We start from the raw sequence: 54300 nt of genomic DNA, 5'->3' as shown, positions 1-54300 counted from the left end.
GGGGTCGACGGTGGGAACGCCCTCGGGGATCGGGACCGTCTCCGGCGTGCCCGCATTCTCGTTGTCGGCGGTGCCGCCGCGCCAGGCGCCGTTGTGGGCCTCCAGGTCGAAGCGGCCGTCCCGGCCCTGGCTGAGGGTGAGGACGGCGTCGGCCGGGCGCTCGCCGGTGTAGTGCGGAAGCAGGGCCTCCTCGACCATGCCGTCGGCGAAGTCGCGCCAGCGGACCGGGAAGAGCATCGCCTCGACGGCCGCGGGGCCCTGCTCCGTCTCGATCACCGCGCCGTCGAGGGCGAGCGCGGCCGCACCGGAGGGGTTGGCCTGGCGGATGTCGTTGTCCAGTTGGAACGGGTCGAACCCGGTGACGACGACGCGCAGGTCGGCGTCCCCGCCGGCGGCGGAGAAGTCGGCGTCGCCGTGGCCGCGCGAGCGCCGGTCCAGGTCGGCGACGAGCGCCGCGCGCGCGTCAGCGTCCAGCGCGAACCCGGGCTCCCACCGGTTGAGGGCCGAGGCCATGCCGAGCCGCGCCCAGTAGAGCGGCCGGTCGTCGCCGGCGCTCAGTTCGCCGGCCGCGCCGGATCCGCGGACGCGGTCCACGGCCGCCCGCCACAGCTGGTCCCCGTGCCGGCTGACCACCGCCTCGGCGGCGCCGGCGTCCGGTGCTGAGCAGAGCGCGCGGACGAAGCGCTCCACCCGGGCGTCGAACCCGGATCTGCGCAGGATCTCCTGCGGCACCTCCCCGGTCGCGCGGGCCTCCTCCACGGTGGCGCCGTCCTCCGCGAGGCAGCCGCCCGCTGCGTCGGCCCGGGCCGGCCCCGCCAGAGCCAGTCCGGGCGCCAGAACGAGCGCGGCCGCCGCGACGCGCGCGGCGGCCCGGGGGAGGGTGCGGCCTTCCCGCTGTTCAGCCTTCATCGATCGGCCCCTTCTCTGTGTGGTCGCGCCAGCACTGCGCGCACCACGCTAGAGGGCGGGCCCGCACCGGCCGCGCACGGGGGCGGCGCCGGGCCTACCTCCGGTCCATCCGGTAGTGCAGGTGCAGCGCGCGGAGGCGGCCGAGGCGCAGGTCGTGGTCGGCGCGGACGGTGCCGCCCCCGTCGGGGTAGACGTCGAAGCGCTCCACGACGGGGATCCGCCGCGCCCACGCCGTGCTGCCGCCGCTGCGGACCACCAGGTAGGCGCCGTCGCCGCCGAAGGGGCCGAGAGGGGAGACCAGCGCCAGATGCCCCTCGGCGTTCACACTGGGCCGCAGGAACACGGTGACGCTGCCGTTGGGCAGCGGGAACACCACGCGGATGCTGGGGCGGCTGCGCCCGGGAAGCGCGACGGCGCTGTACCAGCCGCTGTAGACGGTCTGCCCGGTGGCCCGGAGCCGCCGCACCCACGCCGCGCCGAGCAGACTCCCGCCGGCGCCGCGGACGGCCGTGACCTCGCTGTCCATTCCGCGGGCGGTGTCCATCGGATCCAGCGGCAGGGCGAGCTGCTGCAGGCGCCGGCTGAACACGCCGGAAATGAGCGCCCCGGCGGGGCGGGCGAGCGGGCGCCACGCCGACCACGCCTCCATCCGCCACTGCGCGGTCGACTCGTAGAAGCCGCGGACGTCGGGGTGTACCGCCGACGGGTCGAAGCCCTCCCCGGCCAGCTGGCCGAGGCTGTCGAGGAGGCCGCCGTCCGGAGCGGTCGCGGCCGTGCCGCCGAGCCGGGCGGCTTCGGCACCGATCCACCGGTCGGCGATCAGGCCGGCGCGCCCCACCGGGCCGTCCAGCCACGGCGCGGCGCGCAGATCCACCCGCCGGCCGGACCGCCGCACCCAGCGCTGGGTCAGCCGGTCCAGTCCGCTTCCCTCGCGCATGCGCGCCACGCCCCTCCCGCAGTGGCCGGGCGACCGGGCCGCGTCCAGGCTAGCCGCGGCGGATGCGCGCCGCACGGGCCGTTCCCGCCCGGCCGCCGCCGCGCGGCGTATGCTGCCGTCGTCCGAGCCCCGGGGCCGGAGCGCGTGCGGCGCGCCCGGACCCCCGCACCGCGCGTCCGCAGGAGGAGTTCCATGGCCAGCGTGCACAGCAGCACCGTCGACATCACCACCGAGGACGGGACCTGCGACGCCGACCTCCTGTACCCCGATGACGGCGCGCCCCATCCCGGAGTACTGCTCTACATGGACGCCTTCGGCCCGCGCCCCGCGCTCCGGACGATGGCGGCCCGCCTGGCCGGCGCGGGCTACACCGTCCTGGTGCCCAACGTGTTCTACCGCAGCGGCCCCGCGCCGGTCGCCGACCTGCCCGACTTCATCGACCCCGCGGCGCGGCCGGAGATCTTCGCGGTCCTCGGTCCCAAGATGCAGGCGCTCACCCCCGACCTGGCGGTCCGCGACGCAGGGGCCTACCTCGGCTTCCTTGCCGCGCTGCCGCAGACCGCCGAGGGGCCGGCCGGCACGGTCGGCTACTGCATGGGTGCGGCCCTGGCGCTGCGCACGGCCGCCGCCTTCCCCGACGGAGTGGCCGCAGCGGCCGGCTTCCACGGCGGCAACCTCGCCACCGAGGACCCGGACAGCCCGCACCGTGCCGCCGTCGGCATCGGAGCTGGGGCCGAGCTCTACTTCGGCCACGCCGACGCCGACCCGGCGCTGCCCCCTGAGCAGATCGAGCGCCTCGACGCGGCGCTCACCGCCGCCGGGGTCCGCTTCGCCGCCGAGGTCTACGCCGGCGCCGGACACGGCTACACCCAGGCCGACACCGCCAGCTACCACCCCGACGCCGCCGAACGCCACTGGAAGGCGCTGCTCGACCTGTTCGGCCGCACCCTCTGACGACCGGCGCACGCGCCGGCCCGGCCCGCTGCCATCGCCCGGCGGCGGGCAGCGGCAGCGCCCCGCCGCCGGCTCAGCGCGGTGCGTCTCCGCAGCATCGGAACGAAAAGACCGGTCCATCTGAGTGCGCAGCGCACCCGGCTCGCCCGGGCACGTGAGTGCTGAACTGCGCGGCGCGGGCTGCGGTTGAGGAACCGGACCGGTAACTGCCGCAGGCCGCGGATCCGCGTCTGGGCACCCAGCGGCGCCCCGCCAATGCCGTACAGCGAGCAGACCGGGTCCGCAGTGCACCCGGCTCGACCTGGCGGGTGAGCGCGGCGGACTGCGGGCGCATGGTGCCGCTGGAGTAGCGGACCTGGAGCGGGCGCAGGCCGCGGCGCCGCTCCGGCGGGAGTGCCGCGTACTCCAGGTCGGAGGCGACCGCGGCCATTCGCCTGCTCAGGCGAGCGGCCGACTGGGGGAGGACGACCGGCCCTAGGCCGTCACGTCGATGACGAACTTGCCGCGCACGCCGCCGGCTTCGAGCGCCCGGTGCGCGCCCGCGGCGTCGGAGAGGGGGAAGACCCGGTCCACCAGGGGGCGCAGGGCGCCGGTCTCGGTGAGGCGGGTGAGCTCTTCGAACGCGGCGCGGCGCGGGTTGCCGCTGAAGAAGCGGATGCGGGAGCGGCCGCGGAGTGCCGAGGCGGCGATCGTGCCCAGCGACCGCCCCATGCGGTCCAGGTCGAAGGAGACCGCCACCATCCGCCCGCCCGGCGCGAGCAGCCGGCGGTAGGCGGCCAGGTCGGTGCCCGCGGTGTCCACCACCACGTCGAACCGCCCGAGCTGCTCGGGGGAAGTAGTGCGGTAGTCGTACGCCTCGTCGGCGCCGAGCTCCTTGGCCAGGGCGAGGTTGTCGGCCCGGGCCAGCGCGGTGACGTGCGCGCCCCAGGCGCGGCCCAGCTGCACCGCACCGAAGCCGACCCCGCCGGTGGCGCCGCGCACCAGCAGGCGCTCGCCGGGCTGCAGCCGCGCCTTGTCGCGCAGGGCTGTGACCGCCGTCGTCGCCACCGGCAGCGTGACCGCCTCCACCGGGTCGAGCCCGGACGGGGCGGGGGCGAAGCGGTCCCGCGGGACCGCGATGTATTCGGCCATGGTGCCGAACCCGCGCAGCAGCCCCCACACGCGCTCGCCGGCCTGCACACCCGTGACCCGGGCGCCCACCGCGGCCACGTCGCCGACGAAGTCGATCCCGGTCTGCTTGGGCCACTTCGACCCCAGGATCGCCTTCCCGAGCAGGCCGAGCCGCCCCGAGCGGCCAGCGAGCTCGCCCCCGTTCACGCTCGCCGCCAGCACCCGCACCAGGACCTCGTCCGGTCCGTGGGCGGGCACCGGGATCCTCCCTTCACGCAGGACCTCCGGCGGCCCGTACCGGTCGTACAGCGCGGCGCGCATCTCCTGTGCCATCGCCGCCTCCTCTCGTTGCCGTCGGCACCCGGCGGGGCGCCCCGTCCTCGAAAGCTAGGCAGCAGCGCGGAGCCCGGCCGCGCGCAGCGGCTAATCTGAGAGATATGCGCGCGGATTCGTCTCAGCTGGCCTCCGAGGGCGCCCCGCAGCGCGCCGACGCCGTGCGCAACCGGGAGCGCATCCTCGCTGCCGCCCGCGCGGTCTTCACCGAGCGCGGCATCGACGCGCCCATGGCCGCAGTGGCGCGCAGCGCCGGCCTCGGCACCGCGACGCTCTACCGGCACTTCGCCACCCGCGACGCCCTCATCGTCGCCGCGTTCGAGCAGCAGATCCGCGCCTGCACCGGCGTCGTCGACGACGCGCTCGCCGACCCGCGCCCGTGGCACTCCTTCGCCGCCGCCGTGGAGAAGGTCGCCGTGATGGGCGCCGTCGACCGCGGATTCAGCGCCGCCGTGCTGCACGCCTTCCCGCGCGCCTTCGACCTGGAGGACCTGCGCACGCGTACCGAGCTGGGCATCGAGCGGCTGATCGCGCGCGCCAAGGCCGCCGGTGTGCTGCGCGCCGACTTCGACCGCACCGACCTCACCCTGCTGTTCATGGCCGTCGACGGCGTGCGCGGCGCGGCCCCCGGCGAGTCGGCCGCCGGCGCCCGCCGCCTCGCCTCCCACCTGCTCCGCTCCTCGGCCACGGTCGCCGCCCCCGTGCCGCCGCTGCCGCCGCCCGCGCCGGTGGGGACCTCGCCGCACTGACCGTGCGGATGGCAGAGGCCCCGTCCGCCCGGATAGGCCAGCGCCGATGTGGGGAGCACGGCGGCCAGCGCACCCGGTCGCCCATGCCGGTGCCCCAGTCCGCGCCGATTTCGACCGCACCGGTCTCGCTCTGCTTTTCGCGGCTGCTGAGGCCGCCGGGTCAGGCTGCCGTGCTGCCCGCGCGGCGGCACCGGGCTGCACAGTGTGACGCCGCGTCATGGTTGGTCCGTGGAGATGTCACTGCGCTCCAGTGACGCGGCCGCACTGCCGGCCCGGCGCCGTCCGCGATGGGCTTGGGGCAGTGACGACCCGAGGAGACACCGCCATGCAGCCCGACAGCGCTACCCGCCCGGACCACGGCAGCAACGGAACCGCCCACCCGCGCGCGGACACCGGGGGGACCGGCGCCCGAACCGGATCCGCGCGGCCGGGGTGGCCGGAGATCGGCGCCGGCCTCTTGGCGCTGGTGGCCGCCACCGCGGTCCTGCTGCTGTTCGGCCCGCTGGGCCTGGACCTCGGCCCGGTGCCCTTCGGGCTGGTGGTCGCCGCCTGGTCCGGCGTTGCCGGACTGGCCGGCTTCGCGGCGGCCGCGCTTCTGCGCATCCGCTCCTTCGCCGCCTTCAGCGTGCGCCGCACCACCTGGCGGTGGATGCTGGCCGGCGTGGCCGGGGGAGTGGCCGCCCTGGCGGTGAAGGGCCTGCTCATCGCGGGGCTGACCGCCCTGACAGGCTTCGACTCCGACCCGCAGTCGATGTACTACGACGCCGCGGGCGGCGGCCTGGTGCCGCTGCTGCTCACCCTGCTGTTCCTGGCGGTGCTCACCCCGATCGGCGAGGAGTTCCTCTTCCGCGGCGTGGTCGCCAACGCGCTGCTGCGCTACGGCCCGGTCACCGGCGTGCTGTCCAGCTCGGTGGTGTTCGCGCTCTTCCACGGCATCAACGTCATCCTGCCCGCAGCCGTCGTGGTGGGCATCGTCGCCGCCGAGCTGATGCGCCGCAGCGGCTCCATCTGGCCCGCGGTCGCGGTGCACGCCGTCAACAACGCGGCGCTGCCGCTCCTGGTCCTCGCCACCGGCTACGCGGGCCCGGCCTGATCCGGCTCCCCGGAACCGGGGGCGAGCGCCTCCGCGAAGAGTCCGGCGTTGCCGGTCATCCAGTGCACCGTGAGCCGCACCGCGGCGATCCGCCAGCCCTGCGGCGTGCGCTCGAAGCGGTTGGTGTAGGTGCCGTGCACGACCGCCTCGCTGCCGCCCGGCCCGCCCGGCCGGTGGTGGGCGGCCTGGACGTAGGAGGTGCAGATGGCGCGGTCGTCGCCGTCGAACACGACCACCGGGTTGGTGATCATGTGCTGCGTGGCGGTGAAGGACTCCATCCGCGGCGCGGTTGCGGCGACCCACGCGTCGGCGGGCATCCGCGCGGGAGGCTGGCCGAAGCTGTCGCTGAAGTCGATCTCCACCTCGTCGGTGAAGCAGGAGCGGAACAGCGCCCAGTCCCGCGTGTCGGTGCCGGTCGCGTAGCGCAGCTGGACGCCGACGATGTCGGCGCGGTCGAGCAGACGGGCCAGCCGGGCGCTGTCGGCGCTGCTTTCGTTCGCGCCGCCGCTCCGCGGGTGCACCTGGGCATTTTCATGTGACGTAGTCATGTGAATAAGGGTGCGTCATCCATGTGACAGTGTCAAATGAAGCCCCTTCGCGCCTGACCGATACGGTGATCCCGTGGCGACGAGGGCTGAATCTGCTGCGGAGACCCGCCGCGCGCTCATCCGCGCGGCAACCGGACTGCTGGACGAAGGGGGTCCCGGCGCGGTGACGCTGCGCGCCGTCGGCGCCCGCGCCGGCGTGTCCCGTGGTGCGCCCTACGGGCATTTCGCGGGAAAGGACGACCTGCTGCGGCAGCTGGCCGTGGACTTCTGGGACGCGCTGGCCGGCGAGGTGGAGCGGTTGCGCGAGGCGGACGCCAGCCCCGGCGTCCACCTGGAGCGGGCGCTCGGCGCGCTCATCGCGCTCGGCCGCCGCTACCCGCACCGCTACGCGCTGATGTTCGCGACCCCCGCCGACGCGCCCGAGGCCGCCGAAGCCGCGCACCGCCTCGAAGGGCGGTTCCTCGACATCGTCGCCGACCTCGCCGGCCCCGACAGCGCCCGCCGCTGGGGTGCGCTGCTCATGGCGAGCGCCCACGGCATCGTCGGACTGGACCTGAGCGGCCACCTCGCCGAGGAGAAGTGGGGCGTGGGCACCGATGAGCTGGTGCGCACCTTGATCGCGGCCATCCCCGAGCGGCCGCTCTGAAGGCCGCCCGCACCGGCGGCGGAGAATGCGCCCGGCGCGGACGCGCAGAGCCCCGGCACGCGGTTGCCGCATGCCGGTGCTCTGCGCGGTGGCGGGGCCGGTCCGTCCCCCCGGCCTCCGCGCCGCCGCATTACACGGTGTTGCCGGCCGGAGCGCCCGCGCCGTGCAGCGCGTGTTCGTAGTCGGCCAGTGCCGCAGGCGCGACCTCGGTCATCTGCGCGAAGACCTCCTCCGGGATGTTCGCGGACAGCAGCGCGTACTGCTCCTCGGTCGCGACCCGGAACATCATGCCGAAGACGAGCGGCACCTGCGCCGGGGTCAGCTGGGGGAGGCCGTGCTCGCCGACCGAGGCCCACTCGGCGTTGGTGCAGTAGCGGTCGATCAGCGGGAGCACGTCCCGCTCCTCGGCCGCGAGGTGCTCGTGCAGCGAGCCGAGCACGTCCTCGACCGCCCGGGCGAGGTCCTCGCGCTCGGCGGCGCCCGACTCAGTGCCGTAGGCGTCCGACCGATCCGCCACGGTGTCGAGCAGGGAGTGCAGCACCTGGTGCTGCTCCTCCATGGCGGCCACCAGCGGTGCGAGCTCGTCGGGGCACCGCTCCGACAGGATCGGCCACAGGACGGTGTCTTCGGCCTCGTGGTGCGTGCTCAGGATCGCCACGAGCAGGCGCGCGTGGTCGGCGACGGCCCCGGCGCGCTCCGGATCCCCCTCCGTTCCGCGGATGAGATCCGGCAGCTCCCCGAAGGCCCGCCGGAGCATGTTGTGCACGACGTACATGTCCCGGCTGTCGGCCGGCGCCTGGTCCGCCATAGGTGTCCCTCCTCGCTGCGTCGGCGACCGCTCATTCCCGGTAGTGGATCGCCAGATCGGTGCGCCCGGGGTGGACATCCTCGCGCAGTGCGCGGGACTGGCGCCCATAGTCGCCGTCCAGCAGCCGGCGGAAGGGGCGGGGGCGTTCGGAGGACAGGCCGGCGATCCGCTTGGCCAGGCGCTCCGCCTGCTCCTCCCGCCCCTGCGGGCCGATGCCGTCCGCGTCGTAGACCACGTGCAGGTCCAGCGTCTCGATCCCCACGTACCACAGCGCCCCGTGCGTCAGCGGGAACAGCAGCGATTCGATGTCGCCGCTGACGCCCCGCGGCCCCAGGGTGCGGGGATCGTCGCCGGCGGTGACGATGACCAGTGCCTTCCGGCCCAGCAGCCGTCCGTCGCCGTACCGGCGCGGAAGCCCCGTGGCCTCGTCGAGGTCGCCCTGGGCGAACCCGGTCTGCAGCACCCGGTCGATCCAGCCCTTCAGCATCGCCGGCGGCCCGTACCACCAGAGCGGGAACTGCAGCACAAGCAGCTCGGCGGCAGCCAGCCGCTCCTGCTCGCGGCGCACCTCGGGCAGCACTTCCCCGCGGGCGTAGGCGTCGCCGGTCAGCTCGGCGAGGTTGCCGGGAGTGCCGCCGAGGCTGCCCAGATCCCGGTCGCTGAGCGCCGGGTCGAAGCCGTCGGCGTAGAGGTCGGAGACGGTCACCGCGTACTGCTCGGACAGCGCGGAGCTGCCGGCCTGGAGCAGGTGCTGGTTGAGCGAGTCGCGCCGCGGGTGCGTGTAGACCCAGTGGGCGGTGCCCGGTGTCGGTTCATGGCGGAAGTTCATGCCTCCATCAGACCGGGTTGCGGCGAGACGGAGAATCATCAGAAGTCTCATGAGGATAATCCAGCGTCTAAGCTGGCGCCGTGGATACCTTGACCGACGTCCTCAACCACATCCGGTCGTCCGGAGCGCTGCTGGGCCGGACGCTGGCGAATCCGCCGTGGACCGCCGCGTTCGCGGAACGCGCCTCGCTGTCCCTGGTCACCATGCTGCGCGGCGCGGCGTGGATCGCGGACGGTGGTGCGGCGTACCGGCTCGCGCCCCGCGACATCGCCGTCGTCGTGGGGCCGGAGCCCTTCGAGGTGACCAGCGACCCCGAAGCGCGCCCCGTGCCCCTGTACATCCAGCTGGAGGACGGCGTCTGCGTCGACGGCGCCGGGCACGCCGGTGACAGCATCGCGCTGGGCACCCGCACCTGCGGCGAAGAGCTGGACGCCGACGACGCGATGCTCACCGGGTCCTTCACCGTCACCGGACGCGTCGCCGACCGCCTGCTGAGCGCGCTGCCGCGCGTGCTCGTGGTTCCGGCCGCCGCCCAGCGCACCGCCGCGCTGCAGCTCCTGGAGGCCGAGGTGCTCCGCGAGGAGCCCGGGCAGCAGGCCATCCTGGACCGGCTGCTGGACCTGGTGCTGATCGGCGCGCTGCGGGACTGGTTCGCCCTGCCCGATGTGCGGGCCCCCGGGTGGTACCGGGCGAGCTCGGACCCGGTGGTGGGGACCGCCCTCGCGGCGATCCACAACGCGCCGCACCACCCGTGGACGATCGAGCTGCTGGCCCGGCAGGCCCACGTCTCGCGCGCCACCCTGGCCCGCCGGTTCACCGGGCTGCTGGGTGAGCCGCCGATGTCCTACCTGGCCAGCTGGCGGCTGTGCGTGGCCGCCGACCTCTTCGAACGCGACGACAGCACCAGCACCGTCGAATCCGTCGCCCGCCAGGTCGGCTATTCCAGCGGCTACGCCCTGAGCGCGGCGTTCCAACGCGAATACGGCATCCGCCCCAGCCAGTACCGCCGCGCCACCGCGGCCGGGCGTCCCGCTCCCCGCGCAGCGGCCGCCCCCGCCCGATAGCGGCCGCCACCCAGCGGGCGCGCCGCGGTCAGCGGGACAGGGCCGCGGGATCGAGGCGGAGGTCCCTGGGCGCGGGGGACTAGCGCTTGCGGATCCCGTCCAGCAGGTAGGCGGTACGGCGGTCGTAGTCCTCGCGGGGCGGCCGCCCGCCGTGCTTGAGGGCGAGGGCGCCGTCTTCGAAGAGCGCCTGCAGGTCGCCCGCAGTGAACTCCGGCCGCAGTGCGCCGGAGGCGCGCGCCGCGGCGACGAACTCGTCGTTGGCCGCGCTGCCGGCCCGGCAGATCTCCATGAGCTGCGCCGCGTCCGGATACGCCTGCACCAGCACGTCGTTGACGGCGGGCTGGCGGTACTGGAGGTCGCGGAGCGCGGTGACGTAGTAGGCGATCCGCTCGCCGGCGTCGCCGACGGCCCGGGCGCGGGCGATGACGGCGAACAGCTCCGCCGCCACGACCTCCTCGATGACCGCCTCGATCAGGCCGATCCGGCCGCCGAAGCGGTTGAAGACGGTGGCTTTGCTGACCCCCGCCGCCTCGGCGACCTCCTCCAGCGGCACCGTCAGGCCCCGCCCCTGGAAGGCGCCGATCGCGGCGGAGCGGATCTGCTCGGAGTTGCGCCGGGCGTCGGCGCGCAGACCGGCCTCCGGCGGCACTGCACTGGCCAAGGTACCCACTCCTTCTGCCCGCCCGGAATTTGACTCTCTTGGTCAGGTTACCTACCGTTGCCGCCAGGCAGGAAGTTGACCTAATTGGTCAGTTTATATACCCGCCCGCCACCAGCACTGATGCGGTGCGGGCGACAGGAAAGGATGCGGACATGATCGTTGTCGCTGGCGCCACCGGTGCCCTGAACGGAGCCACCGTCGACCACCTCCTCGCGCGCCTGCCCGCCGGCCAGATCGGCGTCAGCGTCCGCGACCCCGCCAAGGCGCGGCGCTTCGCCGACCGCGGCGTCCGGGTGCGGCGGGGCTCCTACGAGGACCCGGCCGCGCTGCGCGACTCCTTCGCCGGCGCCGAACAGGTACTCCTGGTGTCCGGCAACGACCCCGCCGCCGACGTGGCGGGGCTGCACCGCAACGCCGTCGAGGCCGCCGTCGACGCGGGTGCGCAGCGGATCCTCTACACGAGCCAGCAGGGCGCCGTCCCCGGCAGCCCGTACCGGCCCACCGAGATCCACGTCGCCACCGAGGCCTACCTCGCCGAGTCCGGAGTCGCGTGGACCGCACTGCGCAACGGCGCCTACGGCGAGGTGGACCAGCTGCTCGGCCCGTGGCAGCGGACCGGAGAGATCGCCCAGCCCGAAGACGGCCCGGTCCCCTACACCGACCGGGCCGACATCGCCGAGGCCGCAGCGGTCATCCTCGCCGGCGACCGCTCCTTCGACGGGCCGGTCGCCCTCACCGCGCCGACCGCCCTCACCTTCGGCGATTTCGCCGCGATCGCCTCAGACCTCACCGGCCGCACCGTCAGGCGCACCGTCGTGGACGACGAGGCATGGCTCGCCGGGCAGGCCGCGGCCGGTGTCCCGCAGGAGGCGGCCCAGCTCATGCTCGGCTGGTACCAGGCCAGCCGCGCCGGCTACTTCGCGGAAGCGGGTCCGCTGCTCGCCGAGCTCCTCGGCCGCGCGCCGCGCAGCGCCGCCGAGCGGCTCGCGGACCGCATCGCCGCCTGAACCGCGCGCGGGGGCGCCCGTCCGCGGGCCCGGGGGCGTCATCGGCCGGCGCCCCCGGGCCCGAGTTGCCGCCGCGGAATGCGAAGTGCGGCGCCTCGGCCCCACCGTGCGGCCGGCAGGGGCGCTGGGGAAGTACTTCGGCGGGCGAAAGCAGCTGCTGCGCCGCAGGTCGAGCGCTAGTGGGTACGAACGTACATACTCGGTGTAGCGTGGCTGCCATGGCGGACCACTGTGCGGGCGGCGGCACCCTCGACGGCCCGGATGCGGATGCCGCGGTGAGCGGCCGGCCGGTCCGAGTGCTCCGGGCGGCGGGGGAGTGCGATGGCCACCGCTGAGACCGCGCCCGGTACCCGCCGCGGGCGGCGCAACGATCCCGACCGGCGCGACCGGATCATCGACGCCTGCCTGGACGTCATCGCCGAGGCGGGTGTGGCGGGCACGTCGCACCGCAGGGTCGCGGAGGCGGCCGGGGTGCCCCTGGGGTCGATGACCTACCACTTCACCGGCATCGGCGAACTCCTCCACGAGGCGTTCACCCGCTTCGCGACGGCCGTCAGCGACCGGTTCGAGCGGCGCATGGCGGCCGCGCCCGACACGGCCGCCGCGCGGGAGGCGGTCACCGCGATCATCCTCGACGACGTCTTCGGCAGCACGCGGGAGCTCGTCCTGACCCACGAGCTCTACACCCTCGCTGCCCGGGACCCCGGCTACCGGACGCTGACCGCTGCGTGGATGGCGCGCAGCCGCGCCGCCCTCGAGCGCCACTTCACCCCCGAGACCGCCCGCTTGCTCGACGCCCTCATCGAAGGGCTCACCATCCACCGCGCCCTCGACGTCGACCCCCGGGACCGCAGCGAGGTCGTCCGCGCGGTCGCCCGCATCACCGCGTAAGCCCGCCGCAGCACCTGCACGCCCGCTGCGGCCACGCGGCGGCCATCCCTGGAAAGGACACGTGCGCACGCATGCGTACCCGCCAGACCCTGACTGCTTCGCAGGCCGACCGACGCGCGCGCGGCGCGGTCGCGGCGCTGTTCCTCACCAACGGCGCACTGTTCGCGAACATCCTGCCCCGCTATCCGGAGATCAAGGCCGAGCTCGGGCTCAGCAACGCCGTCTACGGGCTCTCCGTGGCGTCGTTCCCCGTCGGGGCTATCGCCGCCGGGCTCGCCGCCGGCGCGCTCATCCGCCGGTTCGGCTCCGGGAAGCTCGCCGTCCTCGGCACGGTCCTCACCAGCCTCGGCCTGCTCGCGGCCGGGCTTGCGCCCACCGTGTACATCTTCGCCCTGGGGCTGCTGTTCGCCGGGGCGATGGACTCGGTCACCGACGTCGCGCAGAACGCCCACGGGCTGCGCGTGCAGCGCCGCTACCGGCGCTCGATCATCAATTCCTTCCACGCCGTGTGGTCCATCGGCGCCGTCCTCGGCGGCTCCATGGCCGCCGGCGCAATCGCGCTGGGCCTGCCGATCGGCCTGCACCTCACGGTCTCGGCCGCCGCCTTCTCGACCGTGTCGCTCGTTGCGCTGCGGTTCCTCCTGCCCGGCCGCGACGACGAAACCGAGGAGGCCGCCCCGGCCGGCCCCGGCGAATCGCCCGCCCGCGTGCGTGCGGGCGCCGGTTCGCGCACGGTGCTCATCCTCGTCGCCCTGGTGGTCATCGCGATGGCCGGGACCCTCGTGGAGGACGCGGGCAACTCCTGGGCCGCGCTCTATCTGACTTCGCTGGGCGCCCCCGCCGCGCTCGCCGCCACCGGCTTCATCGCCCTGGTGGGCGCGCAGTTCGTCGGGCGCTTCCTCGGCGACCGCCTGGTGGACCGCTTCGGCCAGCGCGCCGTCGCCCGTGCCGGCGGGCTCATCGCCGCGGCCGGAATGGGAACCGCCCTCGCCTTCCCGACCGTGCCCGGCACCGTCCTCGGATTCGCCGCCGCCGGGCTCGGCGTCGCCACCCTCGTCCCCGCCGCGATGCACGAGGCGGACGAACTCCCCGGCCTGCGCCACGGCACCGGCCTGACCGTCGTCTCCTGGCTGATGCGCCTCGGCTTCCTGCTCTCGCCCCCGCTCGTCGGCATGATCGCCGACGCCGCCAGCCTGCGTATCGGACTGCTCCTCGTGCCTGCCGCCGGCATCGCCGTCGTCGTCCTGGCCGGCGTCCTCCAGAAGCGCCTGGACGCGGTTCCCGCGGTTTCCCTGGATTCCCAGCCGTCGCGGAGCGGCGCCCCCGACTGACCGGCGGTGCCGCCGCGGGCGGGAGGCGCTCTCGGAAGAAGCAGGAACCCGAAGTCCTCCGCCGCGCAGCGCCAGCGTCAGCACCGCCGGGCGGGAAGGGCGCCGCGAGGTCTCACCAGCCGGCGTCGGGGAAGCGGAGTCGGATCGCGGGCCGGGCGGCTTGCAGGACCGTGTCGAACCAGACGGAGAAGGAGGACTGGGCGGTGTGGCGGACAAGTCCGGCGGGAGAGGTGAAGGCGGTCTCGGCGACCTCGCAGGGGTCGGGGCGGAGCGGGCCGTCGACCACGCCGACGAACAGGTGGTTGAACTCCCTCTCCACCAGCCCCGAGCGCGGGTCGGTGAGGCAGTAGCTGACCGTGCCGGCCTCGGCGAGTGCGGCGGGGGCGGCCCCGAGCTCTTCGGCGGTCCTGCGGGCCGCCGCGGCGAGCGGTGCCTCCCCCGGGGCGGGGTGGCCGCAGCAGGAGTTCGACCAGACCCCGGGGGAGTGGTACTTCTCCGCCGCCCTGCGCTGGAGCAGCAGGGCCCCGTCGGCGCTGAACAGGAACACCGAGAACGCGCGGTGCAGGTGCCCCGGCGGCTGGTGGGCCGCGAGCTTCTCGGCTGCGGCCGTCGCGGCCCCCTGCGGGTCGACGAGTTCCACCATGGTCGGTGCGTCCTGCACTGCGGCTCCCTGAAGTGCGGCGATGGGCCGGGACGCGGACGCTATCAGCCGGTGGGCCCCCGGCGTGGCGCGGCGCGGAAACTGCCGGTCCCGAGAGTCGCAATACGGCGGCTGCGGGCGCGGCGCGACCCCCTGGTTGCGGACAGTGATTGAGAATCAACGGGTAGCAGCCAGCGGTCCGCGGCCCCGGATCCCAGGAGAGAGTGAGGACTCGTGTGCGCCCCAGCGTTCCAGAAGCCGCCGTGAGCACCGCGGCCGCCGCAGCCGAAACCGGCCGGTCCGCCGGGGCCGAGCAGCAGGAGGCCGTCGCCTACGTCACCGGCCACCTCGACGGCTTCGTCCGCCGCCACCGCGGGGAGTTGGCCCGGGTCGATCCGGACTTCGCCGCCGAGGTCGTCGACCGCCTGCACCGTTTCGTGCTCGGCGGGGGCAAGCGGACCCGCCCCGCCTTCGCCTGGTGGGGCTGGCGGGCCGCCGGCGGGGACCCCTCCGGCCCCCGTGCCCGCGCCGTCCTGCGGGCTGCCGCCGGGCTCGAGCTGGTCCAGGCGTTCGCGCTGCTCCAAGACGACGTCATGGACGGCGCACAGCTGCGCCGGGGGTCGGCGGCGGTCCACGTCCGCTTCGCCCAGGACCACCGGGCCGGACGATGGCGCGGCGACGCCGCGCGCTACGGCGCCTCCGCCGCGATCCTGGCCGCCGACCTCGCCCTGGTCTGGGCCGAGGAGATGCTGACCGACGCCCTCGCGCCCTACCCGGAGGCCCTGCAGCGCGTCCGCGCCCCCTGGCGCAGCCTGCACAGCGAGATGGTGGTCGGGCAGTTCCTCGACCTGCGCACGCAGGCGCGCGGCGACGCTTCCGTCGCCGCCCCGATGCGCATCAACCGGCTCAAGACCGCCGCCTACAGCGTGGAGCGCCCCCTGCAGATCGGCGCTGCCGCCGCGGACGCCGGCACCGCCGTCGTGCGGGCCCTGCGCAGCTACGGCGCGCTGGTCGGTTCCGCCTACCAGCTCCGCGACGACCTGCTCGACCTGTACGGCGCCCCGGAGCAGACCGGGAAACCGCTGGGCGGAGACCTCCGCGAAGGCAAGCGGACCCTGATCGTGGCCGTCGGGCTGCGCGAGGCCGGCCGGCGCGGCGATGCCGAGGCAGCTGCCCGGATCGAGGCGGCCCTCGGCGATGCCGCGCTCACCGAGGACGGGGTGCGCGCCGTCGCCCGCCTGCTCGAGGGCCTCGGCGCCAGATCGGCCGTCGAACGGCGGCTCGCGGGCCTGGCGGAGCGCGGCGTCCGCAGCCTGGACCGGGTCCCGATCACCGCCGCTGCGCGCGACCAGCTGGGCCGGCTCGCCCGGTCCGCCGCGGTACGGGCGCGGTGATGCCCGCAGCCCCCGATCCTGCACCGCGGCCCCTGCGGCCCCGGTCCGTCTGCGAGGAGCCCAACCCGTGACAACCGCACTGCGCACCGTCCCGGGGCGCACCGACCACGTCGTCGTGGTGGGCGCCGGCGCCTCCGGGCTCGCCGCGGCCCTGCACCTGCTCGGCGCCGGGCGGTCCGTCACCGTCCTGGAGCGCGACGCCCACCCCGGCGGGCGCGCGGGACACGAGGACATCGGCGGTTTCCGCCTCGACACCGGCCCCACCGTACTGACCATGCCGGACCTGATCGACGACGCCCTGGCGGCCGTGGGGGATTCTGTCGAGCGGCGCCTGGACCTCGTCCGCCTCGACCCGGCCTACCGCGCCCGCTTCGCCGACGGGTCGGCCATCAACGTGCACACCGACGCCGCGGCGATGGCCGAGGAGGTCGCCCGCACCGCCGGCCCGCGCGATGCGCGCGGCTACCTGCGCCTGCGCTCCTGGCTGACCCGCCTCTACCGGCTGCAGATGCGCTCCTTCATCGACGCCAACTTCGACTCGCCGCTGCAGCTGCTCACCCCGCAGCTGGCGCGGCTCGCAGCGGCAGGGGGACTCGGCCGCCTCGCCCCGGCGATCGGGCGCTTCGTCAGCGACGAGCGCCTGCGGCGGATCTTCTCCTTCCAGGCGCTGTACGCGGGCGTGCCGCCCCAGCAGGCCCTGGCGGCGTACGCGGTCATCGCCTACATGGACACCGTCGCCGGCGTCTACTTCCCCCGCGGCGGAATGCGGGAGCTGGGCCGGGCCCTGGCCGCCGCCGTCGCCGACGCCGGCGGCCGCCTGCACTTCGGCCAGGAGGTGCGCCGCCTGGAGCGCCGCGGCGACACCGTGACCGCCGCCATCACCGCCGACGGAGCGCGCCACGCCTGCGATGCGGTGGTACTCACCCCCGACCTGCCGGTCGCCTACCGACTCCTGGGCCGCACCCCGTGGCGCCCGGTACCGCTGCGCTTCTCGCCGTCGGCGGTCGTACTGCACCTGGGCACCGACCGCCGCTGGGACACCGAGGCCCACCACACGCTGTCCTTCGGCCGAGCCTGGAAGAAGACCTTCTCCCAGGTCTGCCGCGAAGGCGCGGTGATGAGCGACCCCTCCCTGCTCATCACCCGGCCCACCGCCACCGACCCGCGGCTGGCCCCCGACGGCGCGGACCTGCTCTCCGTCCTCGCCCCCTGCCCGAACCTGCGCACCGGACGGATCGACTGGGAGCACCGCGCCCAGCCCTACCGCGACCATCTGGTGGACACGCTCGAGCGGCGCGGCTGGAGCGGCCTGGGCGTCTCCATCACCGCCGAGCGCATGATCACGCCGCAGGACTGGTCGCGCAAGGGGATGGCCTTCGGGACCCCCTTCGCCACCGCGCACACCTTCGCCCAGACCGGGCCCTTCCGCCCGCGCAACACCGTCGCGGGCACCGCGAACGCCGTGCTGGCCGGGTGCGGGACCACGCCGGGGGTCGGGCTGCCCACAGCCCTGGTCTCCGGGAAGCTGGCCGCCGCCCGCGTGGCCGGCGCCGAGGCCGTAGGGAGAGGAAGCCGATGACGGGAACGGTCCCCGAGCTCGACGCCGCCGGGATCACCGGGAGCCGGCTGCGCCGGGACTACGCGCACAGCCGCGCGCTGCACGCGCGCCACGGGCGCACCTATTTCCTGGCCACCCGGGTCCTTCCGCCGGGACGCCGGCCGGCGATCCACGCCCTGTACGGGTTCGCCCGCTGGGTCGACGACCTGGTCGACGAGCCCGATCCGCACCGCTCCGCCGACCAGACCGCCGCCCTGATCGACCGGGTCGAAGCGGAGCTGGAAACGGCACTCTCCGGAGGGCACGCAGAGTTCGCGCAGGTGCGGGCGCTGGCCGACACGGCCCAGCGCTACGCGATCCCCCCGGCCCACTTCACCGCGTTCCTCGGCTCGATGCGCGCTGACCTGAGCGTCACCGGATACGCCGACTACGCCGCGCTGGACGCGTACATGTACGGCTCGGCCGCGGTGATCGGCCTGCAGGTCCTGCCGGTCCTGGGAACGGTGGTGCCCCGCGACCGGGCCGAGCCGCCGGCCGCTGCCCTGGGGACCGCGTTCCAGCTCACCAACTTCCTGCGCGACCTCGGCGAAGACCTCGACCGCGGCCGCCTCTACCTGCCCGCCGACGTGCTGGGGCGCCACGGCGTCGACCGCGCTCTGCTGCTCCGCTGCCGGACCGAGGGCGCAGGCGACCCGCGGGTGCGCGCCGCCCTGGCCGAACTGGTCGGCCTCAACCGCTCCCTGTACGCCGCGGCCGAACCGGGGTGCGCCATGCTTGCTCCCGCCTCGCGGCCCTGCGTGGAGACCGCGCTGCGCCTCTACCGCGGCATCCTGGACGAGATCGAGCAGGCCGACTACGACGTCTGGTCGCGGCGCCACCGCGTCGGCAGCGGCCGCCGGCTGGGCGTGGCCCTCGCCGCCATCGGCAAGGGCCTGGGGAACCGGGCCCCCTTCCCGGAGGATCCGTCCGCATCCGAGGCCGCCGTACGCCCCGCCGCCCGGCCGGCGCGGCTGCCGCTGCGCCGGCTGCCCGCGACCGCCTGGGAGCGCCAGTGCCCGACCTGGCGCGAAGCGGCTCCCCGGGTCATCGGTGCCGCGCTCGACCGCGCTCTCGCGCGCCCGTCGGGCAACTGGTTCGTGCTGGCCGCCAGCAGCGAGGTTCGGAGCGGCCGGCCCTTCGGCCGCGTGATCGCCGGAGCCGAGGTCGTGGCCTGGCGCGACGCCCAGGGCGGACTGCAGGCGGCACCGGGGGCCTGCCCGCACCTGGGAGCGCCGCTGTGCCGGGGCGCCGTCTCCTCCGGTGCCCTGGTCTGCCGGTGGCACGGACTTTCCCTGGGGCCCGAGGGCTTTCCCGGGTGGCAGCCCTACCCCGCCTTCGACGACGGCGTACTGGCGTGGGTGCGCCTGGACGAGGCGGGCGGCGAAGAACCCCTTCCGCGGCCGGTCCTGCCGGAGCGCCCGTCCGGCACCGCGACGCTGGCCGCCGTGGAGAGCCTCGCCGGCCGCTGCGAGCCCGCCGACATCGTGGCCAACCGCCTCGACCCCTGGCACGGCTCGTGGTTCCACCCCTACTCCTTCGTGGGGCTGCGCGTGGTCGAGACGCCGCAGGGCAGCGCCCCCGACCCCGACCGCATGGTGGCGGAAGTGGCGTTCAAGGTCGCCGGCCGGTGGGGCGTGCCGGTCCGCGCCGCCTTCAGCTGCCCCGAGCCGCGCACCGTGGCCATGCACATCATCGAGGGGGAGGGCGCAGGGAGCGTGGTGGAGACCCACGCGACGCCGCTCGGGGTGCGCGACGGGGTACCGTCGACGGCCGTCATCGAGGCCACCGTCGCCGCCTCCGACCGCACCGGGTTCGCCCTGGCCGCCCGCGCGGCCCCGGCGGTGCGGCCCTTCATGCGGGCTGCCGCGCGGCGCCTGTGGCGCGATGACCTGGCCTATGCCGAGCGGCGCTACGCGCTGCGCGCCGCAGGGCGCTGGCCGGGCTGATCAGCCGCGCGCCCGCCGCGCCAGCGCCCGCATCGGGGCCCAGCGCCCGCGCCGCGGCACGCTCCACAGCTGATGTCCGGCCAGCCCCCACCGGGACAGCAGGCTGTTGGCGGCCATCACGCCGCTGGTCGCGGCGCGTTCCATCAGCGCCACCGGAAGGTCGACCCGCACGTGGTCCCCAGCAACGGCCACCCAGGGATCGGAGGTGGACACCGCGAGCCGCTCCCGGTACCCACCGGGAGGGAACAGCGCGCAGTCGTCGCGCAGCTCGTGGCGCTCGTCCACCACCCCGGCCCGCGCCGTCTCCGGGAAGACCCGGTGCAGCTGCCCGATCAGCCGCCCGCGCTCCCGCTCCAACGAGCAGTCCTCGGGCAGGGCGTAGGCGTGCAGCTCGACCACCGAGCCGCCGGTGCGGCGGGCCCAGCCGGCGGCCTCGTCCTCGAAGCGCTCCAGCACGCTGATGTTGTCCAGCGTGGGATAGCCGGCCGTGCCCAGGAACGCGGGCCTCCCGGGGTGCACCGGCCGGTCCAGCCAGAGCCGGCTGACCAGGAACGGCGGGGCGCTCGGCAGCGCGCGGGCCCGCCGCCGCCACTCCGCATTGCCCAGCTCGGGGGAGCGGGCGGCGAGCGTGCGCAGTCCGGGCACGTCGGCGGCCAGGACGACGGCGTCGAAGTCCTCGGCCCCGCCCCCTGCGGCGTGCACGGTGAAGCGGCGGCCGCGGCCGCGCGCGACGTGTTCGACGGGTGCGTTCAGGCGCTGGCGCACCCCGTGCCGGGCGAGGTAGCGGGACCAGGGGGCCCAGAGGGCCTGGGGGAAGGGGGCGTTGGCGACGTCGAAGAGCAGCCCTTCGGCGGAGCCCAGGAAGTACAGGTGGAACATCACCGCGAGCTCGGCTGCGGAGAGGCGTTCGGGCGCGGCGAAGAAGCTGCGGGAGAACACCTCGAAGGCCAGGTGCCGCGCGCGGGGCGGGAACCGGACGGCCTCCAGCAGCTCCGGGGCCGAACGGCCGTCCAGCCTGCGGTAGATGCCGGGCACGTCCACGTCCAGCAGCTGCACTGCGGCGGCAGTGTTGACCGCGGCCAGTTCCCGCAGCGGGAAGCTGGGGCTGCGGGCGGCGAGCGCGAAGGCGTTCAGCGGCGGCCGGGCAGGCAGCCCCGCGAAGCTGTCCTGCGGCCCGTCGGCGTGGACCAGCGGGTAGTCGGGCAGCGGGCTCAGGCAGTCCAGTTCCGGATCGAACCGCGCCAGCAGGGCGCGCAGGTTGTAGTACTGGCGGAAGAAGGCGTGGAAGCCGCGGCTCATCGTGGCCGCGCTGCCGTCGGCCAGCGTCGTCGGCCAACCCTGGAGGCGCCCGCCCAGCCCGGCCTCGCGCTCGAAGACGGTGACGGACACCCCGCGTTCGGCCAGAGCGGTGGCCGCGGCCAGGCCGGCGATGCCGCCGCCCACCACCGCAGTCCGCACGCCGCGCGGAGGCCCGACCGCGCGCGGCGCCGGTGCGGCGATGCGCTCGGCGAGCGGATCGGCCGGCACTCGCGTCACCGGGCCGGCCGGTGCGGGGCCCGGCCGGTGAAGGTGTGGACGATTCCGCGCTGCCAGCCGGTCAGATCCAGCGTGCGCACGTTCTCCAGCCCGGCCGAGCGCAGCCGGCGGCGCAGCCGCTGTGCGCCGTCGAAGTGCAGCACGCTGCGCCAGAGGTAGCGGAACAGGTCAGAGCGCCCGGTCAAGGCGCGGCCCAGCGGGATGATGATGCTCCAGCACACCGCCGACCACACGCCGCGCGCCACCGCGGAGTCGGCGACCGAGTACTCGTGGACGACCAGGCGGCCGCCCGGCGCGAGCAGCCCGCGGATCGCGGCCAGGGCGGCATCGGGGTCGGGGCAGTTGCGCAGCAGGTAGGCAGCGAAGACGGCGTCGGCGGGCCCGCCGACGTGTGCGGCCGCCACCTCCTCGGCGCGGGCGTGCACGAACCGGATCCCGGGCCGCCACGTCTTGGCGCGGGCGCGGGCGAGCATGCCCGCCGAGGCGTCCACGCCGACGATCTCGGCTCCGGGGAAGGCCCGCGCCAGCGCCGCGGTCGAGGCCCCGGTTCCGCACCCCAGGTCGAGGATGCGCAGGCCGGCCCCTCCGCCGGGCAGCTGCAGCCGCGCCGCCGAGACGCGGAGATGGCGGTGGTAGCCCGGGTTGGCCGCCACAAGGCGGTCATAGGAGTCCGCGGCATGGTCGAACTCCCCGGTGACCGGCCCGGACTTCATCGCCTCCGCCGAATCGCCCATCATCCCCCCAACATGAACCCGGCGCCGCAACGCCGTGCCATGCTAGCCCGCATGAGCTCATTCGACGTGCTCATCGTCGGCGCGGGCGCGGCTGGCCTGTCCCTGGCACTGGCAGCCGGGGGACTGGCCCTGCCCGGCGGGCGCGCGCCCGAGATCGGGCTGGTCGAGCCTCCCGCAGGCGGTCCCCGCGCCCCGGACCGGACCTGGTGCTACTGGGAGCGCGGCCCCGGGCCCTGGGACGGCCTGCTGGCCGCGCGGTGGGAGAAGCTCGCCGTTCGCGGGCCGGAGGGCGCCACCGTGGCGGGCCCCATCGCTCCGCACTCCTACAAGATGCTGCGCTCCCGCGATTTCGAGGACCACGTCCGCTCCCGGCTGCCCGCCAACGTCGAGCCGGTCACCGCCACCGCCTCCCGCATCGACGACGGCGCCGAGCACGCCGCGGTGCAGGCCGAACGCGCGGACGGCACGCAGGTCCGCCTGCGCGCCCGGTGGGTGTTCGACACCCGCCCGGCGCCGCTGCCCCGCCCCGCGCGCACCACGCTCCTGCAGCACTTCCGCGGCTGGTTCCTGCGCACCGACGCCGATGCCTTCGACGCGGAGACCGCGCTGCTGATGGACCTGCGGCTGCCCCAGCCCCGCGGCGGTGTCGCGTTCGGCTACGTGCTCCCGCTCAGCGCCCGCAGTGCCCTGGTGGAGTACACCGAATTCACCCGCACGGTCCTGGACGACGCGGGCTACACGGCTGCGCTGCGGCACTACACCGGCGACGTGCTGGGCCTGGAAGGGGCCGCTGTCACCGCGGTCGAGCAGGGCGCCATCCCGATGACCGACGGCCGCTTCATTCCCCGTGCAGGGCGCCGCGTGTTCCGCCTCGGCGCCGCGGGCGGGGCCACCCGGCCCTCCACCGGCTACACCTTCAGCGGCATCCAGCGCCAGGTCGCCGCGGTGGCGCGCGCACTGGAAGAGGGGCGCACGCCGGTGCCCCCGGTGCCGCACCGCCGCCGGCACCTGGCGATGGACGCGGTGCTGCTGCGCGCCCTGGACGCGGGGCGGGTGCGCGGCGACGCGTTCTTCGCCGGACTGTTCGCCCGCAACAGCATGGTCGACGTGCTCGACTTCCTCGACGGGCGCACCACCCTCCGCCGCGAGCTCGCCATCGGGGCGACCACGCCCGTCGCGCCCATGGCTGCCACCGTGGTCGAACGCCTGCTCGGCCGGCCCCGCTGAGGCGCCGCCCGCCCGATTCCTTGAAGGCTCGCCCCGCGCTGGGTCATACCAGCGGGCAGCGGTGCCTGGGGCGGGGCGTGTCCCGACCTCCCGGGAACGCACCGGTGCCAGCCATAGAGTGCACGAGCATCCGTTATCCTCTTGAAAATCGAGTAGATCGAGTTTCGAGGAATTGGAGTCCCGATGGTCTCGGCCACGTTCGGGCTGTTCGCCGCCTCCCACGCGGTCCTCTGCGCGGCGCTGCTCGGCGCGGCGCGAAAGCAGCGGTCCTGGTGCCTGCTGTTCGCCGGCGTGGTCGCCGCAGGGCTGGTCTACGACAACGGCATCGTCGCCCTGGGGGCCGCCATCGGCGAGGGGGCGCTTCTGGAGGGGCTGAACTACCCGCGTTTCGTGGTCCACGCCCTGTTCACGCCGCTGCTGGTGATCACCGCGGTGGGTCTGGCGCGGCGCTCCGGCGCCCCGTGGGCGCAGGGCAGGGGAGTGCACGCCGCCTTCTGCGCGGTGGCCGCCGCGCTCGTCGCCTACGGAATCGGCTTCGAGGTCGCCGGCCTGGAACTCGTGCCGCAGACCGAGGGCGACGCCCTCCGCTACTCCGGCGCCGAGGCCGCTCCGCCGGTCCCGGCCGCCGCCGCGATCCTGATCGTCATCGGGGTCGGCCTCGCCCTGGTCCGCAGAGGAGGGCTGGCGCTGCTGCTCGGCGCGGCCGCGATGTTCGCGGCGGCCGCCGCTCCCAGCGCGCCGATGGCGCTCGCCAATCTCGGCGAAGTGGCCCTGATCGCCGGATTCGCAATCACCGGAACCCGCCGGCCGCCCGCCGCGGCGCTCCGCTCCGCGCCCGGGTGAAAAATTCGAGGGGCAGCCGCCGATTTCCGCCGCCTGCGCTGGCATTTCCCAATCGGACGCGATAGTGGGATTGCCAGGTGCGGGGCGGACTGTGATACACGTTCTGTGACCCCGCGGGGGCCTTCGGTAGAGGGCTGAGATCAGGCTGGCACCGCCTGGAACCGTTGAACCTGATCCGGTTGACACCGGCGTAGGAAGCGAGGACCGCAGATGGCTGCGCGCATTCCCGAAAAGCCCCGCCCCACTGGAAATCCGGCCGGCGAACCCGACTCTGAGCGGTATGCGTCGCATTCGCTCGCCTGGGTCGAGGACTCGGAGCACGGGATCCGCGTTCCGGTCACCGAGATCGCACTCGACGACACCTCCGGGCGCCCCAACGAACCGGTCCGCGTCTACCGCACTGCCGGTCCCGGCAGCGTCCCCGAGTACGGACTGCCGCCGCTGCGCGCGCCGTGGATCGCGGCGCGCGAGGACACCGAGACCTATGCGGCGCGGGGCCGCCGGCTCGCCGACGACGGCCGCGCGGCCGCGCGGCGGGGCGCCCCGTCCCAGCAGTGGCAGGGGCGCCGCGCGGCACCGCTCCGCGCAAAGGCCGGTGGCACGGTCACCCAGATGCACTACGCGCGGCGCGGCATCGTCACCCCCGAAATGCGGTTCGTGGCACTGCGCGAGCAGTGCGACGCGGAGCTGGTCCGCAGCGAAGTCGCCGCGGGCCGGGCGATCATCCCGGCCAACGTGAACCACCCGGAGTCCGAGCCGATGATCATCGGCAAGCGGTTCCTGGTGAAGATCAACGCCAATATCGGCAACTCCGCGGTCACCAGCTCGATCGCCGAGGAGGTGGCCAAGCTCCAATGGGCCGCCAAATGGGGCGCGGACACCCTGATGGACCTGTCGACCGGAAACGACATCCACACCACCCGCGAATGGATCATCCGCAACGCGCCGATCCCGGTGGGCACGGTGCCCATCTATCAGGCGCTGGAAAAGGTCGACGGCGATGCCAATGCGCTGACCTGGGAAATCTATCGCGACACCATTATCGAGCAGTGCAAGCAGGGCGTCGACTACATGACGGTCCACGCCGGGGTGCTGCTGCGCTACGTCCCGCTGACCGCCGAACGGGTGACCGGGATCGTCTCGCGCGGCGGGTCGATCATGGCCGGCTGGTGCCTGGCCCACCACGAGGAGAACTTCCTCTACACGCGCTTCGACGAGCTCTGCGCGATCTTCGCCCGCTACGACGTCGCCTTCTCACTGGGCGACGGGCTGCGGCCCGGGTCGATCGCCGACGCCAACGACGCCGCCCAGTTCGCCGAGCTGGACACCCTAGCCGAGCTGACCCGCCGGGCGTGGACCCACGACGTCCAGGTCATGGTCGAGGGGCCGGGGCACATCCCGCTGCACCAGGTGCGGGAGAACGTCGAACGGCAGCAGGAGCTCTGCGACGGCGCCCCGTTCTACACGCTGGGGCCGCTGGTCACCGACATCGCCCCCGGCTACGACCACATCACCTCGGCGATCGGGGCCACCGAGATCGCCCGGTACGGCACCGCGATGCTGTGCTACGTCACGCCCAAGGAGCACCTCGGGCTGCCCGACCTCGACGACGTGCGCACCGGGGTGATCACCTACAAGATCGCCGCGCACGCCGCCGACATCGCCAAGGGCCACCCCGGGGCCGCGGCGCGCGACGACGCCCTGTCGAGGGCGCGGTTCGAGTTCCGCTGGCGCGACCAGTTCGCGCTGGGGCTGGACCCCGAGACGGCCGAAGCCTTCCACGACGAGACACTCCCCGCGGAACCCGCCAAGACGGCGCACTTCTGCTCGATGTGCGGGCCGAAGTTCTGCTCCATGCGGATCTCCCAGGACATCCGCGACGCCTACGGCGCCGCGGGATCCGCCGACGTCGCGGCGGGTATGCAGCAGAAGAGCCGCGAGTTCCTCGAGTCCGGCGGGCGGGTCTACCTGCCCGACCCCGCCCCGGCCGCGAGCCGGGGCGAGGCAGGGCCGCCCTAGGCGCCGCTCTCGGGCAGAGGCGCCCCGGCCCTCCTCAACGGCGTTCGTCCGCGAGGGGGCCGCAGGCGTCGACGGCCCGGCGCCACGCACGGGCGTCGTCCCACAGTGCAGCCGGGGGTTCCGCGGGCGCGAAGAGCCACATGCGCTGCTCCGCACCGGAGACCCGGCCGTCGATGACGCTGCGGGCCGGCGCGGGGACCTCGTCGCCCAACTGGTGCCAGGTGTAGTCGAGCGGGCCCAGCAGGTCCATCAGGCGCTCCTCGACGCCGCGGCCCGGGAGGACCTCGCAGAAGACCCAGGGGCGGAACGTCTCCAGGGCGGCGAGGCCCCCGGCGATGACGTCGGGCTCGGTGGTCTCGGTGTCGATCTTGACGACGGCGGGGACGGTGCCGGTGCGCGCGCACCACGCGGACAGGGTGTCCACCCGCACGCGGATCCGGCCCGCCTCGGGGCGGAACCCCGCCGCGAGGGAGTTCGACGCGTCCGAGGTCGAGGACAGCGTGAACGTGGCGCCGCCGGTGCGGTCCGCCAGCGCGAGCTCCGCCACGTCGACCGGGAGCCGGTTGGCGTCCGCGATGGCGCGCGCGGTCTCCGCGATGTGCGGCGTGGGCTCGAAGGCCCGGACCGGGCGCCGGCTGCGCGCCGCCGCGAGCAGCCCGTACACGCCCACGTTCGCGCCCACGTCCAGGACGGCCCCCGGGCCGGCGTGGTCGAGCGCGGCGAGGAAGCACGCCAGCGTCTCCGGCTCGAAGCCGGCGAGCCCGTCCTGTTCGAGCTTGCGGGGCACCCACAGTCCGGACGGAGCGGTGACGGACAGCGCCGCGGGGCCGGTGTGTCCTCCCGCGGCGCGCCGGGGGAGGGCGAGGGTGAAGCGGCGGGTATCCGGCGCCTGGTCCGGGGCGGTTCCGCCGAACCGCGCGGACAGCCCGCTGCGGGCCTTCCGCACTGCGCGCCGAAGCGCCGGGTGCCGCCGGACCAAGCCGCGGATCGGGTTCGCATCCACAGGAACTCCCGGAGTCGAGGGGCGTCTTCTGCGGGGGATCTGCGGTGCCGCGGGCACCGCGCCCCCACTCTGCCCCGGTGCCCCGGCCCAGTGCCCGCCCCGCACTGACGTTTCCGGTCCCGATCACCGAGGTGTCATCCGCTGTCCACGCAGAGTGCCGGGCGTGCCGCCGGCTGCGGGGGCGTGCGCCGGCACCCGGGGGACGCCCCCCAGGGCGGCGAGGGCCGAGGGCTCAGGGGCGCTCCGGCGGGCGGGTGGCACCCCCGATGCCGAGGGCCCCGCTCGGGCACAGGCGGACGGCTCTGCCCGCGGCCGTGCGCAGCTGCGCTGGAGGATCCGGCAGGAGGACCGCGACCAGTCCGTCGTCTCCCTGGTCGAAGACGCCGGGGGCGGTGAGGACGCAGAGCCCCGCGCTGACGCAGACGCTCGTGTCGGCGGTGATGTGCATGGCTTCCTACCAGGTGACGGGCAGCTCGTGGACGCCGTACACGAGACCGCCGTGCTTGTAGGGCAGCTCCCCGGCCGGCGCGGCGGCCTGCAGGGTGGGGATGCGGGCGAACAGGCTGGACAGGGCGATCTCCAGCTCGGCCCGGGCGAGGTTCTGCCCGAGGCACTGGTGCACGCCATAGCCGAAGGCGACGTGGTGGCGTCCGCCGCGGCCGATATCGAGCCGCTCCGGCTCGGGAAACACCCCGGGGTCGAAGTCGGCCGCGGCGAGCAGGGCGATCACCCCGTCGCCGGCGCGGATCGCGGTACCGCTGAGCTCGGTGTCTTCGGCCGCGACCCGGGAGGTGACCAGGTCGGCGATGCTGAGGTAGCGCAGCAGCTCCTCGACGGCGCCGGGGAGCAGGCCGGGGTCCGACCGCAGCGCGGACAGCTGGCCGGGGTGCTTCAGGAGCGCCAGAGTACCCAGCGCGATCATGTTGGCCGTGGTCTCGTGGCCGGCGTTGAGCAGCATCAGGCACATCATCAGCAGCTCGTCCCGGCGGAGCTCGCCGGCCGGTTCCAGCTGCTCGGCGGCGAGCCTGCTGAGCAGGTCGTCGCCTGGTGCGCGCTGCCTGCGGGTGACCAGGCCGTCCATGTAGGCGCGGAGCTCGCCCAGCGCGGACGCGAACTGCTCCGCGGTGCTCGTCCGCGACAGCGCGATCGCGCTCTTGCTCTGGAAGAACGCGTGGTCCTGGTAGGGCACCCCGAGCAGCTGGCAGATCACCAGCGACGGCACCGGGAGGGCGAACGCCTCGACCAGGTCCGCCGGCGGGCCGGCGGCGAGCAGGCCGTCGAGCTGCCGGTCGACGGCGGCCTGGATGCCGGGCCGCATCGCCTTGATCCGCTTGACGGTGAACTCCTGGATGAGCATGCGCCGGTAGAAGCCGTGCTGCGGCGGGTCCATCCGGACGAACGGCGGGTTCTGCAGGACCTGCTCCTGGCCGGGGAAGAACGCCGGGAAGCCGGGACGGGTGCCGTCGGCGCTGAACGCCGGGCTGCTCAGCACGGTGCGGACATCTTCGTACCGGGTCACCAGCCAGGCGGTGCCGCCCAGGGGCAGGGCCGCGCGGGCGACCGGAGCCTCGGCGCGCAGCCGGGCGTACTCCGGTGGCGGGGTGAACGGGCACTGCCGCGGGATCGGAAAGCTCCCGATGCCGGTGCCTGCGGTCGGGGACATCAGTCCTCCCGAATAAGTGAAGGATAACCCTCCGTTTTTCTTGTGGCGGTACGGTAACACAATCGGAGAGACTTCCTCCATATAGCGAAGGGGTGAGTGCAGGGTGGCCGAGAGCACGGACGGGCTCCGGGCGGACGCCCGCCGCAACCGCGAGCAGATCGTCGCCGCGGCCCGCGACGTCTTCCTCGAGCAGGGCGTCCACGCGCCGCTGGACGAGATCGCCCGCCGCGCCGGCGTCGGCATCGCCACCCTCTACCGACGGTTCCCCGACCGCCACGCGCTGATCTGGCAGGTCGCCCTGGACAACATGGAGGTGTTCAGCGCGGAGCTGGACCGCGCCACGGCCGAGCACGGGGCGGCGTGGCACGCGCTCATGCAGCTGGTGCGCCGCCTGGTGGAACGGAGGGTCGGCGTCTTCACACCGGTCCTGGCGCCGGAACTGGAGGAGGAGATGCGCGGCGCGGGGGGCGCCGGAACACTGAAGGAGCGGCGCAACCGGCTCCTCGAGCGGGTGGAGCAGCTGATCCGCGATGCCCAGCGGGAAGGGCGGGTCCGCCGCGGCGTGACCCCGATCGACATCGTGGTCGGCGTCGTCAAGCTGTCCCGCCCGCTGCCGGTCGTCGGCCCGGAGCTGAACGAACTCCTCATCAGCCGCCAACTGGAGCTGTTCCTCGGCTCCCTCCGCGCCGTGGACCTGGACGCCTCCGCGCCACTGGGCGAGACCCCTCTCACCCTCGACGACGTCGACCGCTACCTCGCGTCACCGGACTAGGGCGTGTCGCCCCAGGGCATACCGGGCGGGCACCTGTCCTGCCGCCCACCGCCCTGGCACGCCCCTCGATGTGTTCCCCGGGCGCCGGAAGGGGGCCGTGCTGCACGCGGACGCGGACACGGCCACCCATGGCTGCACCCGCGGCATCGCGCGGCGCGGCGGCCTGGAGATCCGCAGCCGCACGGAGGCAGCGGAGGACCCGGAAGCCCCGGGTCCTCCGCCTCGCCGGGCAGGGGCAGCGCAGTGGTGCCGCCGTCAGCGGGGGCCGGCTACCGGGCGGCCTCGGGAGAGGGCGCCCGGTAGCCGGCCGGGCGGTGGCGGGCGATCGGGTTCTGCAGGGTGCCGACGAGCTGGAGGGCTCCGGCCGGGTCCTGCAGATCCACCATCTGCTTGTTGTTGCGCAGCTGGAGGCGGTTTAGGCAGGAGAGGGCGAACTCGTCGGTGAACAGCGAGTCGCGCTCGAACCGGTCGGCCAGCTCGGGGACGGAGTCCTGGTAGCCGGCCACGCACTGGGCCACGACCGCCCAGAAGTCGTCCTCGCCCAGTACGCCCTGGTCGGCGAGGATCCCGTTGAGGAACCGCAGGAAGCAGTCGAAGACGTCGGTCAGCAGCGACAGCAGCCGCATGTCCTCGGGGACCTCGGCGCGGATGCGCTCCACCGCCGGCGGCAGGGGAGAGTCCGGGCTCATCACCGCGATCTCTTCGGCGATGTCCTTGAGCAGGACGCGCTGCGGGACTCCGTCGCGCAGGACCAGGATGACGTTCTCGCCGTGCGGCATGAACACCAGGTCGTGGGCGTAGTAGGAGTGCAGCAGCGGCACGAGGTAGGCGTCGAGGTAGCGGCGCAGCCACACGGCCGGCTGCAGCCCGGACTCCGCGATCAGCGCGGCCGCCAGCGAGCTGCCCTCGGCGTCAGTGTGCAGGAGCGAGGCCATCGTCGCCAAGCGCTCGCCCTCCCCGAGCCGCGGCACCGGGCTCTCGCGCCACAGCGCCGCGAGCATCTTCAGGTACGGCGACCCCTTCTGGGCGGCCCGCGCGTAGTGGTCGGAGCGGTAGCCCACCGCGGCGCGCTCGCGCAGCACCTCCACCCGCGTCGACGCCAGAACCGGATCGCCCGCCACCAGCTCGGCGAGCCAGTCGTTGATGGCGGGCGTGGCCTCCATGTAGTCGGCCGAGAGGCCGCGCAGGAATCCCATGTTCAGCACCGACAGCGCCGTCTTGACGTAGTGCCGCTCCGGCGCGGAGGCGTTGAAGAAGGTCCGGATGGACTGCTGGGCCAGGTAGTCGTCGGGGGCGTGGCCCAGGCACACCAGGTCGCGGCGGGCCACGTCGGCGGCGAAGGTGACCGCCAGGCGGTTCCACCACTGCCACGGGTGCACCGGGATCAGGTGGTAGTCGGCCGGGTCCAGGCCGAGGTCGCGGAGCTGGCCGTCGAAGGACGCCAGCACCTGGGGTCCCAGCTCGTCGAGGAGCAGGCGCTCCCGGTCGGTGTCGGCCGAACACGAGAAGCGGGAGTGCTGCCGGCGTGCCGCCACCCAGACGAGGCGGACGCGCGAGGAGGTCTCCGGGGCGAAGGCCGCGTACTCCGCCGCGCCGAAGCCGAGGCGCCCGTTGTTGGCCACGAAGCAGGGGTGCCCCTCGGTCATGCCGGCCTCGATCTCCTGGAACCCGGCGCGGGCGAGCTCGGCGGCGCTGCGCTGCCGGCCGGCCATGCGGTAGGCGCTGCTGGCCAGCGTGCTGGTGATCTCCTCCAGGTAGAGGGGCAGGACCTCGCCGCTGATACCGAGCGACCGCTGCAGGTCCAGGATCAGGTCGAGGACGTCCAGCGGCAGCTCCGTTCCGGTGCTGTCGGTGCGCCGGATGCTGTCGGCCTCGATGCTCCAGTGGTCCAGCGCCCGCTTCCGGGCCGCGAACCGGTAGTGCACGCTGCCGTCGTCGCTGCTGACCCGGTAGTGCCCGGCGCCGTCCGGAGCGGGCTCCAGCAGCCGCTCGTGGGAGAACTCCGCCAGGGCCTTGCGGACCAGGAGGCGGTTGGCGCGCTCCCACCGCTGCGGGGTCAGGTGCGCGGCTGCGTCGTGCGGCGCGGCGCCGTAAGGGCGGGTGGCGGAGCGGGGGTCCTGCTCGCCGCTGAGGTCCTGAGCGCTGACGCTCATCGCGGGTCCCTTCCAGTGGTCGGGTCGGGTGCTGTGGCGGTGCGGAACTGCTCGCGGCTGCAGAAGCTGAGCAGGGCCTCCTTGCCGTGCAGGGCCACGGTGCGGTCCACCTCGAAGCCCACCGCGGCGTTGAGCGCGTGCACCGGGCGGTTGCGCGCGTCCGGCTCGACCACGACCCGGTCGGTGCCGGGGTCGGCGAAGGCCAGTTCCATCACCGTGGTGATCACGGCCCGGGTGAACCCGGAGACCGGGGCGTCGGTGTGCGGCACCAGGAAGTGCATTCCGGTGTCCCCGGGGCGGACCGCGTAGTGACCGGCCAGCTCGCTGCGGCCGGGGTCGTAAAGCTCGGCGAGGAACCGGGGCTCGCCCCGCCATTCGCCGATATAGGCCTGCTCGTGCGGGGAGGCGGCTCCGGCGCGGAACTGGCGGGCGATGTCGTCGGAACTCGCCTCGGTCAGCAGCCAGAACGCGGCCTTGGGGTGGGTGAGCCAGCGCACCAGGAGGGGCAGGTCGGCGTCGGCGTCGAGCGGCCGGACCCGGAGCTCTCCGAGGGCGGGGTCGGTGCGGGTGAACACCGGCGCGGGGCTCTGCGGCGGAGGGGTGCTCATCGTCCGGGCACCTCCGCCGGTGCGCCGCCGGCCGCGGGCGCCGCCAGGCCGGCGGGTTCCCCCGGCTCCGCAGCGCTGCCGGGGGCGCCGAACTCCTGGAAGGCGATCGACTCCTCGACGGGGTAGGGCTCCCGGCCCAGCATCGCCCGCAGGATGCAGGAGTTGCGGTAGGCCCCCATGCCGAGGTCGGGGGAGACGAACCCGTGGGTGTGCAGCTCGGCGTTTTGCACGTAGACCGCGCCGGCCTGGTCCGCCTCCGGCCCGCGCTCGTGGGCGGCCCGGTCCACGCGGTAGTCGCGCCGCACCGCGAACCGGCCGCTGCCGTCCCAGGCCAGCCGGTCGGCGATCGGGTCCAGGAACGAGGGCACCTGGTAGCGGTACCCGGTCGCCAGCACTAGGCCCTGGGTGGCCAGGGTGAACCCGCGCTCCTGGTCGCCGTTGCGCAGCGCCAGCTCGTACCCGCCCTGCGGGGGGCAGTGCACGCCGGCCACCTCGGTGTTGGCCATCAGGCGCACCGGCGGCGGCCCCACCCTGCTCTTGCGGTACAGCAGGTCGTAGATCGCGTTGATGAGGGCGGAGTCGATGCCCTTGTACAGGTTCGCCTGTGAGCTGACCAGCCGGTCGCGCGCCTCCTGCGGCAGCGCGTGGAAGTGGTCCGCGTACTCCGGAGAGGTCATCTCCAGGGTGAGCTTGGTGTATTCCAGCGGGAAGAACCGCGGCGACCGGGTGACCCAGTTGAGCCGGTATCCGCCGGATCCGGTCCCCTGCAGCAGGTCGTAGAAGATCTCCGCGGCGCTCTGCCCGCTGCCCACGACGGTGACGCTCTCCTTGTCCTGCAGGAGCGGCTTGGCGGGCAGGTACTCCGAACTGTGCACCGCGTCGCCGGGCAGGCCGCGCAGGGCGGGCGGCAGGTAGGGCGGGGTGCCGGTCCCCAGGACCAGCCGCCGCGCCAGGTCCACTCGGGAGGCCCCGGTCGCCGTGGCCGTGCTCCGCACCGCGTACAGCCCGCGCGCGGCGTCGAACTCCACCGACTCGACCCGGTGGCCGAACAGGACCCGGTCGGACAGCTGCCGGGCGACCCAGCGGCAGTAGTCGTTGAACTCCGCGCGCAGCGGATAGAACCGCTCGCGGATGTAGAAGGGGTACAGGCGCCCGGTCGCCTTGAGGAAGTTGAGGAAGGAGAACCGGGACGTGGGGTCGGCGAGTGTGACCAGGTCGGACATGAACGGGGTCTGGAGCTCCGCGTCATCGAGCATCATCCCGCTGTGCCACGAGAACTCCGGCTTGTCGTCCAGGAACACGCCGTCGAGCTCGGGGACGGGGTCGCTGAGCGCCGCCAGCCCGAGGTTGAACGGGCCCGCGCCGATGGCGGCGAAGTCGCGGACCCGGTCTGCGGCGGCGGCCGGGGCGGCCGGGCTGTGCGGGCTTTCGGTCACTGGTGGCTCCCGTGGGGTGCGGAGGCGGACGCGCCGGGCACGGCTGCCGCCGTGGTGTCCGGCGCCGGCGCGCCGTGCTCGCGCACGAAGCGCTCGGCGTGCGCGGCGAGCAGGTCGAGGACGGTGCTGATGTCCTGCGCGGTGGTCTTCGGGTTGAGCAGGGTGAACTTCAGGTAGGGGCGCCCGCCCACCGTCGTGCGGGCGACGAAGGCGGCCCCCGAGTCCAGCAGTGCTTCCCGCGCATAGCGGTTGGCGGCGTCGGCCAGCCCCGGGTCGGTGCCGGGGAAGTCGCACCGGAACACCAGCGTGCTCAGCGTGGGCCTGGTGACGACCGTGAACCGCGGGTCCCGGTCGAGCAGCTGGTACCCCTCGGCCGCGAGGTCCAGCACCTGGTCGAAGAGCGCCCCGACGGCATCGGCGCCCATGACCCGCAGCGTCAGCCAGAGCTTGAGCGCGTCGAAGCGGCGCGTGGTCTGCAGGCTCTTGTCGACCTGGTTCGGCGACAGGATCGGCGTGCTGCCGTCCGACCGGGAGTTGAGGTAGTCGGCGTGGTAGGTGACGTGGCGCAGGGCGGTGCCGTCCCGCACGACCAGGGCGCTGGAGCTGACCGGCTGGAAGAAGGACTTGTGGAAGTCCACCGTCACCGAGTCCGCGCGCTCGATGCTGCTCAGCAGGTGGCGGTGGCGGGAGACGAGGAGTCCGCATCCGTAGGCGGCGTCGACGTGCAGCCACACCCCGTTCCGGGAGCAGAGCTCGGCGATCTGCGGCAGCGGGTCGATGCTGCCGAAGTCGGTGGTGCCGGCGGTGGCGACCACGGCCACGGGGACCAGGTCCTCGGCCGCGCAGCGCTTGAGCTCGGCGGCGAGCGCGTCCGGCCGCATGCGGCGCCGGTCGTCGCACTCCACCGAGACCACCGATTCGTAGCCCAGGCCCAGCAGGGCGGCCGACTTGGCCACGCTGAAGTGCCCGACTTCCGAGGTCAGGATGCGCATGCGCGGAATGAGCTCGGCGAGCCGGCCGCCGCCGCCCGCGCGCTGGTGCGCCTCGTCCCGGGCCAGCAGCAGGGCCTGCAGGTTGGACTGGCTGCCGCCGCTGGTGAAGACGCCGTCGGCGGCCGGGCCGAAGCCGATCTGCTCGCAGGTCCACTCGACCATGCGCTGCTCGATGAGGGTGCCGCCCGCGCTCTGGTCCCAGGTGTCCAGCGACGAGTTGACCGCGGAGAGGACGGACTCGCCCATCAGCGCGGGAAGGACCACCGGGCAGTTGAGGTGCCCCATGTAGCGCGGGTGGTGGAAGTAGACGGCGTCGTCCAGGTAGAGGCGCTCGAGCTCCTCGAGTGCCGCTGTGGAATCGCCGAGCGGGCGCTGGAGGTCGATCTCGGCCATGCCGCCGCGCAGATCCTCGGCGGTGGCGCCGGTCAGCGGTTGCTGGACGGTTGCGATGCGGTGCGCGACGCGGCGGCTGGCCTCCCGCGTGAGGTCGCTGTAGCGCTCGGCGCTCGCCGCGTCCAGCAGATAGGTGCGCGGGTCGGGGGGAGCGGTCGGCGCCGGCGGCTCCGCGGAGCGGTTGTCCTGGATGGGCCGCGCAAGCGGACTCATCGGTGATCCTCCTGGTACCGGGGACACGGGCGGTAGGAAGGCGCAGGTGCGCGAACCAATAGAAAACGGTGCACACGAGCACTTTGGGGGATGAAGTGCCTGCGAACCAAGGGGAGGCTAACCTAATCTCGACTGATCGTACAGGGCGTGACTCCTGGCACTCGGGGACGGGTCCATTGCGCTGTGTAGCCGACCGGTGCGGCCGATTCTCCGGTGAGCTGCCCGAAAGGGTCTGGAGTGAATGCGGAGCGTGGCGGGTGGCGCGTTCTTCCCTGGCCTGATGTGGGCGGAGCCTCGTGCTCGGGCGCCGGGGATGTGACCTAGCTCGCCCTGCCTGGGTCCCTCGCCGGCCGCGCCCGGACGCCGCCCGCCCGGCGGTTCCTCCAGGTCCGGTGCGGTCCGCCGCGCGGGGGAGGGCCGGCCGCCGCTGGAGCTGCCCGGTCGGCGGGAGGTATTGCGGTCCTGCCGAACGCAGAAACGGGACCCGGAGAAACCGGATCCCGTGCGGGGTGCGTGTCGGAGCGGCGGGTCTGGGTCTGCGGTCCCGTCTCTTTCAGGCGCCTGGACTGCGGCCGTCGCGCCTTCCGGCGGCGATGGCGGCGAACGCGGCGCCGAGGGCGCCGGAGACCGACGAGGGCTGGCCGAGGTAGCCGTTCACCATCGCGCCGTCGCGCGCGATCACCAGCTGCCGCGCTGTGGCGGCGGGGTCGTCCGCCCCGGCCTCTGCGGCGATGCCGGCGAACGCGTCGAGCAGCCAGGTGCGGTGGGCGGCGACGGTGGTCCGGACCGGGTCCTCGCCGTCCGGGAACTCCGCCGCGGCGTTGATGAACGAGCAGCCGCGGAAGCCCGGGCTGCAGCTCGCGCGGCCGATCCCGTCGGCGAGTGCGCGCAGCGAGCCCAGGGGGTCGCCCGGGCGGCGCACGCTTTCCATCCACTCCCGCTCGGCGGCGGCCTGCTCTTCGAGATAGGCCACGACGAGGCTGCTCTTCGTGCGGAAGTGGCGGTAGAAGGTGACCTTCGTGATGCCGACCTGTTCGATGATCCGGTCGGCGCTCGTGGCGCGGATTCCGTGGGTGTAGAACAGGTCGCTCGCCGCGGCGAGGATCCGCGCGCGCGTGGCCGGCCCCGAGGACGGGCGCTTCGCCGGCTCGGCGGTGTCGGCGTGCATGGATCTCCCCGGATGTCGTAGGGCTGGTTGCGCCAGCGTCGCAGGCAGTCTATGTTCGCTCCATGTAGACGAACTAGTAACTCTACATCGACTAACCGGAGGATCCACCATGTCCGCACCCGTGTACACCACCGTCGCGACCTCGAGCGGCGGCGGTCGCGCCGGAGGGCGCGCCGTGACCGACGACGGCCTGCTCGACGTCACCCTCGCCATCCCGAAGTCCATGGGCGGGCCGGGCGGCGCGACCAACCCCGAGCAGCTGTTCGCGGCCGGCTGGGCGTCGTGCTTCCACTCGGCACTGAAGATGGTCGCCGCGCAGCGCAAGGAGAAGCTGGCCGACTCCACCGTGGCCGCCGAGGTCTCGATCTCCGCTACGGAGGCCGGCGGGTACGCCCTCAGCGCCGAGCTGCGGGTACACATCGGCGGCCTCGCGCCCGAAGCAGCGGAAAGCCTCACCGCGGCCGCGCACGAAGTGTGCCCCTACTCGGTCGCCACCCGCGGCAACATCGCGGTCACCGTCACCACCACCGTCGCCTGACCGGGCTGCTCCGCGCTGCCCGTGCCCCCCGCGGTAGCGGGGAGCGCGGGCAGGGGAGGCCGGGGGTGCTATCCCGCCGGCTCCCGCTGCACCCTTCCCTCGCGCACCCACACGACCGCCGTCACCGCCAGAACGAAGACGGCCGGGATGGCCAGATGCGGTCCCCCTGCGCCGGCGGTGCGTTCCACCGAGAAACCGCCCCCGCCCGCGAGGAACGCGTTCAGCAGCGCTGTGAAGGTGTTGTTGGCGATGTGGAACGCGATCGGTGCTTCCAATCCCCGGCTGCGGATGGCCATCACGGCCGTGGTGAGGCCGAGGAAGACGTGGTAGCCGAACAGCCACGGATCCGACGCGAAATGCGCGGCGGCGAACACGAAGCTGGAGACCACCGCTCCCAGGGCCAGCGCGAGCCGTTCCGGGCGCACCCACGCCGCGACGGCCGGCATCACCGCACCGCGGAACATCAGCTCTTCCGCTGCCGCCGTCAGCGGGGTGGTCAGGGCAATGACCGCGACCAGGGCGATCGTGGTGCCGGTGAGGCCGAAACCCACCCAGGGGGTGTGGTCGGCGGCGAAGACCGCCAATCCCGCATTGCCGAGAACGGTGCAGGCGAGCGCCCAGAGCAGGTAGACGCCGAGCCGGCGGCGGTCGAATCCCCGCGGGTAGCTCAGCACGGCCCGCCACGGAACCTTCGCCAGCCACGCGATGAGCGGAACCGAGAGCACGCCGGTCGCGCTCATGCTGAGGTTCACGGCGAGCAGCTGCAGCGGAGTGACCGTTTCCGACTGGCCGCCGCTGCTGCCCTCGATCGCCTCCGCTGCCTGGAACAGGGCGATCTGCAGGATGATCATCGCGATCGGCGGGACGGCGATCACGGCGATCGGCTTCCACCAGCTCAGTGAGAGGTGTGCCCCGAAGCGCCGTGCGGCGGCGCCGTCGGCCGGTGAATTCATTGTGGTCTCCCCATCGTCGGTGCGCCATCGGAGTGCAGCGCCGGCAGCCCCGCTAGTACGGCGTACTAGTACGCTATACTAGTGGCGATGGGGAGGTCTCCATGAATGCTCGACCGCCGATCGGTACCCGCGAGCGGATCCTCGCCGCAGCTGCGGCGATCCTCGCCGAGGACGGCGTCACCGCTCGGCTGAGCGTGCGGGCTGTTGCTGCCCGCGCCGGGGTGAGCATCGGCTCGATGCGCCACCACTTCCCCACCCAGCAGCAGCTCAGGGACGAGGTGATGGGCCGGATCGGCGAGTGGATCGCCCCGGCCGAGGAGATACGTGACACGGCGCTGCCGGCGTCCGAGCGCCTCCTGGGCGGCCTTCGCCAGATCCTCGCCCGGGCCGGCGCCGGCCAGCAGGCGCGCGATGCCCTGGCCGCCACCGTCGGCACTTTCGTCACCGCCGAGCAGACGCCGGAGGTCCGCGAGGCCTACCTGTCCGTCGAGAACGACGGCCAGCGCCGCATCGAGGGATGGCTCTCCACCCTGGCCGGTGAAGGGTTCCTCCCGCAGTCCGAAGTGCCCCGCCGTGCCCGCTTCCTCGGAACCGTCCTCAACGGCCTCGCCCTGCAGCGGGCGCTGCCCGCGATCGACGCGCTCCCGCAGGCCGAGGAGGAGGCGCTCGCTATCGCGGTGTCCGCGGTCCTCCAGGGGGCGCCGGGCGCAGGATGACCGCTGCCCGGCCGACGTCCCCGGCCCCTGCGGCCGGGCTTCCGCTGCCACCGCCCGGCTGCGGCACCTGCCCCGTCCGCCCGGTCCGGGCGGACGGGGCGCCGGTAGGGGACAGGGCGGCCGGTGCCACCCCTTGCGGCCGGCGGCGGGGCGTTCAGCAGGGGCCGGGCCCCACGGCCGATCGGACCAGCGCTGCCAGTCCTTGCTCCAGGCGCTCCTCGGGCCAGTCGCCGAGGTGCTCGACCAGGTCGCTGCGGACCGCGGCGAGAAGGGCGTGGGCGAGGAAGCCGGCGGCCTCGGGGCCGCGTGCCTCGGAGATGAGTTCTTCGAGGCGGGCGTGGAGGCGGCCGTAACTGGGGTTGGTGTAGGGGCTGGCGCCTCCCATGTTCTCGAGTGCGCGGGTCAGCGTCCGGTTCTCGACCTTGAACCGGAGCAGCGCGCGCATGAGCCGGGCGATGTTCTCCGCCGCGGTGCGGTCGCGGTCGCCCTCCACGGCCGCGTGCAACTGCTGCGTCCGCTCCTCGTACAGCTCCTGGATCAGCCCGGCGCGGTCGCCGAAGTGCCGGAACAGCGTCCCCTTGCCGACGCCGGCCGCGGCGGTGATGTCGTCCATCGACACCCGGTCCGGGTCCTGCGCAGCATCGAAGAGCTGTCCGGCCGCACGCAGTACGGCCTCCCGGTTGCGCGCGGCGTCTGCACGCACGGAGCCACCCCCTTGTAAGCGGACTGTTGGTCCGTTAAATTAATCGGACTGACGGTCCGAATCATAGCGTGGCCGGACCCCCGACCATGAAGGGCACACCTATGCCGAGTGATCCCGTTGAGGTTTTCCGCCAGGGCATGGAACTCCTCCTCGACAAGGACATGGCCGGCTTCATCGGCCTGTTCGCCGACGATGCGGTCATGGAGTTCCCCTTCGCTCCACCGGGCCGCCCCGACCGACTGGAGGGGAGCGCGGCCGTGCACGACTACCTGGTCGGCTATCCGGAGTGGCTCGACGTCCGCCGCATCACGGACAGCACCGTGCACCAGACGCACGACCCGCAGGTCATCGTCGCGGAGTTCGCCGCCGAAGGAGTGGTGGTCGCCTCCGGTGAGCCGTACCAGGCGCGCTACATCACCGTCCTGACGATCCAGGACGGGCGCATCGTCCACTTCCGCGACTACTGGAGCCCCCTGACGTTCTTCGAGGTGGCCGGCGAAGGGAGCCCGGCATGAACACCCTCGTCATCGGCGGCACCGGAACCACCGGCAGCCGTGTCGCCCGGAAACTCGGCGAGCAGGGCGCTAGGGCGCGCATCGCCAGCAGGAGCGGTGGCCCCGGCCGCGTGCGCTTCGACTGGCACGACCCCGCGACGCACGGCACCGCCCTGGCGGGCGCGGACGCCGTCTACCTGATTGCTCCGATCGGCGAAGCCGACCCGGAGCCCCTCATGGTGCCGTTCCTCAAACGCGCCGTGCGGGAGGGCGTCCGCCGCGCCGTCCTGCTCAGCGCATCGGCCGTCGAACCGGGCGCGCCCGGCCTCGGTGCCGTCCACGAGCACGTGCGCGGCCTCTTCGCCGAGTGGGCGGTGCTGCGGCCGTCGTGGTTCATTGACAACTTCACCGGCGACCACCTGCATGCCCGGACCGCCCGGGAATCCGGGGAGATCGTCAGCGCGACGGGGGAGGGCCGCGTCGCTTTCGTGGCCGCCGAGGACATCGCGGATGTGGCCGTCGCGGCGCTCACCGCTCTCCGGCCGCACAACACCGACCACATCATCACCGGCCCCGAGGCACTGAGCTACGCCGATGTCGCGGCGGCCCTCGGCGACGCCACCGGCCGGCCGGTGCGGCACCGCTCCGTGAGTACGACCGAGCTGGCCGGTCGGTGGACCGAGTGGGGGATGCCGGCGGCGTTCGCCCGCCTCCTCGCCGGCCTCGACGCCGCGGTCGCAGCCGGTGCGGAGGACCGGACCACCTCCGTCGTCGCCGACGTGACCGGCCGCGCGCCGCGGTCGCTCCGCACCGAGATCGCAGCCGCGCACCGCCGCCAGGGGCACTGACCGGCAGTGCCCCTGGCGCGCAGAGCGCCGGGGGCCGCCCGGCCGCCGCGCAGCCCGCTCGGACCCCCTGTGCTGCGCGCCCCGGAAATCGGCCCCCTCGCCGAGCGGAGCAGAGCAGCCACCGAGGCCACGCCGGGGGCTGCGGCAGGGTGGACGGCGCCGCGACCGGCCGGCGCCGGCGAGCGTGCTGGAGGCGCCTCGGCGGTGTGCGGACTCCGGTCCGCGGGTGGCCGCGGACCGGAGTCCCTGTGTGCCGGTGGCGGGGCCAGGGGCGCTGAGGGCCCGGGTTCTCCCGTCGGGACCCCAAATGTCAACCAAGTGGTTGAGGATTGCGGTGTCCGGGAGTAGCGTCGGTGTTGTCAACCAGGAAGTTGAAGAAAGGGTCTGATGGCAGACCGGCTCTCCCGGGTGCTGGCGGCGCTGGCCGATCCGACGCGGCGGGACATCGTGGCGCGGCTGGCAGTGGGCGACGTGACGGTGGGGGCGCTGGCCGAGCCCTACGACGTGAGTGTGCAGGCGGTCTCGAAGCACGTGAAGGTGCTGGAGGAGGCTGGACTGGTCTCGCGGCGCGGGGCGACGCGGCGCAGCGCGGTCCACCTTGAGGCGGGCGGGCTTGAGCTGATGGCCGGCTGGGTGGAGCGGTATCGGCAGCAGGCCGAGGAGCGCTACCGCCGGCTGGATGCGGTCCTCGCTGACGTCGAGGTCGCAGAGGCAGCGCCTGTGCAGTCAGACCCGGACGGCCCGAGCGGCCGGGAGGCAGGGGGACCATGAGCACCGCATTCACCGAAGCTGCCATCGAGGCCGATCCGGACGTGCCGGCCATCAGCATCACCCGCGACTTCGCCGCACCGCCGGAGCGGGTGCTGCGCGCACACACCGACCCGGCGCTGTTCGCGCAGTGGGTCGGGCCGGTCGGCATGGATACGCGCATCACCGAGTGGGACGCCCGCGACGGCGGCGCGTGGAGTTATGTCTCCGCCCGCGACGGCGAGGAGTACGCGTTCCGCGGCTGCTTCCACCGGATCACCGCCGACACGATCGTGCAGACCTTCTCCTACCAGGGCGCACCGGACGACGTTGCCCTGGAGACGCTGCACGTCGACGACCTGGGCGGCGGGCGCAGCCGGCTGCGCACCCGGTCGCTCGTCGACTCCTTCGAGCTGCGCGATGCCTGGCTGCGCAGCGGGATGGAGAAGGGGGTCAACGGCGGCTATGCCAAGCTCGACGCACTGCTCGCCGGACCGGCGGGCGCGCCGGCGCAGCGCTTGGCGCCCGCGGGTGGGCAGCGCGTGCCGCTGACCGGGATGGATCCGGCCGAGCGGCACCGCGCGGTCGCCGCGGCCTTCGCCGCGCGGGTCGCGGGGGTGGGCGACTGGTCGGCGCCCGCGCCGGTGCCGGGCTGGTCGGCGCGCGACGTGGTCGGCCACCTCGTGTCCTGGATCCGGGACTTCCTCGCCGTGGGCGGCGTCGAGCTGCCCGCGCTGCCGGAGGGCGTGTCGGTCGCGGCGGACCCGCCCGCCGCGTGGCGCCACCACTCCGAGGCGGTACAGGTGCTGCTCGGCAGCCCCGAGGCGGCGGAGCCGTTCACCCACCCCTACGTCGGCACGTTCGCGCTGGCTGAGGCGGTGGACCGCTTCTACACTGCCGACGTCTTCCAGCACACCTGGGACCTGGCCCGCGCCACTGGGCAGGACGACGGGCTCGACCCCGGCTTCTGCGCGGAGCTGCTGGACGGCATGCGCGCGATGGAGGGGGTGCTGCGCTCCTCCGGCCAGTTCGGCGCCGCGGTGCCCGTTGCCGACGATGCGCCCGTGCAGGAGCAGCTGATCGGCTTCATCGGGCGCGACCCGGCGTGGCGGCCGACTGCGCGGTAGCGCGCGGCCCCGCTGCGGTGAACCGCTGGGGGCGCGGCGGCGCGGCGGCAGCGGAGACCGGGCGCCCGCCGCCAGCCGTCCCGCTCGGATACCCCCCCGGTGCGGGCCTTCGCGCGGCAACGGGCGGAAAACCGCTTGAGCCCGCGCTCCCCGCCGGCCTAGAGTGCCTGCGGCATACCGCCCGTGAAGACTGAGGACGGATCCGCTTGACCCCGCCTGCTCTGTAACCCTGACACCTTTTCGCGCGTTCAACTGCCGGCTCTGAGGCCGCGGCCCCCTGGCCGCCGGCCCGCTCCGCCGACCCTGAGGTCGGCACCGGGGAGCCGGCCCGCCGGGCTGCCCTTGCGCGCCCGGTCGCTCCCGCGTTCGAGGCCGCGCGCAAACGGCCTCGTGTCAGGTCGAAAGAGCTATGTCTGCACAATCCCATACCCATCTGCCCTGGACCGTCCGCCGGGCCGGGCTGCCGCGCCTGTCGCTGCGGTGCCGCGACTGCCGGTACGGCTCCGCCACGCCGGGCGCGGGCCGGTTCCGCGTCAACGCCAACGGCAAGCGGCTCGACGTGTGGCTGCTGGTCCGCTGCGTCGCCTGCGACCGGACCCGCAAGATCACCGTGCACGAGCGCACCCCCGTCGCCTCGCTTGATCCGGCCGCGCTCGACGGCTACCACGTCAGCGCCCCGGAGGCGGTGGCGACCGCGCTGCTCGACCCGCTGATCGCGCGGCGCAACCGGTTCGCCCTGGACTGGTCGGGCGCCTGGCGCCTCGACGCCCCGGCGCCGCCGGCCGGCGGTCCGCCGCCGGGGTACTGGAAGGTCGAATTCCGCGACCCGGTGCCGGTGCGCCCCGGGCTGCTCATCGCCCGCGGCCTCGGCCTCAGCCGCAGCGCGGTCCAGCGCCGCGTCCAGGCCGCCGTGCCGCTGCGCCGCATGAGGAGCACCGGATTCACTTTCACACTGCTGCCGGAGGGGCAGCCGGAGGAACCGGGCCCAGAGCCGGTGCGGGAGGTGGCGCCGCAGGGCTGACGCGCAGCGGTGCCCGCGGGGGGAGCACTTCCCCCGCGGGCACCGCCCCGGCACCTCAGGGATGTCCGCAGCATGAGCATGGCGCCGTTGGTTGCCGATCGGCAGGCTTGACCTCCAGCGCGCTCGAAGTTGGAGGGTGGCCGGTATGGATACCGCACCGGCACCGGCACCGGCGGACCCCGCCGACATCAGCGCACTCACCGACGTCGTGGCCGCCGTCGAGCGCGCCCAGAACAGCGAGCGGCCTGACGACTTCATCGCCCTCTTCCGTGCAGATGCCGTCTGGACGACCGGCGGCGGCCGCCTTCTGGTGGGCCGGGACGCCATCGCCGAATTCACACGCGAGGTATTGCCCGGAGCCTTCTCCAACGGGGAGTCGGTCTCCCTCGAGGTGGTCCACACCCTCTTCCTCCGGCCCGACGTGGCCGCGGTGAAACTCCGCCAGCGCTACTCCGCGCCCTACCCGGATCCGGACCTGGAAGGGGAGGGGACGCCCGTCTTCGTGCTGACCAAGGAGGACGGGCGCTGGCTGCTCGCCGCCTGCCAGAACACCGGAGTCGCCGCGGAGTAGGCGGCTGCCTTATCGGCACGGCGCCGTTGCGGACGGGTAGGTACGCGTCATGCTCACCGTGCAGTGGGACGCCTTCTTCGCGGCAGCCGCCCTGATGGCGCTGGCCCCGGGAGCCAACCAGCTGCTGTCGCTGCGGAACGCGCTGCAGCAGGGCTTCCGGGACGCCGTGGTGGCGCTGTCCGGCCGGTTCGCGGCGTTCCTCCTCCTCGTTGCCGCCACTGCGGCGGGGCTGGGGGCGCTGCTGCTGGCGTCCGAGGCCGCGTTCGCCGCGGTGAAGTGGTGCGGGGTGGCCTACCTGCTCTTCCTGGGCGGGCGCATGCTCTGCACCGGCTTCCTTCCCGCAGCGGCGCATGGCGAGGGAACGGAGCCGTCCTCGCCGGGGGCGGGGCGCCAGAGCCGCTGGCAGCTGACCCGCCAGGAATTCCTCGTGGCGATGACCAACCCTAAGGCGATGCTGCTGTTTGCCGCGTTCCTTCCCCAGTTCGCCGACCGCAGCGCCGGTGCGGTGCCCCTCCAGCTCGCGGGACTGGGACTGGCCTACATCGCGGTGGAGGCCGCGGCTGCGCTGGCCTACGCCGCCGCGGGCGGGCGGCTGGGTGCCGCGTCGCTGACGGCGCGGGTGTACCGCACGTCCGACCGCGCCGTGGGGCTCACCATGGTCGGGCTCGCGGGCTGGTTGGCCTTCGAGCGCCGCTGACCGGCCGGCCCGGTGGCGCACGGCTCCCAGGCGGCCCGGTGGTCGCGCTACTCCGGCGTGTAGCGGAGCGACCCGTCGGCGGCCGCCTGCCGCAGCTCCGTCTTGAGGACCTTCCCGCTCGGGTTGCGCGGCAGCTCGGGCAGGACGGCGACGTGCCGGGGCTGCTTGTAGCGGGCCAGCCGGTCGCCGCACCAGGCGCGGAGCGCTTCGGCGTCCGGCGGTTCAGCGCCGCCGGCGGCCACGACGACCGCCAGCGGCGTCTCGCCCCACCGCGGATGCGGCACCCCCACCACCGCCACTTCACCCACTCCGGGATGGCCGGCCAGCGCGTCCTCCACCTCGGCGCAGTAGATGTTCTCCCCGCCGGAGATGATCATGTCCTTCTTGCGGTCGACGACGTAGAGGTAGCCGTCCTCGTCCTCGCGCACCAGGTCGCCGGAGTGGAACCAGCCGCCGCGGAACGCCTCCGCGGTCTCCGCCGGCTTGTTCCAGTAGCCCCGCATCACCATCGGGCTGCGGTACACGATCTCGCCCACCTCGCCGCGCGCAACGTCGTTCATGGCGTCGTCGACGACGCGCAGCTCCACGTTGGCCATCGCCGTGCCCACCGAGCCGATCTTGCGCAGTGCGTCCTCGCCGCGCAGCAGCGTCGTGACGGGGCAGCACTCGGTCTGGCCGAACGCCGTGCTCATCGACGCCTGCGGGAACGTCTCCAGCATGGTGCGCAGCAGCGCCGTGGACGCCGGCGCCGCTCCCCAGCTGATCCGGCTCAGCGCCGAGAGGTCGCGCCCGGCGATGCCGGGCACCGCGCAGATGGCCTGCCACTGGGTGGGCACGAAGAAGCAGCCGGTGACCCGCTCCCGCTCCAGGACGTCGACCGCGGCCGCCGGGTCGAACCGGCCCGACGGCAGCACCACCGTGTGCCCGCCCAGCAGCAGCGTCGGCAGGAAGCCGGAGAGCCCGGCGATGTGGAACAGCGGCGCCGCCGCCAGCCACACCCGGTCGTCGGGCTGCACGCCGAGGTGGACCATGTTGCTGAAGGCGTGCATCAGCAGGTTGTGGTGGGTGAGTACGGCCCCTTTGGGGCGGCCCGTCGTTCCGGAGGTGTACATGATGAACGCGGGGGAGGAGCCGTCCACCTCCGGCGCGTCGACCGGTCCCGGCGCGGCCGCAAGCGCCTTCTCGTAGTCCTCCAGCGCCGCAGCGGGCCCCTCGGCCGCGGCGCCGGGGCCGGCGGCGCCGAAGGCGAGCACCGTGCGCACCGCGGGGGAGGAGGCGGCGGCTTCGGCGACGGTTGCGGCTGCCGTGCCGTCGCAGACGACAGCGGCGGCGCCGCAGTCCTGCAGGTGGTAGGCGATTTCGCCGGAGGTCAGCCGGAAGTTGACCGGTACGCCGATCGCACCGAGCCGCGCGGTCGCGAAGTAGCACTCCAGCACTTCCAGCGCGTTGAGTGCGCAGACGGCCACCCGGTCGCCGGGGCCGACGCCGCGCTCGGCGAGGGCGGCGGCGAGCCGGTCGGTGCGCTCGTCCATGGCGCGGTAGGTGCGGTGCGCGGCGCCGAGGGTGAAAGCGGGTTCGCCGGGGCGGGTGCGGGCGTGCCGGGCGAGCTGGTCGCTCACCGTCATGCCGCGTCCGCGCAGTGAGGGGATCGACGTGTCCATGGCCGGCCTCCGCAGCCTCGGGGACGGGTCCTCCGATCATCGGCGCCGATGCGCCCTGAGCGCTAGACCCGGATTCCCTCGGAGGGCCGATAGTAAATCTACGTCGTAAAGGTAGTGGTGAGATTCCTACTTGCCTCTCAAGACACAAAGGAGCGGCTTCGCCGCACCCGCCACCAACCCCACTGACCGCGGGACTCGTCGGCGCATCTGGTTGGGTGGAGCCCTTGCAGCGCGGCCGACGCGTCCCCACCCCCAGGAGCACCAGCGATGGACTTGCCGTCCGACAATCCCGCCAGAGCGGTCGAGCCGCTCGGCATCGAGCCGGGACAGACCGTCCAGGAGGCCGGAGGAGGCGGCGACGTCGACCACGGGCTGCGCGAAGCGGTCGAGGCCCGCTCCGGTTCCGAACTGGTCGACGCCGATGACGGCTCCATCACCGACGTCGCCCTGCTGTGGTTCCGCCAGGACGACGGCGACCTCGCCGACGCCCTGATCGACGCCATCGTCAGCGTCGGCGGCAGCGGAACCGTCTGGCTCCTGATCCCCGGCGCCGAAGACGAGGGCCACGTCCCGCCCGAAGACGTCGCCGGGGCGGTGCGGGACGCCGGCCTCGTCCAGACCGCGAGCAGCAGCGCCAGCGCGGCATGGTCCGGCTACGGCCTCACCGCCTCACCGGCCTTCCGCTGAGCTGAGGGCAGGCGGGCGGCCCGCCCTGCCGCGATGCGCCCTGACCAGCAGTGCGGGGACGGGCCTGCCTCGGGGGAGGGCGCCGCCGTCCCCGTGACGGGTGGTTCCCCTCCGGCCGGACGGCGCGTCCCGCTGCCTGTGCTGACGAGTGCTGCTCCAGCGGGGCGGTGCTGACCTGCGCATTCCACACCCGGACCGGAGCGCCGCGGACCCATCCGCCCGCCCCGCGCACACCGGGAGCTACCCGCGCCTGCTGCTGCCGCCCGCTCTGCCCGGCGCCTTCCGGCGGTGATCCCTTCCTGTCCGTCCCAGGAGGGGCCACTGCCGAAGGCGCCCGTTTCCGTGCGCGCCGCGGCCGTGTTCGATGATGATGGACCCGGATCCCCCACCCCCTGGAGCATCCCGTGATGGGAACAAGCCATGCCGCGACCGGCCTGCTGGCCGGTGCCGGCGTCGGTACGGCCTTCGGTGCCGAATGGAGCGACACCCTGGTCTGCGCGGCAGTGGGTGCCGGCGCTGCTCTCCTGCCCGACGTGGACGAGCCCGGATCCACGGTGGGGCGCTCGCTCGGGCCCGTGTCGCGGGTGGCCGCCTCGGGCCTGCGCGGCCTGTCGCGGGCGGTCTTCACCCGCACCGCTACGGAAGCGGACCTCGCCGCCGGGCGGGACGGCGGGCACCGCCACCTCACCCACACCCTCCCCGCGGTAGCCGCGTTCGCCCTCCTGGGGTTCCTGGCCGCACTTCCCGGAGCGATCGGTACGGCGCTGGCCGTCGGCGCCATGGCGGCGCTCGGGCTGGGCACGATCGCCCGCTCGATGACGTGGGCGGGCCGCTCGGGCAGCCGCCAGGCGGCTGTGCTCCTGCTCGCCCTGGCCTGCGCACTGGGAGCGGCATTCGCTCCGGGCGGGGCGCCCTGGCTGATCGGCCTCGCCGTTGCGGCCGGCGCGCTGGCCCACATCCTCGGCGACTGGCTGACGAAGTCCGGCGTCCCGCTCGCGTGGCCGCTGCGGGTGCAGGGTGCGCGCTGGCACATGCTCCGCTCACCCCTCCCGTTCGCCACCGGCGACGCCTGGCCGGAACGGGGCATCCGCGTGGTGAGCCTGCTGGGGTTCGGGCTCGCCGGACTGTCGTCGCTGCCGGCGGCGCTCGGTGCGTGACCCGGCCCGGAGCTGGAGGCGGGCCGCCGCGCGCCGGTGGGGCGGAAGGCGCAGCCGGACCGTCGGCGGAACACTCGCGGCGTGCGGTCGCCGGCTACCGCACGGGGCGGCCGGCATGCGGACCCCTCGCATGCGCCTCCTGCCCGGGGGCTGCCGTGCCGCAGCCGCGGTGATCCCGCTCTCCGGCGGCGGGCGGGGCAGTGCTGCCGCCGGGGCAGAGGAGGCGGGCGGCGGGACGGGCGCAGCCGGCTGAACCGGCGCGGGGGCGGATCCGCCTTCCGCCGCCCATGCGGCGGGTGGTGCCGGTCCGGGGCTGGCCGGCGGCGCCGCCGGGAAGCAGCCCCGCGGTCGGCGGAAGGCGGGTCAATCGCAGCTGGCGCGCTCTTCGGCGGAGCCGTTGGGGTCGGCGGTGGAGAGCCCGGCGTAGGCGTCGATCTCGGGCCAGTCGCAGACGTAGCTGCTCCAGCGGTCGGCCCAGATGCCGAACTGGGGCTGGTCGGCGGCGTCGGCGAGCTGGCGCAGGCGCTGGATGTGGAGGTGGTGGTAGACGTTGGTGCGCTCGCCGCCGATCTCCTTGCTGAAGTTGGTGGGGTAGGCGACGAGTTCGGCGTCCTTCCACGGGATCTCCACGGACGTGGCGCCGTCGGCGCTGAGGCGGGCGACGGGCGTCCACTCGCCGCTGCCCAGTCCGGCGCTGCCGGGGTCGTAGGTGCTGCGGGCGATCTCCACGGTCACCTCGGCCGGGTCCTGGGCGGTGAACCGCAGCCGGTTGGGCTCGGGGTGCGAGATGCGGCTGAGGATCGTGTTCAGCTCGATGGAGCCGCCCTTCTCCGGTGCGCCCTCGACGATGTAGTTCTGCCACTTCGTGCCCTCGGTGGCGGTGACCGGGAACGCCCCCTCGCCGGGGACCGCCACGGCGATGTCGCTGAGGGGCGCCGCGGAGCGGATGCGCATGCGCACGTGGCCGCTGAGGCTGTAGCGGCTGTTCGCCAGCTCCTCAACGTCGTAGAGCGGGAGCATGTCGGCCATCGCGGCCGCGCTCTCCCGCAGCAGCCGCTCTGCCCGCGGCGACCCGGTGAGCTCGGCGTAGGCGGCGACCGACGTGAGCGCCGACTGCCACCCGTTCAGGATCCACGACGCCGGCTGCTGCGGGACTTCGGCGATGCCGGGGCCGTAGGGGCCGGTCTGGTAGACGCCGCCGTCCTCCACCGGCACCAGCAGGCTGGCGAAGGAGTCGGCGGCGGCCCGGACGAGCGCGTCGTTGCCCAGGAGGGTTCCGGCGCGGTGCAGTTCGACGGCGTAGTAGGCCTGGGTCAGGCCCGAGTAGTGGCGTTCCGGCTGGCGCTTCACCGCGTGGTCGGGGTCGTCGTAGTAGAAGGCGAGGGAGCCGTCGATCCGGTCCATGCGCGCGACTGCGGCGCGGGCGACCGCGGAGATCGCGTCGCGGATCCGCGGCGCCGGGTCCTTGCGGTACTGGGCGAGGTAGTCGCGCAGGACGTAGACGCCGTACATCGGGTGCGCCCACACGCTTTCGCCGTCGTCGGAGCGGCGCCCGGGGTAGCCGTCGGGCAGGAACGCGATCCGGTAGTACTCCTGCAGTTCCGGCCGCATCTCGGTGAGCGGCGGCAGGGGCGCGACCGACGCGGTGGCGGTCGGCGCGGACCGGGGGTGGGGCTGCGCGGCGGTGCCACTGACGGGCCCGGTGTCGGCGGTGCAGCTCGCCACCAGGGTGGATATCACCAGCAGTGATGTGATTTGCCGCCCTTGCCGTCTCATAAGTACTGAGAGTAGTGATATGCGGTCATGGGGGCGCTGACCTGCGCGGCGTGCCGCGCGATTGCCGCGGGTGCGCCATCGGGCGCCGGTGCTGGGCCGTGCCGTCCTTGGGGCGGCCGGCGGTTTCCCTGCCGGGGCGCGGGGAAAGTTCGCGGGGGACAGCGCCCGCGGGAGCGCGCTCGCCCCGCAGCTGGGGGAGCGGTCGGAGCAGCGGGATCCGCAGTGCGGGCGGATGGATCCGGTCCATTGGGGCCGTTGTGGCGGGATTTTCAATCCATTATCCGGTCCTCCCGCGTTCGATTGGACCGGAAGTCGCCAAATCTGGATCTTCCTGGCGGGCGTGTGCGGTCCGCTGAACGGTAGGCGCAGCACCTGCGCGGCAGTGCCCCGGCGACCGTCCGATGGTGCGGGGCCTGCTGCGGGCCCGGCGGGGCGCCGTCCGGCGCCCGGACGCCCGGGGGAAGGATCCGGACCGACCTGAGGAGGCCGAATGTCTGTGGAGGGAAAGCGCGTCCTGGTGATCGTTTCCAACCAGGGGGTCGAGCAGGACGAACTGGTCAAGCCGGTGGAGGCGCTGGAGGCGGCCGGGGCGCAGGTGACCATCGCCGCGCAGCGTGCGGGCACGGTGCGCAGCCTCGTCCACGACTGGGAGCTGGGCGCCGAGGTGGACGCCGAGGCGGCGCTGGCCGATGTTGCCGCCGGCGACTTCGACGCGGTGGTCGTGCCCGGCGGTACGATCAACGCCGACAATCTGCGCCGTGACACCGATGCGCAGCGCCTGGTCACCGACACCGCCCGCGCCGGGCGGCCGGTGGCGGCCGTGTGCCATGCGCCGTGGCTGATCATCGACGCCGGACTGGCGGCGGGCCGGACGCTGACGTCGTATGGGACGCTGCAGACGGACCTGTCCAACGCCGGCGCGGAGTGGGTGGACCGGGAGGTCGTCGTCGACACGGGCGGCGGGTTCACCCTGATCACCTCGCGCAACCCCGGCGATCTCGACGCGTTCACCGCGGCCATCTCCGACGCCCTGGGAGGCTGACCGCTCCGGCGGCCTGCAGCGCGGGGCGCGGCGCGCGGCGGACGCGGACACGCATGCAAGGAAGGAACAGAGTTGATCTTCATCGTCGTCAAGTACCGGGTGAAGCCGGAGGCCGTGGACCGCTTCCTGGACGAGGTGGCGGACTTCACCGCGGCCACCCGGGCCGAGCCGGGCAACCTGTGGTTCGAGTGGTCGCGCAGCGTTGAGCGCGACGACGAGTTCGTGCTCGTCGAGGCCTTCCAGGACGGCGCCGGCGAGGCGCACGTGAACAGCGACCACTTCGCTGCGGGCCTGGAGAGCATGCGCCCGCTGCTCGCCGAGACGCCGAAGATCGTCAGCCGCCAGGTCGAGGGCGAGGGCTGGGACCGGATGGGCGAGCTGCAGGTCGACTGAGGCCTTCTGCGGTCCGCGCACCCGCGGGGGCCGGGGCGGCGGGCCGCGCTCGCAGCCCCGGCCCCCGCGGGTTTATCTGTCGGCCGGCGGCTCCGCATTCACCGGAGCGTCCGCGGCGCCGGCTGCCGGCAGGCGGTGCCCGCCGGGCCGGCGCGTCCGGGCCGGGACGCCGGCCGCGCAGCGGCGAGGGGTTCCGCACTGCAGCGGTCCGTTGGGCGCGCCGCCCGCGGCGGCCCGCGCATCCTCCGGTCGCGCAGCTGCTGTCTGCCTGCCGGCCCGACTCGTGCGGCCGGCGTGGCCGGTGCGCGGCAGCGCACCGGGCGGCGCGGCTACGCCTCGCAGTGCAGCGGTGCTCCCGTGTAGGCGAGCGTGTCGGCGAAGGCCGCCTCCATGTCCATCGGGGTGCCGGTGGTGTCGGCATAGACCCGGTGCAGGTTGAGGACGATGCGCTCGGCGTCGGGGCGCCCGGCGAACGGCCCGAGGTCGCAGGCGCGGGCGGCTTCGAGGGGTGTGGCGCCGTCGGCGAGGCCGCGGGCGGCGGTGCGGCCGACCAGGGCGTAGTAGGCGTCGAGGTCCTCCAGACAGGCGCGCACCTCGTCGGCGCCGGACAGCGGTGCGCCGTGGCCGGGGATGAGGTGTTCGGCGCCGAAGCCGGCCAGCCATTCCAGCGAGCTCCGCGCGCCGTCGAGCGCACCCATGAAGATCAGCGGGGCGACGCGGTGGAAGACGAGGTCGCCGGCGAACAGCACGCGCTCCTCGGGCAGCCACGCGATGGCGTCGCCGGGGGTGTGCGCGGTCGTCCGGGGGTGGCGGACTTCGACGCGGCGGCCGCCGAGGTGGACGTCGACACCGTCGCCGAAGGTGAGCGTGGGCGGGCGCAGCACCGCGTCGCTCCAGTCGGGCATCGGCTCCCAGATGCGCGGGATGCCGGAGAAGAAGGGGTCGTCCATGATGCCGCTGCGGGCGTTGCGGTGGGCGATCACGGTGGCCGTTTCGGGCAGCAGGTGGTTGCCGTAGGTGTGGTCGCCGTGCTGGTGGGTGTTGAGGGCGGTGCGCACGGGCGCGCCGCCGGTGGCCTTGGCGGCGGCGCGGAGGAAGCGCCCGGTGCGCTCGGAGGAGACGCAGGTGTCGACGACCATGGCCTCGCCGCCGTGGTCGGCGGTGATGAAGCCGGCGTTGTTGACCCACCAGCCCCCTTCGGGCTGGACCCAGGCGTGCACGCCCGGGGCGATCTCCTGCAGGGATGCGTCATTCACGGTCACGTGGGTGCACCTCGGGCGTACTCGGCGGATCGCGGTCGGTCCGTGGGCCACCCTGGCCCATCCGGGCCGGATCCCGCCACCCCTTCGCGCAGATCACTGCGGGGTGGCCGGCTCCGGAAGCGGCCGCGGGCCGGGGTGGCGCTGGGCGCGCTGCGGAGCCGGCCGGGTGCTCACCCGGCGCGCGCCAGCAGGGCGCGGGCGCGGCGCGCGACCGGGGCGTCGACGAAGGTGCCGTCGTCGAGCCGGATCGCCGCGGTGCCGGCGGCTTCGGCGGCACCGAAGGCGCGGTCCACGGCGCGGGCCCAGTCGAGCTCGGCGGCTGCCGGGGCGAAGCGGGATGCGACGGTGCCGACCTGGCGGGGATGGATGGCGAGCTTGCCGCCGAAGCCGAGCCGGCGGGCCTCTTCGGCGGCGGCGTCCAGGCCGCCGGCGTCGTCCAGGTCGAGGTGCGGGCCGTCCAGCGGTGGTGCGGTGCCCGCCGCGGCGCAGCCCAGCACTAGCAGCGAGCGGGCGGTGTGGAAGGCGCCGGGGGAGGCGGTGTCGGCTCCCAGCTGGAGCGCCAGGTCGGCGGGGCCGAAGGCGAGGGTGAGGACGCGGTCGGCGGCCGCGGCGATCGCGCGGGCCTCCAGGACTGCGCCCGCGGTCTCCACCATCGGCACCAGGGGGACGGCTCGCGGGAGGCGGGGCGCGTGCGGGCTGCGTTCGGCTGCGGTGAGCGCCTGGTCGGCGGCTGCGGCGTCGGCGGCGTCGCGCGCCATCGGCGCGAGCAGGAACGCGACCCGGTCGAGCAGCGGGGTGAGCGCGGCGATGTCGGCGGCGAAGTCGGGGGTGTGCGCGGCGTTGGCGCGCACACCGACGGGGACCGCGGGTTCGGCGGGCAGCAGGGCGGACAGGCCGGCGCGGGCCCGGTCGCGCTCGGCGGGCGCGACGGCGTCCTCGAGGTCGACGATGACGGCGTCGGCTCCGCTGGCCAGTGCCTTGGGGAGCAGTTCGGGCCGGGTGGCCGGAATGAACAGGGGACAGGTCGGGGGCATGGGCTCCTCCGCGTGCGGGGTGGGTGCGGGGCGCGGCGGTCAGCGGCTGCGGCGCTTGGCGTCTCGGGAGACGAGCTGGCGGGCGATGACGTCGCGCTGGATCTCGTTGGTGCCCTCGCCGACGATCATCAGCGGGGCGTCGCGGAAGTAGCGTTCGACGTCGAACTCGGTGGAGTAGCCGTAGCCGCCGTGCACGCGGACGGCGTCCAGCGCGGTCTGCATCGCGGCTTCGGAGGCGAACAGTTTGGCCATGCCGGCCTCCATGTCGGCGCGTTCACCGGTGTCGTAGACCTCGGCGGCGCGGTGGGTGAGCTGGCGGGCGGCCTCCATGCGGGTGGCCATGTCGGCGAGCAGGCCGCCGACGGCCTGGTGCTTCCAGATGGGCTTGCCGAAGCTCTCGCGCTGCTGGGCGTAGCCGAGGGCGTCTTCGAGTGCGGCGCGGCCGACGCCGAGTGCGCGGGAGGCGACCTGGATGCGGCCGATCTCCAGGCCGCGCATCATCTGCGCGAAACCGCGGCCCTCGGCGCCGCCGAGCAGGGAGTCGGCGGGCGCGGCGAAGGCGTCGAAGGAGAGCTCGCAGGACTCCACGCCCTTGTAGCCGAGCTTGGGCAGGTCCCGGGAGACGGTGAAGCCGGGGCCGGGCTCGACGAGCAGGATGCTGATGCC

Annotated in this window: 53 protein-coding genes and 1 riboswitch (2 of these 54 only partly in view); of the genes, 28 read left to right on the top strand and 25 right to left on the bottom strand. The window is 74.2% G+C overall.

Features of this window, described 5'->3' with window-relative positions:
* Both ACYVGT_RS05475 and ACYVGT_RS05470 read right to left on the bottom strand, forming a co-directional pair.
* Positions 1-909, bottom strand: partial view of a pyroglutamyl peptidase gene (locus ACYVGT_RS05475; RefSeq protein ID WP_460855303.1) — the 5' portion only. 399 nt of this gene lie to the left of the window's left edge; the window shows 909 of its 1308 coding nt (coding positions 1-909); it begins with the start codon at positions 907-909; its stop codon lies off the left edge, out of view.
* Positions 910-1003: 94 nt separating this feature from the next.
* Complete coding sequence (locus ACYVGT_RS05470; RefSeq protein WP_460855302.1) at positions 1004-1846, bottom strand: hypothetical protein; 843 nt, start codon at positions 1844-1846, stop codon at positions 1004-1006.
* 192 nt (positions 1847-2038) lie between these two features.
* On the opposite strand from ACYVGT_RS05470, the gene ACYVGT_RS05465 reads away from it, so the two are divergent.
* A complete protein-coding gene (locus tag ACYVGT_RS05465) occupies positions 2039-2800 on the top strand; it encodes a dienelactone hydrolase family protein (protein WP_460855301.1) in 762 nt (253 codons plus the stop codon).
* 474 nt (positions 2801-3274) lie between these two features.
* Here ACYVGT_RS05465 and ACYVGT_RS05460 read toward each other — a convergent pair whose 3' ends face one another.
* Positions 3275-4243 (bottom strand): NAD(P)-dependent alcohol dehydrogenase, encoded by a 969-nt coding sequence (locus ACYVGT_RS05460; protein ID WP_460855300.1) that lies wholly within the window; start codon positions 4241-4243, stop codon positions 3275-3277.
* Positions 4244-4347: 104 nt separating this feature from the next.
* On the opposite strand from ACYVGT_RS05460, the gene ACYVGT_RS05455 reads away from it, so the two are divergent.
* Together ACYVGT_RS05455 and ACYVGT_RS05450 are read left to right on the top strand one after the other, a co-directional pair.
* Positions 4348-4992 carry a TetR/AcrR family transcriptional regulator gene (locus ACYVGT_RS05455; protein ID WP_460855299.1) on the top strand — a complete coding sequence of 215 codons (645 nt, stop codon included), beginning with the start codon at positions 4348-4350 and terminating at the stop codon, positions 4990-4992.
* 301 nt (positions 4993-5293) lie between these two features.
* The gene (locus ACYVGT_RS05450) at positions 5294-6085 is read left to right on the top strand and encodes a lysostaphin resistance A-like protein (protein WP_460855298.1); all 792 of its coding nucleotides are present in this window, start codon (positions 5294-5296) and stop codon (positions 6083-6085) included.
* Here the strand turns inward: ACYVGT_RS05450 and ACYVGT_RS05445 are convergent.
* On the bottom strand, positions 6067-6633 hold the full coding sequence (locus tag ACYVGT_RS05445) for a nuclear transport factor 2 family protein (RefSeq protein ID WP_460855297.1): 567 nt from the start codon (positions 6631-6633) through the stop codon (positions 6067-6069). The two genes, ACYVGT_RS05450 and ACYVGT_RS05445, sit on opposite strands and share 19 nt — an antisense overlap.
* A gap of 73 nt (positions 6634-6706) precedes the next feature.
* Here ACYVGT_RS05445 and ACYVGT_RS05440 point away from each other — a divergent pair, with 73 nt between their 5' ends.
* Positions 6707-7279 carry a TetR/AcrR family transcriptional regulator gene (locus ACYVGT_RS05440; RefSeq protein ID WP_460855296.1) on the top strand — a complete coding sequence of 191 codons (573 nt, stop codon included), beginning with the start codon at positions 6707-6709 and terminating at the stop codon, positions 7277-7279.
* A 130-nt stretch (positions 7280-7409) separates the two neighbouring features.
* Here the strand turns inward: ACYVGT_RS05440 and ACYVGT_RS05435 are convergent, their stop codons facing one another.
* A complete protein-coding gene (locus tag ACYVGT_RS05435; RefSeq protein ID WP_460855295.1) occupies positions 7410-8087 on the bottom strand; it encodes a hemerythrin domain-containing protein in 678 nt (225 codons plus the stop codon).
* 31 nt (positions 8088-8118) lie between these two features.
* Positions 8119-8916, bottom strand: coding sequence for an NAD(P)H-dependent oxidoreductase (locus ACYVGT_RS05430; protein WP_460855294.1), 798 nt, complete (start codon positions 8914-8916; stop codon positions 8119-8121).
* 80 nt (positions 8917-8996) lie between these two features.
* On the opposite strand from ACYVGT_RS05430, the gene ACYVGT_RS05425 reads away from it, so the two are divergent.
* Positions 8997-9980, top strand: coding sequence for an AraC family transcriptional regulator (locus ACYVGT_RS05425; protein ID WP_460855293.1), 984 nt, complete (start codon positions 8997-8999; stop codon positions 9978-9980).
* A gap of 79 nt (positions 9981-10059) precedes the next feature.
* Here the strand turns inward: ACYVGT_RS05425 and ACYVGT_RS05420 are convergent, their stop codons facing one another.
* Entirely contained in the window at positions 10060-10641 is a 582-nt protein-coding gene (locus tag ACYVGT_RS05420; RefSeq protein WP_460855292.1) for a TetR/AcrR family transcriptional regulator, read from the bottom strand.
* A gap of 152 nt (positions 10642-10793) precedes the next feature.
* On the opposite strand from ACYVGT_RS05420, the gene ACYVGT_RS05415 reads away from it, so the two are divergent.
* The 3 genes from ACYVGT_RS05415 to ACYVGT_RS05405 all read left to right on the top strand — a co-directional run bounded on the left by ACYVGT_RS05415 (position 10794) and on the right by ACYVGT_RS05405 (position 13870).
* Positions 10794-11648, top strand: a complete 855-nt coding sequence (locus ACYVGT_RS05415; protein WP_460855291.1) for an NAD(P)H-binding protein — start codon at positions 10794-10796, stop codon at positions 11646-11648.
* Between the two features lie 321 nt (positions 11649-11969).
* Positions 11970-12539 carry a TetR/AcrR family transcriptional regulator gene (locus ACYVGT_RS05410; protein WP_460855290.1) on the top strand — a complete coding sequence of 190 codons (570 nt, stop codon included), beginning with the start codon at positions 11970-11972 and terminating at the stop codon, positions 12537-12539.
* A 71-nt stretch (positions 12540-12610) separates the two neighbouring features.
* Positions 12611-13870 carry an MFS transporter gene (locus ACYVGT_RS05405; protein ID WP_460855289.1) on the top strand — a complete coding sequence of 420 codons (1260 nt, stop codon included), beginning with the start codon at positions 12611-12613 and terminating at the stop codon, positions 13868-13870.
* A gap of 112 nt (positions 13871-13982) precedes the next feature.
* On the opposite strand, the gene idi is transcribed toward ACYVGT_RS05405, so the two are convergent.
* Complete coding sequence (gene idi / locus ACYVGT_RS05400; RefSeq protein WP_460855331.1) at positions 13983-14513, bottom strand: isopentenyl-diphosphate Delta-isomerase; 531 nt, start codon at positions 14511-14513, stop codon at positions 13983-13985.
* Positions 14514-14773: 260 nt separating this feature from the next.
* On the opposite strand from idi, the gene ACYVGT_RS05395 reads away from it, so the two are divergent.
* From ACYVGT_RS05395 to ACYVGT_RS05385, 3 genes are all read left to right on the top strand, one after another.
* Positions 14774-15904: a polyprenyl synthetase family protein gene (locus ACYVGT_RS05395; protein WP_460855288.1), complete on the top strand. Its 1131-nt coding sequence runs from the start codon at positions 14774-14776 to the stop codon at positions 15902-15904.
* Between the two features lie 67 nt (positions 15905-15971).
* Positions 15972-17483: a phytoene desaturase family protein gene (gene crtI, locus ACYVGT_RS05390; RefSeq protein WP_460855287.1), complete on the top strand. Its 1512-nt coding sequence runs from the start codon at positions 15972-15974 to the stop codon at positions 17481-17483.
* Complete coding sequence (locus ACYVGT_RS05385; RefSeq protein ID WP_460855286.1) at positions 17480-19447, top strand: DUF5914 domain-containing protein; 1968 nt, start codon at positions 17480-17482, stop codon at positions 19445-19447. Before crtI ends, ACYVGT_RS05385 begins: the two co-directional genes overlap by 4 nt.
* Here ACYVGT_RS05385 and ACYVGT_RS05380 read toward each other — a convergent pair whose 3' ends face one another.
* A complete protein-coding gene (locus ACYVGT_RS05380) occupies positions 19448-20983 on the bottom strand; it encodes an FAD-dependent oxidoreductase (RefSeq protein WP_460855285.1) in 1536 nt (511 codons plus the stop codon).
* On the bottom strand, positions 20980-21717 hold the full coding sequence (locus tag ACYVGT_RS05375) for a class I SAM-dependent methyltransferase (RefSeq protein ID WP_460855330.1): 738 nt from the start codon (positions 21715-21717) through the stop codon (positions 20980-20982). The genes ACYVGT_RS05380 and ACYVGT_RS05375 overlap by 4 nt, the downstream gene beginning before the upstream one ends.
* Positions 21718-21768: 51 nt before the next feature.
* On the opposite strand from ACYVGT_RS05375, the gene ACYVGT_RS05370 reads away from it, so the two are divergent.
* The 3 genes from ACYVGT_RS05370 to thiC all read left to right on the top strand — a co-directional run bounded on the left by ACYVGT_RS05370 (position 21769) and on the right by thiC (position 25806).
* Complete coding sequence (locus ACYVGT_RS05370) at positions 21769-22944, top strand: lycopene cyclase family protein (RefSeq protein ID WP_460855284.1); 1176 nt, start codon at positions 21769-21771, stop codon at positions 22942-22944.
* A gap of 183 nt (positions 22945-23127) precedes the next feature.
* Complete coding sequence (locus ACYVGT_RS05365) at positions 23128-23787, top strand: hypothetical protein (RefSeq protein ID WP_460855283.1); 660 nt, start codon at positions 23128-23130, stop codon at positions 23785-23787.
* Between the two features lie 104 nt (positions 23788-23891).
* Positions 23892-24002: riboswitch (TPP riboswitch) on the top strand.
* On the top strand, positions 23998-25806 hold the full coding sequence (thiC, locus tag ACYVGT_RS05360) for a phosphomethylpyrimidine synthase ThiC (RefSeq protein ID WP_460855282.1): 1809 nt from the start codon (positions 23998-24000) through the stop codon (positions 25804-25806). Its footprint overlaps the riboswitch before it by 5 nt.
* A 34-nt stretch (positions 25807-25840) precedes the next feature.
* On the opposite strand, the gene ACYVGT_RS05355 is transcribed toward thiC, so the two are convergent.
* The 3 genes from ACYVGT_RS05355 to ACYVGT_RS05345 form a co-directional block, all read right to left on the bottom strand.
* Positions 25841-26809, bottom strand: coding sequence for an FkbM family methyltransferase (locus ACYVGT_RS05355; protein WP_460855281.1), 969 nt, complete (start codon positions 26807-26809; stop codon positions 25841-25843).
* A gap of 232 nt (positions 26810-27041) precedes the next feature.
* Positions 27042-27257, bottom strand: a complete 216-nt coding sequence (locus tag ACYVGT_RS05350; protein ID WP_460855280.1) for a ferredoxin — start codon at positions 27255-27257, stop codon at positions 27042-27044.
* Between the two features lie 6 nt (positions 27258-27263).
* Positions 27264-28472 carry a cytochrome P450 gene (locus tag ACYVGT_RS05345; RefSeq protein WP_460855279.1) on the bottom strand — a complete coding sequence of 403 codons (1209 nt, stop codon included), beginning with the start codon at positions 28470-28472 and terminating at the stop codon, positions 27264-27266.
* A gap of 103 nt (positions 28473-28575) precedes the next feature.
* Here ACYVGT_RS05345 and ACYVGT_RS05340 point away from each other — a divergent pair, with 103 nt between their 5' ends.
* Positions 28576-29244: a TetR/AcrR family transcriptional regulator gene (locus ACYVGT_RS05340; protein ID WP_460855278.1), complete on the top strand. Its 669-nt coding sequence runs from the start codon at positions 28576-28578 to the stop codon at positions 29242-29244.
* A gap of 269 nt (positions 29245-29513) precedes the next feature.
* On the opposite strand, the gene ACYVGT_RS05335 is transcribed toward ACYVGT_RS05340, so the two are convergent.
* The 5 genes from ACYVGT_RS05335 to ACYVGT_RS05315 all read right to left on the bottom strand — a co-directional run bounded on the left by ACYVGT_RS05335 (position 29514) and on the right by ACYVGT_RS05315 (position 36207).
* On the bottom strand, positions 29514-31397 hold the full coding sequence (locus ACYVGT_RS05335; RefSeq protein WP_460855277.1) for an IucA/IucC family protein: 1884 nt from the start codon (positions 31395-31397) through the stop codon (positions 29514-29516).
* Positions 31394-32005 (bottom strand): GNAT family N-acetyltransferase, encoded by a 612-nt coding sequence (locus ACYVGT_RS05330; protein ID WP_460855276.1) that lies wholly within the window; start codon positions 32003-32005, stop codon positions 31394-31396. Before ACYVGT_RS05330 ends, ACYVGT_RS05335 begins: the two co-directional genes overlap by 4 nt.
* The gene (locus ACYVGT_RS05325; protein ID WP_460855275.1) at positions 32002-33441 is read right to left on the bottom strand and encodes a lysine N(6)-hydroxylase/L-ornithine N(5)-oxygenase family protein; all 1440 of its coding nucleotides are present in this window, start codon (positions 33439-33441) and stop codon (positions 32002-32004) included. The genes ACYVGT_RS05330 and ACYVGT_RS05325 overlap by 4 nt, the downstream gene beginning before the upstream one ends.
* Entirely contained in the window at positions 33438-35039 is a 1602-nt protein-coding gene (locus ACYVGT_RS05320; protein ID WP_460855274.1) for a pyridoxal phosphate-dependent decarboxylase family protein, read from the bottom strand. The genes ACYVGT_RS05325 and ACYVGT_RS05320 overlap by 4 nt, the downstream gene beginning before the upstream one ends.
* A 553-nt stretch (positions 35040-35592) precedes the next feature.
* Positions 35593-36207: a TetR/AcrR family transcriptional regulator gene (locus ACYVGT_RS05315; protein ID WP_460855273.1), complete on the bottom strand. Its 615-nt coding sequence runs from the start codon at positions 36205-36207 to the stop codon at positions 35593-35595.
* A gap of 109 nt (positions 36208-36316) precedes the next feature.
* On the opposite strand from ACYVGT_RS05315, the gene ACYVGT_RS05310 reads away from it, so the two are divergent.
* Positions 36317-36745, top strand: a complete 429-nt coding sequence (locus ACYVGT_RS05310) for an organic hydroperoxide resistance protein (protein ID WP_460855272.1) — start codon at positions 36317-36319, stop codon at positions 36743-36745.
* 68 nt (positions 36746-36813) lie between these two features.
* On the opposite strand, the gene ACYVGT_RS05305 is transcribed toward ACYVGT_RS05310, so the two are convergent.
* Positions 36814-37698, bottom strand: a complete 885-nt coding sequence (locus ACYVGT_RS05305; protein WP_460855271.1) for a lysostaphin resistance A-like protein — start codon at positions 37696-37698, stop codon at positions 36814-36816.
* A 101-nt stretch (positions 37699-37799) separates the two neighbouring features.
* Here ACYVGT_RS05305 and ACYVGT_RS05300 point away from each other — a divergent pair, with 101 nt between their 5' ends.
* Positions 37800-38414, top strand: coding sequence for a TetR/AcrR family transcriptional regulator (locus ACYVGT_RS05300; protein ID WP_460855270.1), 615 nt, complete (start codon positions 37800-37802; stop codon positions 38412-38414).
* A gap of 154 nt (positions 38415-38568) precedes the next feature.
* Here the strand turns inward: ACYVGT_RS05300 and ACYVGT_RS05295 are convergent, their stop codons facing one another.
* Positions 38569-39117: a TetR/AcrR family transcriptional regulator gene (locus tag ACYVGT_RS05295; protein WP_460855269.1), complete on the bottom strand. Its 549-nt coding sequence runs from the start codon at positions 39115-39117 to the stop codon at positions 38569-38571.
* 101 nt (positions 39118-39218) lie between these two features.
* Between ACYVGT_RS05295 and ACYVGT_RS05290 the strand changes: the two genes are divergently transcribed.
* The 7 genes from ACYVGT_RS05290 to ACYVGT_RS05260 all read left to right on the top strand — a co-directional run bounded on the left by ACYVGT_RS05290 (position 39219) and on the right by ACYVGT_RS05260 (position 44622).
* Entirely contained in the window at positions 39219-39632 is a 414-nt protein-coding gene (locus ACYVGT_RS05290) for a nuclear transport factor 2 family protein (protein ID WP_460855268.1), read from the top strand.
* Positions 39629-40459 (top strand): NAD(P)H-binding protein, encoded by an 831-nt coding sequence (locus ACYVGT_RS05285; protein ID WP_460855267.1) that lies wholly within the window; start codon positions 39629-39631, stop codon positions 40457-40459. The genes ACYVGT_RS05290 and ACYVGT_RS05285 overlap by 4 nt, the downstream gene beginning before the upstream one ends.
* A gap of 387 nt (positions 40460-40846) precedes the next feature.
* Entirely contained in the window at positions 40847-41230 is a 384-nt protein-coding gene (locus ACYVGT_RS05280; protein WP_460855266.1) for an ArsR/SmtB family transcription factor, read from the top strand.
* Positions 41227-42333, top strand: a complete 1107-nt coding sequence (locus ACYVGT_RS05275; protein ID WP_460855265.1) for a maleylpyruvate isomerase family mycothiol-dependent enzyme — start codon at positions 41227-41229, stop codon at positions 42331-42333. Before ACYVGT_RS05280 ends, ACYVGT_RS05275 begins: the two co-directional genes overlap by 4 nt.
* Before the next feature lie 409 nt (positions 42334-42742).
* A complete protein-coding gene (locus ACYVGT_RS05270) occupies positions 42743-43354 on the top strand; it encodes a DUF1062 domain-containing protein (protein ID WP_460855264.1) in 612 nt (203 codons plus the stop codon).
* A 145-nt stretch (positions 43355-43499) separates the two neighbouring features.
* Positions 43500-43925: an SgcJ/EcaC family oxidoreductase gene (locus ACYVGT_RS05265; RefSeq protein ID WP_460855263.1), complete on the top strand. Its 426-nt coding sequence runs from the start codon at positions 43500-43502 to the stop codon at positions 43923-43925.
* A 49-nt stretch (positions 43926-43974) separates the two neighbouring features.
* A complete protein-coding gene (locus ACYVGT_RS05260; RefSeq protein ID WP_460855262.1) occupies positions 43975-44622 on the top strand; it encodes a LysE family translocator in 648 nt (215 codons plus the stop codon).
* A 47-nt stretch (positions 44623-44669) separates the two neighbouring features.
* Here ACYVGT_RS05260 and ACYVGT_RS05255 read toward each other — a convergent pair whose 3' ends face one another.
* The gene (locus ACYVGT_RS05255) at positions 44670-46283 is read right to left on the bottom strand and encodes a long-chain-fatty-acid--CoA ligase (RefSeq protein ID WP_460855261.1); all 1614 of its coding nucleotides are present in this window, start codon (positions 46281-46283) and stop codon (positions 44670-44672) included.
* Positions 46284-46550: 267 nt separating this feature from the next.
* On the opposite strand from ACYVGT_RS05255, the gene ACYVGT_RS05250 reads away from it, so the two are divergent.
* Together ACYVGT_RS05250 and ACYVGT_RS05245 are read left to right on the top strand one after the other, a co-directional pair.
* Positions 46551-46970 carry a DUF3052 family protein gene (locus ACYVGT_RS05250; RefSeq protein ID WP_460855260.1) on the top strand — a complete coding sequence of 140 codons (420 nt, stop codon included), beginning with the start codon at positions 46551-46553 and terminating at the stop codon, positions 46968-46970.
* Between the two features lie 407 nt (positions 46971-47377).
* Positions 47378-48127: a metal-dependent hydrolase gene (locus ACYVGT_RS05245; protein ID WP_460855259.1), complete on the top strand. Its 750-nt coding sequence runs from the start codon at positions 47378-47380 to the stop codon at positions 48125-48127.
* A gap of 363 nt (positions 48128-48490) precedes the next feature.
* On the opposite strand, the gene ACYVGT_RS05240 is transcribed toward ACYVGT_RS05245, so the two are convergent.
* Positions 48491-49867: a D-glucuronyl C5-epimerase family protein gene (locus ACYVGT_RS05240; RefSeq protein ID WP_460855258.1), complete on the bottom strand. Its 1377-nt coding sequence runs from the start codon at positions 49865-49867 to the stop codon at positions 48491-48493.
* Positions 49868-50393: 526 nt separating this feature from the next.
* Between ACYVGT_RS05240 and ACYVGT_RS05235 the strand changes: the two genes are divergently transcribed.
* Together ACYVGT_RS05235 and ACYVGT_RS05230 are read left to right on the top strand one after the other, a co-directional pair.
* Positions 50394-50945, top strand: a complete 552-nt coding sequence (locus ACYVGT_RS05235) for a DJ-1/PfpI/YhbO family deglycase/protease (protein WP_460855257.1) — start codon at positions 50394-50396, stop codon at positions 50943-50945.
* A 72-nt stretch (positions 50946-51017) separates the two neighbouring features.
* Entirely contained in the window at positions 51018-51338 is a 321-nt protein-coding gene (locus ACYVGT_RS05230) for a putative quinol monooxygenase (RefSeq protein ID WP_460855256.1), read from the top strand.
* Between the two features lie 329 nt (positions 51339-51667).
* Here ACYVGT_RS05230 and ACYVGT_RS05225 read toward each other — a convergent pair whose 3' ends face one another.
* The 3 genes from ACYVGT_RS05225 to ACYVGT_RS05215 all read right to left on the bottom strand — a co-directional run.
* Positions 51668-52600: an MBL fold metallo-hydrolase gene (locus tag ACYVGT_RS05225; RefSeq protein WP_460855255.1), complete on the bottom strand. Its 933-nt coding sequence runs from the start codon at positions 52598-52600 to the stop codon at positions 51668-51670.
* Between the two features lie 170 nt (positions 52601-52770).
* Positions 52771-53634: an HpcH/HpaI aldolase/citrate lyase family protein gene (locus ACYVGT_RS05220; protein WP_460855254.1), complete on the bottom strand. Its 864-nt coding sequence runs from the start codon at positions 53632-53634 to the stop codon at positions 52771-52773.
* A 39-nt stretch (positions 53635-53673) separates the two neighbouring features.
* Positions 53674-54300, bottom strand: the 3' portion of a protein-coding gene (locus ACYVGT_RS05215; protein ID WP_460855253.1) for an acyl-CoA dehydrogenase family protein. It continues 540 nt past the right edge of the window; 627 of the gene's 1167 nt are visible here — the last part of the coding sequence; the start codon falls outside the window, past its right edge; the stop codon is at positions 53674-53676.

The organism is Nocardiopsis coralliicola (genome assembly GCF_054779695.1).
This window is presented reverse-complemented; position numbering and strand designations above follow the sequence as displayed.

Bases quoted from the DNA above. Each gene is read 5' to 3' on its own strand.
- ACYVGT_RS05350 (WP_460855280.1), bottom strand. From the start codon at position 27,257: ATGCACATCACCGCCGACACGAGCGTCTGCGTCAGCGCGGGGCTCTGC.
- ACYVGT_RS05455 (WP_460855299.1), top strand. From the start codon at position 4,348: ATGCGCGCGGATTCGTCTCAGCTGGCCTCCGAGGGCGCCCCGCAGCGC.
- ACYVGT_RS05330 (WP_460855276.1), bottom strand. From the start codon at position 32,005: ATGAGCACCCCTCCGCCGCAGAGCCCCGCGCCGGTGTTCACCCGCACC.
- ACYVGT_RS05280 (WP_460855266.1), top strand. From the start codon at position 40,847: ATGGCAGACCGGCTCTCCCGGGTGCTGGCGGCGCTGGCCGATCCGACG.
- ACYVGT_RS05260 (WP_460855262.1), top strand. From the start codon at position 43,975: ATGCTCACCGTGCAGTGGGACGCCTTCTTCGCGGCAGCCGCCCTGATG.
- ACYVGT_RS05235 (WP_460855257.1), top strand. From the start codon at position 50,394: ATGTCTGTGGAGGGAAAGCGCGTCCTGGTGATCGTTTCCAACCAGGGG.
- ACYVGT_RS05320 (WP_460855274.1), bottom strand. From the start codon at position 35,039: ATGAGTCCGCTTGCGCGGCCCATCCAGGACAACCGCTCCGCGGAGCCG.
- ACYVGT_RS05315 (WP_460855273.1), bottom strand. From the start codon at position 36,207: ATGCACGCCGACACCGCCGAGCCGGCGAAGCGCCCGTCCTCGGGGCCG.
- ACYVGT_RS05470 (WP_460855302.1), bottom strand. From the start codon at position 1,846: ATGCGCGAGGGAAGCGGACTGGACCGGCTGACCCAGCGCTGGGTGCGG.
- ACYVGT_RS05405 (WP_460855289.1), top strand. From the start codon at position 12,611: ATGCGTACCCGCCAGACCCTGACTGCTTCGCAGGCCGACCGACGCGCG.
- ACYVGT_RS05300 (WP_460855270.1), top strand. From the start codon at position 37,800: ATGAATGCTCGACCGCCGATCGGTACCCGCGAGCGGATCCTCGCCGCA.
- ACYVGT_RS05270 (WP_460855264.1), top strand. From the start codon at position 42,743: ATGTCTGCACAATCCCATACCCATCTGCCCTGGACCGTCCGCCGGGCC.
- ACYVGT_RS05430 (WP_460855294.1), bottom strand. From the start codon at position 8,916: ATGAACTTCCGCCATGAACCGACACCGGGCACCGCCCACTGGGTCTAC.
- ACYVGT_RS05365 (WP_460855283.1), top strand. From the start codon at position 23,128: ATGGTCTCGGCCACGTTCGGGCTGTTCGCCGCCTCCCACGCGGTCCTC.
- ACYVGT_RS05305 (WP_460855271.1), bottom strand. From the start codon at position 37,698: ATGAATTCACCGGCCGACGGCGCCGCCGCACGGCGCTTCGGGGCACAC.
- ACYVGT_RS05275 (WP_460855265.1), top strand. From the start codon at position 41,227: ATGAGCACCGCATTCACCGAAGCTGCCATCGAGGCCGATCCGGACGTG.
- ACYVGT_RS05415 (WP_460855291.1), top strand. From the start codon at position 10,794: ATGATCGTTGTCGCTGGCGCCACCGGTGCCCTGAACGGAGCCACCGTC.
- ACYVGT_RS05370 (WP_460855284.1), top strand. From the start codon at position 21,769: ATGAGCTCATTCGACGTGCTCATCGTCGGCGCGGGCGCGGCTGGCCTG.
- idi (WP_460855331.1), bottom strand. From the start codon at position 14,513: ATGGTGGAACTCGTCGACCCGCAGGGGGCCGCGACGGCCGCAGCCGAG.
- ACYVGT_RS05335 (WP_460855277.1), bottom strand. From the start codon at position 31,397: ATGAGCGTCAGCGCTCAGGACCTCAGCGGCGAGCAGGACCCCCGCTCC.
- ACYVGT_RS05255 (WP_460855261.1), bottom strand. From the start codon at position 46,283: ATGGACACGTCGATCCCCTCACTGCGCGGACGCGGCATGACGGTGAGC.
- ACYVGT_RS05445 (WP_460855297.1), bottom strand. From the start codon at position 6,633: ATGACTACGTCACATGAAAATGCCCAGGTGCACCCGCGGAGCGGCGGC.
- ACYVGT_RS05375 (WP_460855330.1), bottom strand. From the start codon at position 21,717: ATGGGCGATTCGGCGGAGGCGATGAAGTCCGGGCCGGTCACCGGGGAG.
- ACYVGT_RS05265 (WP_460855263.1), top strand. From the start codon at position 43,500: ATGGATACCGCACCGGCACCGGCACCGGCGGACCCCGCCGACATCAGC.
- ACYVGT_RS05220 (WP_460855254.1), bottom strand. From the start codon at position 53,634: ATGCCCCCGACCTGTCCCCTGTTCATTCCGGCCACCCGGCCCGAACTG.
- ACYVGT_RS05410 (WP_460855290.1), top strand. From the start codon at position 11,970: ATGGCCACCGCTGAGACCGCGCCCGGTACCCGCCGCGGGCGGCGCAAC.
- ACYVGT_RS05465 (WP_460855301.1), top strand. From the start codon at position 2,039: ATGGCCAGCGTGCACAGCAGCACCGTCGACATCACCACCGAGGACGGG.
- ACYVGT_RS05245 (WP_460855259.1), top strand. From the start codon at position 47,378: ATGGGAACAAGCCATGCCGCGACCGGCCTGCTGGCCGGTGCCGGCGTC.
- ACYVGT_RS05290 (WP_460855268.1), top strand. From the start codon at position 39,219: ATGCCGAGTGATCCCGTTGAGGTTTTCCGCCAGGGCATGGAACTCCTC.
- ACYVGT_RS05310 (WP_460855272.1), top strand. From the start codon at position 36,317: ATGTCCGCACCCGTGTACACCACCGTCGCGACCTCGAGCGGCGGCGGT.
- ACYVGT_RS05285 (WP_460855267.1), top strand. From the start codon at position 39,629: ATGAACACCCTCGTCATCGGCGGCACCGGAACCACCGGCAGCCGTGTC.
- ACYVGT_RS05250 (WP_460855260.1), top strand. From the start codon at position 46,551: ATGGACTTGCCGTCCGACAATCCCGCCAGAGCGGTCGAGCCGCTCGGC.
- ACYVGT_RS05345 (WP_460855279.1), bottom strand. From the start codon at position 28,472: ATGTCCCCGACCGCAGGCACCGGCATCGGGAGCTTTCCGATCCCGCGG.
- ACYVGT_RS05385 (WP_460855286.1), top strand. From the start codon at position 17,480: ATGACGGGAACGGTCCCCGAGCTCGACGCCGCCGGGATCACCGGGAGC.
- ACYVGT_RS05435 (WP_460855295.1), bottom strand. From the start codon at position 8,087: ATGGCGGACCAGGCGCCGGCCGACAGCCGGGACATGTACGTCGTGCAC.
- ACYVGT_RS05460 (WP_460855300.1), bottom strand. From the start codon at position 4,243: ATGGCACAGGAGATGCGCGCCGCGCTGTACGACCGGTACGGGCCGCCG.
- thiC (WP_460855282.1), top strand. From the start codon at position 23,998: ATGGCTGCGCGCATTCCCGAAAAGCCCCGCCCCACTGGAAATCCGGCC.